This window comes from Streptomyces zaomyceticus (assembly GCF_014656215.1).
In the GTDB taxonomy this organism is placed as follows: Bacteria; Actinomycetota; Actinomycetes; order Streptomycetales; family Streptomycetaceae; genus Streptomyces; species Streptomyces zaomyceticus.
Genome location: NZ_BNBZ01000025.1, coordinates 1 through 54,766, shown reverse-complemented (window position 1 = coordinate 54,766; position 54,766 = coordinate 1). Strand labels below are relative to the sequence as shown.

The 54,766-nt window shown below is 71.6% G+C and carries 62 protein-coding genes (1 of these 62 cut by a window edge); 32 read left to right on the top strand and 30 right to left on the bottom strand.

Annotated elements, in window-relative coordinates; translation table 11 throughout:
• Both IE311_RS27230 and IE311_RS27225 read left to right on the top strand, forming a co-directional pair.
• Positions 1-245, top strand: the final stretch of a protein-coding gene (locus tag IE311_RS27230; RefSeq protein WP_189834474.1) for a C40 family peptidase. The gene continues 805 nt to the left of window position 1, outside the view; 245 of the gene's 1,050 nt are visible here — the last part of the coding sequence; the start codon falls outside the window, past its left edge; its stop codon occupies positions 243-245.
• A 297-nt stretch (positions 246-542) separates the two neighbouring features.
• Positions 543-1,844, top strand: coding sequence for a PP2C family protein-serine/threonine phosphatase (locus tag IE311_RS27225; protein WP_373313988.1), 1,302 nt, complete (start codon positions 543-545; stop codon positions 1,842-1,844).
• A gap of 128 nt (positions 1,845-1,972) precedes the next feature.
• Here the strand turns inward: IE311_RS27225 and IE311_RS27220 are convergent, their stop codons facing one another.
• The 3 genes from IE311_RS27220 to IE311_RS27210 all read right to left on the bottom strand — a co-directional run bounded on the left by IE311_RS27220 (position 1,973) and on the right by IE311_RS27210 (position 3,466).
• A complete protein-coding gene (locus tag IE311_RS27220) occupies positions 1,973-2,320 on the bottom strand; it encodes a DUF2516 family protein (RefSeq protein ID WP_189834472.1) in 348 nt (115 codons plus the stop codon).
• A gap of 89 nt (positions 2,321-2,409) precedes the next feature.
• On the bottom strand, positions 2,410-2,988 hold the full coding sequence (locus IE311_RS27215; RefSeq protein WP_189834471.1) for a hypothetical protein: 579 nt from the start codon (positions 2,986-2,988) through the stop codon (positions 2,410-2,412).
• A 52-nt stretch (positions 2,989-3,040) separates the two neighbouring features.
• Entirely contained in the window at positions 3,041-3,466 is a 426-nt protein-coding gene (locus IE311_RS27210; protein WP_189834470.1) for a helix-turn-helix domain-containing protein, read from the bottom strand.
• 120 nt (positions 3,467-3,586) lie between these two features.
• On the opposite strand from IE311_RS27210, the gene IE311_RS27205 reads away from it, so the two are divergent.
• The 5 genes from IE311_RS27205 (at position 3,587) to IE311_RS27185 (ending at position 6,345) form a co-directional block, all read left to right on the top strand.
• Positions 3,587-4,108 (top strand): hypothetical protein, encoded by a 522-nt coding sequence (locus IE311_RS27205; RefSeq protein ID WP_189834469.1) that lies wholly within the window; start codon positions 3,587-3,589, stop codon positions 4,106-4,108.
• A 59-nt stretch (positions 4,109-4,167) separates the two neighbouring features.
• Entirely contained in the window at positions 4,168-4,518 is a 351-nt protein-coding gene (locus tag IE311_RS27200; protein ID WP_189834468.1) for a hypothetical protein, read from the top strand.
• Positions 4,519-4,629: 111 nt separating this feature from the next.
• Entirely contained in the window at positions 4,630-5,025 is a 396-nt protein-coding gene (locus IE311_RS27195) for a helix-turn-helix transcriptional regulator (RefSeq protein WP_189834467.1), read from the top strand.
• A gap of 101 nt (positions 5,026-5,126) precedes the next feature.
• The gene (locus tag IE311_RS27190) at positions 5,127-5,543 is read left to right on the top strand and encodes a VOC family protein (protein ID WP_189834466.1); all 417 of its coding nucleotides are present in this window, start codon (positions 5,127-5,129) and stop codon (positions 5,541-5,543) included.
• Positions 5,544-5,769: 226 nt separating this feature from the next.
• Positions 5,770-6,345 (top strand): DinB family protein, encoded by a 576-nt coding sequence (locus IE311_RS27185; protein ID WP_373313987.1) that lies wholly within the window; start codon positions 5,770-5,772, stop codon positions 6,343-6,345.
• Positions 6,346-6,394: 49 nt separating this feature from the next.
• On the opposite strand, the gene IE311_RS27180 is transcribed toward IE311_RS27185, so the two are convergent.
• A complete protein-coding gene (locus IE311_RS27180; protein ID WP_189834465.1) occupies positions 6,395-6,886 on the bottom strand; it encodes an HAD domain-containing protein in 492 nt (163 codons plus the stop codon).
• Positions 6,887-7,082: 196 nt separating this feature from the next.
• Between IE311_RS27180 and IE311_RS27175 the strand changes: the two genes are divergently transcribed.
• From IE311_RS27175 to IE311_RS27165, 3 genes are all read left to right on the top strand, one after another.
• Positions 7,083-7,568, top strand: a complete 486-nt coding sequence (locus IE311_RS27175; RefSeq protein ID WP_189834464.1) for a MarR family winged helix-turn-helix transcriptional regulator — start codon at positions 7,083-7,085, stop codon at positions 7,566-7,568.
• A gap of 231 nt (positions 7,569-7,799) precedes the next feature.
• Positions 7,800-9,212, top strand: coding sequence for an MFS transporter (locus IE311_RS27170; protein ID WP_229902198.1), 1,413 nt, complete (start codon positions 7,800-7,802; stop codon positions 9,210-9,212).
• Complete coding sequence (locus tag IE311_RS27165; protein WP_189834463.1) at positions 9,209-10,234, top strand: helix-turn-helix transcriptional regulator; 1,026 nt, start codon at positions 9,209-9,211, stop codon at positions 10,232-10,234. The genes IE311_RS27170 and IE311_RS27165 overlap by 4 nt, the downstream gene beginning before the upstream one ends.
• Here IE311_RS27165 and IE311_RS27160 read toward each other — a convergent pair.
• The 3 genes from IE311_RS27160 to IE311_RS27150 form a co-directional block, all read right to left on the bottom strand.
• On the bottom strand, positions 10,131-12,143 hold the full coding sequence (locus tag IE311_RS27160; RefSeq protein ID WP_189834462.1) for a HelD family protein: 2,013 nt from the start codon (positions 12,141-12,143) through the stop codon (positions 10,131-10,133). The two genes, IE311_RS27165 and IE311_RS27160, sit on opposite strands and share 104 nt — an antisense overlap.
• Before the next feature lie 70 nt (positions 12,144-12,213).
• On the bottom strand, positions 12,214-12,864 hold the full coding sequence (locus IE311_RS27155) for a TetR/AcrR family transcriptional regulator (RefSeq protein WP_189834461.1): 651 nt from the start codon (positions 12,862-12,864) through the stop codon (positions 12,214-12,216).
• Entirely contained in the window at positions 12,861-13,589 is a 729-nt protein-coding gene (locus IE311_RS27150) for a TetR/AcrR family transcriptional regulator (protein WP_229902197.1), read from the bottom strand. The genes IE311_RS27155 and IE311_RS27150 overlap by 4 nt, the downstream gene beginning before the upstream one ends.
• Positions 13,590-13,852: 263 nt before the next feature.
• On the opposite strand from IE311_RS27150, the gene IE311_RS27145 reads away from it, so the two are divergent.
• On the top strand, positions 13,853-14,800 hold the full coding sequence (locus tag IE311_RS27145; RefSeq protein ID WP_189834459.1) for an ATP-binding cassette domain-containing protein: 948 nt from the start codon (positions 13,853-13,855) through the stop codon (positions 14,798-14,800).
• On the top strand, positions 14,793-15,560 hold the full coding sequence (locus IE311_RS27140; RefSeq protein WP_189834458.1) for an ABC transporter permease: 768 nt from the start codon (positions 14,793-14,795) through the stop codon (positions 15,558-15,560). The genes IE311_RS27145 and IE311_RS27140 overlap by 8 nt, the downstream gene beginning before the upstream one ends.
• A 9-nt stretch (positions 15,561-15,569) precedes the next feature.
• Here the strand turns inward: IE311_RS27140 and IE311_RS27135 are convergent, their stop codons facing one another.
• Both IE311_RS27135 and IE311_RS27130 read right to left on the bottom strand, forming a co-directional pair.
• On the bottom strand, positions 15,570-16,814 hold the full coding sequence (locus IE311_RS27135; RefSeq protein WP_189834457.1) for a GNAT family N-acetyltransferase: 1,245 nt from the start codon (positions 16,812-16,814) through the stop codon (positions 15,570-15,572).
• A gap of 82 nt (positions 16,815-16,896) precedes the next feature.
• Complete coding sequence (locus IE311_RS27130) at positions 16,897-17,517, bottom strand: RsiG family protein (RefSeq protein WP_189834456.1); 621 nt, start codon at positions 17,515-17,517, stop codon at positions 16,897-16,899.
• Positions 17,518-17,656: 139 nt separating this feature from the next.
• On the opposite strand from IE311_RS27130, the gene dtd reads away from it, so the two are divergent.
• Complete coding sequence (dtd, locus tag IE311_RS27125) at positions 17,657-18,082, top strand: D-aminoacyl-tRNA deacylase (RefSeq protein ID WP_189834455.1); 426 nt, start codon at positions 17,657-17,659, stop codon at positions 18,080-18,082.
• Positions 18,083-18,160: 78 nt separating this feature from the next.
• On the opposite strand, the gene ygfZ is transcribed toward dtd, so the two are convergent.
• The 7 genes from ygfZ to IE311_RS27090 form a co-directional block, all read right to left on the bottom strand.
• Positions 18,161-19,126, bottom strand: coding sequence for a CAF17-like 4Fe-4S cluster assembly/insertion protein YgfZ (gene ygfZ / locus IE311_RS27120; protein WP_189834454.1), 966 nt, complete (start codon positions 19,124-19,126; stop codon positions 18,161-18,163).
• A 10-nt stretch (positions 19,127-19,136) separates the two neighbouring features.
• Positions 19,137-19,634, bottom strand: a complete 498-nt coding sequence (locus IE311_RS27115; protein ID WP_189834453.1) for a Fur family transcriptional regulator — start codon at positions 19,632-19,634, stop codon at positions 19,137-19,139.
• Between the two features lie 47 nt (positions 19,635-19,681).
• Complete coding sequence (locus tag IE311_RS27110) at positions 19,682-20,947, bottom strand: RNA-guided endonuclease InsQ/TnpB family protein (RefSeq protein ID WP_308439829.1); 1,266 nt, start codon at positions 20,945-20,947, stop codon at positions 19,682-19,684.
• Positions 20,948-21,229: 282 nt separating this feature from the next.
• Positions 21,230-21,802: a heme-binding beta-barrel domain-containing protein gene (locus IE311_RS27105; protein ID WP_189834452.1), complete on the bottom strand. Its 573-nt coding sequence runs from the start codon at positions 21,800-21,802 to the stop codon at positions 21,230-21,232.
• 239 nt (positions 21,803-22,041) lie between these two features.
• On the bottom strand, positions 22,042-22,950 hold the full coding sequence (locus IE311_RS27100; protein ID WP_229902193.1) for a hypothetical protein: 909 nt from the start codon (positions 22,948-22,950) through the stop codon (positions 22,042-22,044).
• Positions 22,947-23,735 (bottom strand): hypothetical protein, encoded by a 789-nt coding sequence (locus IE311_RS27095; RefSeq protein WP_189834451.1) that lies wholly within the window; start codon positions 23,733-23,735, stop codon positions 22,947-22,949. Before IE311_RS27095 ends, IE311_RS27100 begins: the two co-directional genes overlap by 4 nt.
• Complete coding sequence (locus IE311_RS27090) at positions 23,732-24,520, bottom strand: hypothetical protein (protein ID WP_229902192.1); 789 nt, start codon at positions 24,518-24,520, stop codon at positions 23,732-23,734. The genes IE311_RS27095 and IE311_RS27090 overlap by 4 nt, the downstream gene beginning before the upstream one ends.
• Positions 24,521-24,805: 285 nt before the next feature.
• On the opposite strand from IE311_RS27090, the gene IE311_RS27085 reads away from it, so the two are divergent.
• Positions 24,806-25,171 (top strand): DsrE family protein, encoded by a 366-nt coding sequence (locus tag IE311_RS27085; RefSeq protein WP_189834450.1) that lies wholly within the window; start codon positions 24,806-24,808, stop codon positions 25,169-25,171.
• A 49-nt stretch (positions 25,172-25,220) separates the two neighbouring features.
• Here IE311_RS27085 and IE311_RS27080 read toward each other — a convergent pair whose 3' ends face one another.
• The 8 genes from IE311_RS27080 to IE311_RS27050 all read right to left on the bottom strand — a co-directional run bounded on the left by IE311_RS27080 (position 25,221) and on the right by IE311_RS27050 (position 30,398).
• The gene (locus IE311_RS27080) at positions 25,221-25,481 is read right to left on the bottom strand and encodes a DUF3099 domain-containing protein (protein ID WP_189834449.1); all 261 of its coding nucleotides are present in this window, start codon (positions 25,479-25,481) and stop codon (positions 25,221-25,223) included.
• 97 nt (positions 25,482-25,578) lie between these two features.
• Positions 25,579-25,866 carry a DUF1416 domain-containing protein gene (locus IE311_RS27075; protein ID WP_015035121.1) on the bottom strand — a complete coding sequence of 96 codons (288 nt, stop codon included), beginning with the start codon at positions 25,864-25,866 and terminating at the stop codon, positions 25,579-25,581.
• 52 nt (positions 25,867-25,918) lie between these two features.
• Positions 25,919-26,764: a sulfurtransferase gene (locus tag IE311_RS27070; RefSeq protein WP_189834448.1), complete on the bottom strand. Its 846-nt coding sequence runs from the start codon at positions 26,762-26,764 to the stop codon at positions 25,919-25,921.
• A 164-nt stretch (positions 26,765-26,928) separates the two neighbouring features.
• Entirely contained in the window at positions 26,929-27,009 is an 81-nt protein-coding gene (locus IE311_RS37375) for a putative leader peptide (protein ID WP_350497993.1), read from the bottom strand.
• Positions 27,010-27,225: 216 nt separating this feature from the next.
• Complete coding sequence (locus tag IE311_RS27065) at positions 27,226-27,912, bottom strand: LmeA family phospholipid-binding protein (protein ID WP_189834447.1); 687 nt, start codon at positions 27,910-27,912, stop codon at positions 27,226-27,228.
• Between the two features lie 115 nt (positions 27,913-28,027).
• Entirely contained in the window at positions 28,028-29,266 is a 1,239-nt protein-coding gene (locus tag IE311_RS27060) for a hypothetical protein (RefSeq protein ID WP_189834446.1), read from the bottom strand.
• A 10-nt stretch (positions 29,267-29,276) separates the two neighbouring features.
• Entirely contained in the window at positions 29,277-29,531 is a 255-nt protein-coding gene (locus IE311_RS27055) for a MoaD/ThiS family protein (protein WP_189834445.1), read from the bottom strand.
• A 45-nt stretch (positions 29,532-29,576) separates the two neighbouring features.
• Positions 29,577-30,398 (bottom strand): alpha/beta hydrolase, encoded by an 822-nt coding sequence (locus IE311_RS27050; RefSeq protein ID WP_189834444.1) that lies wholly within the window; start codon positions 30,396-30,398, stop codon positions 29,577-29,579.
• A gap of 216 nt (positions 30,399-30,614) precedes the next feature.
• Between IE311_RS27050 and IE311_RS27045 the strand changes: the two genes are divergently transcribed.
• The 5 genes from IE311_RS27045 (at position 30,615) to IE311_RS27025 (ending at position 36,257) form a co-directional block, all read left to right on the top strand.
• A complete protein-coding gene (locus IE311_RS27045) occupies positions 30,615-31,442 on the top strand; it encodes a response regulator transcription factor (RefSeq protein ID WP_189834443.1) in 828 nt (275 codons plus the stop codon).
• Positions 31,443-31,466: 24 nt separating this feature from the next.
• Positions 31,467-32,495, top strand: a complete 1,029-nt coding sequence (locus tag IE311_RS27040) for a LacI family DNA-binding transcriptional regulator (protein WP_189834442.1) — start codon at positions 31,467-31,469, stop codon at positions 32,493-32,495.
• Positions 32,496-32,777: 282 nt separating this feature from the next.
• Positions 32,778-33,962: a S1C family serine protease gene (locus IE311_RS27035; RefSeq protein WP_189834441.1), complete on the top strand. Its 1,185-nt coding sequence runs from the start codon at positions 32,778-32,780 to the stop codon at positions 33,960-33,962.
• Between the two features lie 32 nt (positions 33,963-33,994).
• Positions 33,995-34,723 (top strand): response regulator transcription factor, encoded by a 729-nt coding sequence (locus IE311_RS27030; protein WP_189834440.1) that lies wholly within the window; start codon positions 33,995-33,997, stop codon positions 34,721-34,723.
• Between the two features lie 79 nt (positions 34,724-34,802).
• Entirely contained in the window at positions 34,803-36,257 is a 1,455-nt protein-coding gene (locus tag IE311_RS27025) for a sensor histidine kinase (RefSeq protein ID WP_373313984.1), read from the top strand.
• On the opposite strand, the gene IE311_RS27020 is transcribed toward IE311_RS27025, so the two are convergent.
• Positions 36,222-37,079, bottom strand: a complete 858-nt coding sequence (locus IE311_RS27020) for a phosphatidylinositol-specific phospholipase C (RefSeq protein WP_189834439.1) — start codon at positions 37,077-37,079, stop codon at positions 36,222-36,224. The genes IE311_RS27025 and IE311_RS27020 overlap by 36 nt on opposite strands.
• A 126-nt stretch (positions 37,080-37,205) precedes the next feature.
• Positions 37,206-39,011 carry a bifunctional metallophosphatase/5'-nucleotidase gene (locus IE311_RS27015; protein ID WP_189834438.1) on the bottom strand — a complete coding sequence of 602 codons (1,806 nt, stop codon included), beginning with the start codon at positions 39,009-39,011 and terminating at the stop codon, positions 37,206-37,208.
• Between the two features lie 162 nt (positions 39,012-39,173).
• Between IE311_RS27015 and mshD the strand changes: the two genes are divergently transcribed.
• The 11 genes from mshD (at position 39,174) to pstB (ending at position 50,789) form a co-directional block, all read left to right on the top strand.
• Complete coding sequence (gene mshD / locus IE311_RS27010) at positions 39,174-40,100, top strand: mycothiol synthase (protein WP_189834437.1); 927 nt, start codon at positions 39,174-39,176, stop codon at positions 40,098-40,100.
• Between the two features lie 89 nt (positions 40,101-40,189).
• Entirely contained in the window at positions 40,190-40,576 is a 387-nt protein-coding gene (locus tag IE311_RS27005) for a GntR family transcriptional regulator (protein ID WP_189834516.1), read from the top strand.
• A complete protein-coding gene (locus IE311_RS27000) occupies positions 40,573-41,415 on the top strand; it encodes an ABC transporter ATP-binding protein (RefSeq protein WP_189834436.1) in 843 nt (280 codons plus the stop codon). Before IE311_RS27005 ends, IE311_RS27000 begins: the two co-directional genes overlap by 4 nt.
• Positions 41,412-42,362 carry an ABC transporter permease gene (locus tag IE311_RS26995; protein WP_189834435.1) on the top strand — a complete coding sequence of 317 codons (951 nt, stop codon included), beginning with the start codon at positions 41,412-41,414 and terminating at the stop codon, positions 42,360-42,362. Before IE311_RS27000 ends, IE311_RS26995 begins: the two co-directional genes overlap by 4 nt.
• A 221-nt stretch (positions 42,363-42,583) precedes the next feature.
• Positions 42,584-44,860, top strand: a complete 2,277-nt coding sequence (locus IE311_RS26990) for an RNA degradosome polyphosphate kinase (RefSeq protein WP_189834434.1) — start codon at positions 42,584-42,586, stop codon at positions 44,858-44,860.
• Entirely contained in the window at positions 44,847-45,857 is a 1,011-nt protein-coding gene (locus tag IE311_RS26985) for a CHAD domain-containing protein (protein WP_189834433.1), read from the top strand. Before IE311_RS26990 ends, IE311_RS26985 begins: the two co-directional genes overlap by 14 nt.
• Positions 45,854-46,270 (top strand): NUDIX hydrolase, encoded by a 417-nt coding sequence (locus IE311_RS26980; RefSeq protein WP_189834432.1) that lies wholly within the window; start codon positions 45,854-45,856, stop codon positions 46,268-46,270. The genes IE311_RS26985 and IE311_RS26980 overlap by 4 nt, the downstream gene beginning before the upstream one ends.
• A gap of 418 nt (positions 46,271-46,688) precedes the next feature.
• Positions 46,689-47,831: a phosphate ABC transporter substrate-binding protein PstS gene (pstS, locus tag IE311_RS26975; protein WP_189834431.1), complete on the top strand. Its 1,143-nt coding sequence runs from the start codon at positions 46,689-46,691 to the stop codon at positions 47,829-47,831.
• Between the two features lie 107 nt (positions 47,832-47,938).
• Positions 47,939-48,913: a phosphate ABC transporter permease subunit PstC gene (pstC, locus tag IE311_RS26970; protein WP_189834430.1), complete on the top strand. Its 975-nt coding sequence runs from the start codon at positions 47,939-47,941 to the stop codon at positions 48,911-48,913.
• A complete protein-coding gene (gene pstA / locus IE311_RS26965) occupies positions 48,910-49,983 on the top strand; it encodes a phosphate ABC transporter permease PstA (RefSeq protein ID WP_189834429.1) in 1,074 nt (357 codons plus the stop codon). The genes pstC and pstA overlap by 4 nt, the downstream gene beginning before the upstream one ends.
• 29 nt (positions 49,984-50,012) lie before the next feature.
• On the top strand, positions 50,013-50,789 hold the full coding sequence (gene pstB, locus IE311_RS26960) for a phosphate ABC transporter ATP-binding protein PstB (RefSeq protein WP_189834428.1): 777 nt from the start codon (positions 50,013-50,015) through the stop codon (positions 50,787-50,789).
• 162 nt (positions 50,790-50,951) lie between these two features.
• Here pstB and IE311_RS26955 read toward each other — a convergent pair whose 3' ends face one another.
• Together IE311_RS26955 and IE311_RS26950 are read right to left on the bottom strand one after the other, a co-directional pair.
• Positions 50,952-51,950 (bottom strand): inorganic phosphate transporter, encoded by a 999-nt coding sequence (locus tag IE311_RS26955; RefSeq protein ID WP_189834427.1) that lies wholly within the window; start codon positions 51,948-51,950, stop codon positions 50,952-50,954.
• 6 nt (positions 51,951-51,956) lie between these two features.
• Positions 51,957-52,577, bottom strand: coding sequence for a DUF47 domain-containing protein (locus IE311_RS26950; protein WP_015035093.1), 621 nt, complete (start codon positions 52,575-52,577; stop codon positions 51,957-51,959).
• A gap of 192 nt (positions 52,578-52,769) precedes the next feature.
• Here IE311_RS26950 and IE311_RS26945 point away from each other — a divergent pair, with 192 nt between their 5' ends.
• Entirely contained in the window at positions 52,770-53,126 is a 357-nt protein-coding gene (locus tag IE311_RS26945; RefSeq protein ID WP_229902191.1) for a metal-sensitive transcriptional regulator, read from the top strand.
• A 37-nt stretch (positions 53,127-53,163) separates the two neighbouring features.
• On the opposite strand, the gene IE311_RS26940 is transcribed toward IE311_RS26945, so the two are convergent.
• Together IE311_RS26940 and IE311_RS26935 are read right to left on the bottom strand one after the other, a co-directional pair.
• Positions 53,164-53,349: a hypothetical protein gene (locus tag IE311_RS26940; RefSeq protein WP_189834426.1), complete on the bottom strand. Its 186-nt coding sequence runs from the start codon at positions 53,347-53,349 to the stop codon at positions 53,164-53,166.
• 127 nt (positions 53,350-53,476) lie between these two features.
• A complete protein-coding gene (locus tag IE311_RS26935) occupies positions 53,477-54,319 on the bottom strand; it encodes a hypothetical protein (protein WP_189834425.1) in 843 nt (280 codons plus the stop codon).
• 131 nt (positions 54,320-54,450) lie between these two features.
• On the opposite strand from IE311_RS26935, the gene IE311_RS26930 reads away from it, so the two are divergent.
• A complete protein-coding gene (locus IE311_RS26930) occupies positions 54,451-54,615 on the top strand; it encodes a hypothetical protein (protein ID WP_189834424.1) in 165 nt (54 codons plus the stop codon).
• Positions 54,616-54,766: the final 151 nt, after the last annotated feature.

The window sequence follows — 54,766 nt, the reverse complement described above, 5'->3', positions numbered from 1 at the left end:
AGAGCGCCTGGGGCACGGCCGGCCGGCCGATCCCGCGGACCTCGCAGGAGCAGTGGCGCCTGTTGCCGCGCGTCGACATCAAGGACATGCGGCCGGGCGACCTGATCGTCTACTTCAAGGACGCGAGCCACATCGGGATGTACGTCGGAAACGGCACGATGGTGCACGCGCCGCGCCCGGGGCGGAACGTGACGCTCGCGGGTGCGGGCTCGATGGAGATCCTCGGGGTCGTCCGCCCGACCTGACGGGGGCGTCCGCCCGACCTGACGGGGGGGGCGGCCGCCCGACGTGACGGAGTGCACGCGTGGCGGCGGAACCGGACGGGCCCCACCCGGCGTGACGTTTCTCATTGCCTCCGGGCCGTCCCGCCCGGCGTACGGGGGCAAGTACCTCCCCTTCCGCGGCATATGCCAGCAACGACGCGGGTGACCACCGGCTGATCACCATTCCGTTGCGCACCGCCCTACCGCTATGGTCCGGGACGGGCGGGGCGCCACCCGGCGCCCTACGCACCCTCGGGGGGAGGGAAGGAACCCGGACCGATGCCCGTATCCGTACCGCGTCAGAGAATCGTCTCTGCTGCTGCGGGACCCGGCGACGCCACCGCTATGGACGCCACCGCTATGACAGGCACAGTCACAGGCACCGACCGCACCGATCTCACTCTCCTGGTCGTCGAGGACGACCCGGCGGGTGTCCTCGCCGTACCCGAACTGCTCGACGCCGCGGACGCCGCCGGCACCCGGGTCCGGATCCGCACCGCCCGCAACCTCACCGAGGCCGAGCGGCTCCTCACCGACGACGTGCACTGCGTCCTCGTCGACCTCTCCCTGCCCGGCCCCCGGGCCGCCGCGGGCGAGGACCCGCTCGCCCCGCTGCGCCACATCCTGCGCCTCGCCCCCCGCCACGCCGTCCTCGCGCTCGCGACCTCCGCCGACGCGGAGCTGGCGGCCGAGGCGGTACGCGTCGGCGCCCAGGACCACCTCTTCCGCGAGGAACTCGACGGACGGCTGCTGAGCCGGGCCATCCGGTACGCGGTCGAGCGCAAGCGCGCCGACGCCGTCCAGGTGAAGCTGGCCGAGTCACGGCTCCGCGCCCAGGAGAACGCCCGCCTGGAGCGCGGGCTGCTCCCCACGCCCCTCCTGGAGGGCTCCGACCTGCGGTTCGCGGCCCGCTACCGGCCCGGCCGCGAGCGCGCGCTGCTCGGCGGCGACTTCTACGACGTGGTGCGTACGCCCGACGGCACCGTCCACGCCATGATCGGCGACGTCTGCGGGCACGGCCCCGACGAGGCCGCGCTCGGCGTCGAGCTGCGGATCGCCTGGCGGGCCCTGACCTTCGCCGGACTGTGCGGGGACGAACTGCTCTCGACGATGCAGCAGGTCCTGGAGCACGAGCGGGAGAGCGAGGAGATCTTCGCGACCCTGTGCACCGTCGACATCGCACCCGACGGACGCCGGGCGGGCCTCTGCCTGGCCGGCCACCCGTCACCGCTGATCGCCCGCCAGGGGCGGGCGGCACGGCTGCTCCCGTACGAGGACGGCGGCCCCGCCCTGGGTCTGCTGCCGCGCGCCCGCTGGCCGCGCCGGCAGGTCGAGCTCGGCGGGTCGTGGAGCCTGCTCATGTACACGGACGGACTGATCGAGGGCCGCTCGGCCGGACCCGGCTCGCCGCGGCTCGGCCAGGACGGGATGGTCGGGATGATCAACCGGCAGCTGGCGGCGGGCCTGCGGGGCGAGGAGCTCCTGGAGGCGGCCGTGACGGAGGTCCGGTCCCTGAACGGCGGCGAGCTGACGGACGACGTCGCGGTCCTGGCGCTGGAAAGGGAAAGGACCCGGGGATAGCTCCCCGGGCCCTGCCCGTTGTGTCTTCGTGCCGTGGCGCCGTCCGACGGTCGTGACGTCCCACGGTCGTGCCGTGGCGCCGTCGTGTCGCGTGTCGCCACCGACCGGCGGAAGGACCCGGCGGTCGGCTACCGGCCGCCGTTGTAGGGGCCGTACGGCCCGTCGCTGCTGGAGCCACCGCCCCGGCGGCCCCGGCCACCGCCGCCCGAGACCTGCGCGAGCGCGGGGCGTACGTCCACCATGAAGACGATGGCGGCGATCACGCCCGCGATCTGCAGGAACAGCATCGGGAACAGCAGGTTCAGGGCGAGGTTGATGCCCAGGATGATCAGCCAGAACTTCTTCGTCTGCTTCTCGGCGGCGCGATACGCGTCCTCGCGCGCCATGGCGGCGAAGACGAGCGCGGCGACGGCGAAGCCGGTGAAGATCAGGAACATCACCAGGGAGAGAAGGGAGTCGAATCCCGCGCGCAACATGCTGAGCACCGCCTAGAGAAGAGGGGAAGAGCGCCTCGCGGTCAAGGTACCCGGTTCAACGCACCGGCTACCCGAATTGGTGCCCGGCCCTACTCCTTCTCAGCGGCGACGGCCGCCTTCTTGGCGGGCGCCTTGCGGGCGGTGGTCTTCCTGGCGGGCGCCTTCGGCTCCTCCGCCTTGCCCTCGGCCTTGGTGTCGGCCTTCCCGTCGGCCTTGTCCTCGGCCTTCGTCTCCTCCGGCTCGACGACGACGGCGATCTCGACGATCTCCTCGGCGACCTCGCCACGCCAGGCCTTGACGGCCTCCTCGCCGTGGGCGGCGACCTCCTCGTACTTCTCGCGCGCCTTGACGGCGTACTCGGCGGCGACGCCGACACCGCGCAGGGCGAAGTCCTGGGCGGTGTCACCGAGCTTCTTCAGGTCCGTGTCGAGACCGCCGACGACATCGGCGAACTTCGACTGCACCGTGGCCTGGGCCTCCTTGGCCTGGGCGGTCACCTTCTCCTGCACGACCTTGGGGTCGGTCTTCCGCACGGCCTCGATCCGGGCGGGCGCCTCGGCGGCCAGCTGCTCGATCAGGCCGGGGACCTTCTTGGCCTGCTGCACGGCGAGGTCGGCGGTGCCGGCGGCGAAGTAGAGAGGGGTACGCAGTTCGTCGATGATGGCCATGCTGGTGGTCCTCCCGGATGTGACGTGCGAGCGAAGGGGCTGGCTCAGAGGGTCAGGGGGTCAGGGGTTCTTCGGCATCGGGCGCGCCGGCGGGCCGGGGGGCCGTGGCCTCGGCGGCCGCGGCCGCGGCTTCGGCGGCGTTCTCCTTGCGGAAGGAGTCGTAGATCTGGAGCAGCACCTGCTTCTGCCGCTCGTTGATCGAGGGATCGGCGAGGACGACGGCCCGCGTCTCGAGCTCGTCCTGCGCCTTCTCGTCGAGAATCCCGGCCCGTACGTAGAGCGTCTCGGCGGAGATCCGCAGGGCCTTGGCGACCTGCTGCAACACCTCGGCGCTGGGCTTCCGCAGCCCGCGCTCGATCTGACTCAGATACGGGTTCGACACCCCGGCGGCGTCGGCGAGCTGCCGCAGGGACAACTGCGCGGTCCTCCGCTGCTCGCGGAGGTACTCGCCGAGATTGCCGACGTTGAGCGATGCCATGCCCCGACCATGCCAGCCTTTGCTAACTATTGCAAGCACCCGCTTGCAGCAGCACGCGGGCGCGGCGCGGAGCCCGTAATCCCCTGGGTTCCGGCCGCGCGAGCCCATAGATTGGCGTGCGTGGGGGCGCGGGGGCAGAGCTATCGGTACGTAGGTCCGGCGGAGCTGAAGGCGTTCGTCCAGGCGGGCAGTGAGGGCCGGAGCATCCGCTCGTCCGCGGACTTCAGTACGTGGGTCACCGCGCTGACCTCGAAAGAGCTGGCCGAGCCCTTCACATTCGTCGTCGATGACGGCGGGGTGCTGCGACTGGCTCCGCGCCGCAGCGAGCACGTGGTGTGCGCGGGCGGCGGAGACGTGCTGAGCGCCGGCGAGATGAGCTTCCGCGAGGAGTCCGGACGGTGGGTGGTCGACGAGGTCACCAACCAGTCGACCGGCTACTGCCCGGACATCGGCTCGTGGCCGGCCGTGGCCGAGGCCCTGGACCGGATCGGGATCCATCGCCCGTCCGGGTTCACGCACGAGGTGGTCTTCCGCCGATGCCGCTCGTGCCGGGAGCTCAGCATCGTGCGGGAGCAGGACTTCGTCTGCGTCTTCTGCGGCGAGGATCTGTCTGCTGAGGGGATCACGGGGGAGTCGGAGTGACGGGTCGAACGGCGAAGATCCCCTCGCGGTGCGAGTGCGGCAGCACAGCGACGCGACGGGTGAACCAGTTCATCCTTCACGACGCGTTGTGGTGGGACTCGGAGTTCTCCTGCGGGACCTGCGGCATCTACCTGTGCGAACAGTCCGGTCCGGAACCGGCGCCGGACGACGTCCGGGAGGCCCTCCTCGCAGCGCACGGACCCGCCAGGCTCCGGCTGGTCGGTCCGGTTCCCCGTCTCGTGCCCACTCTGAAGGTCCTTCGGGAGGTCTTCTCGGCGGCCTCGTTGTCGCAGGCTCGTGAGCTCGCCGCGGAGCTGAGCCGCGACGGCCTGGTGGGGACCCTGCCGGAGATGGAGTTCCTCAGGCGTCGGCTGCTGCTGCGCGGGGTTCACGCCGACATCGCCCCGTAGCCGCTCCCCGGAATCGGGAGTTGCCGCACCCTCGCCCCATCCCTCCCCTCCCCTCCCCTCCCGCCGCTCCGGCCCCGCGCCCCGGTGACCGGCCCGTGCCATGCTGGGGGCGTGACGTTGGAGGACCTGGTGCGGCTGCGTCGTGCGCGGGACGTGATGGATCGCGACTACGCGCTTCCCCTCGACGTTCCCGCCCTGGCCGGGGTGGCCCTCATGTCGACCGGGCACTTCGCCCGCAGTTTCCGCGCCGCCTTCGGCGAGACCCCGTACAGCTACCTCATGACCCGTCGCGTCGAACGGGCCAAGGCACTGCTCCGGCGGGGTGATCTGAGCGTGACGGACGTCTGCTTCGCCGTCGGGTGCACCTCGCTCGGGTCGTTCAGCTCCCGCTTCACCGAGCTCGTCGGCGAGACGCCGTCCTCCTACCGGGCCCGTCGCCACGAGGACGGCGCCGCGATCCCCGCGTGCGTCGCCAAGGTCCGCACCCGGCCGGTCCGGAAGAGCTGACCCGGGGCCCGACCGGAATCCCCCGGCGGTCGTGTCGCCGCGCCCCCAAGCGGTCAGGATCGGAGAAGCGGAATCCGGCACCCGGCCTTAGCGTCGATCGCATGAACGTCAAGCTCTCGCAGTGCTTCATCGCCGTCGACGACCACGACAAGGCGCTCGCCTTCTACCGCGACGCCCTCGGCCTGGAGGTCCGCAACGACGTCGGTTTCGAGGGGATGCGCTGGGTGACCGTCGGTTCGCCCGCGCAGCCGGACGTGGAGATCGTCCTCGAACCGCCGCTCGCCGACCCCAACGCCTCCCCCGCCGACCGCCAGGCCGTGGCCGAGCTGCTCGCGAAGGGCATGCTGCGCGGCGTGATCTTCTCCACCGAGGACGTCGACGCCACCTTCGAGCAGGTCCGGGCGGCCGGCGGCGAGGTCCTCCAGGAGCCGGTGGACCAGCCGTACGGCGTCCGCGACTGCGCCTTCCGCGACCCGGCCGGCAACATGCTCCGGTTCACCCAGCCCCGGTCCGCGTAGCCCCGGTCCGCGGTCCCGGTCCGCGTAGCCCCGGTGGTCCGCGGTTCCGGTCCGCGTAGCCCTCCCCCGTCCGGCCGAGCCTCCCTGGCGACCTTCGCCGTGCCACCCTGTGATGGCCACGGTCAACAGGGAGGTTCCTCATGCCAGTTGAGTACATTCGGTGTCACATGGCGCCGCACGCCGGGAAGAGTGTCCACCACCCCGTCCGCACGGGCGGTGAGCAGTCGTGGTGAGCCCCCGGCGGCGCGGGGACGTCCTCGACGAGACGGGCAGCGCCTCACCGCGGCGCTTCTCCGGCCCCTCGACCGGCGACGAGCGGGCGATGCTCGCCGGGTTCCTGGCGGACCAGCGGACGACCCTGGTCCTGAAGTGCGCGGGCCTGGACGGGGCCGAGGGAGCGGCCTCGATCGCCCGGCGGGCCGTCGAACCGTCCACCCTCTCGCTGCTCGGCCTCGTCCGGCACCTCACCGATGTGGAACGCCGCTGGTTCGGGGCCGTGCTCGCCGGGCAGGACGACGCCGGCCCGCTCTGGTCCTCCGCCGAGGACCCGGACGGCGACTTCGACGGCGCCTCGGCCGATCCCGCGTCCGTCGCCGCCGCCTGGAAGGCCTGGCGGGAGGCGGTCGACTTCGCCGAGCGCTTCGCCGCCGAGGCCCCCGACCTCGACGTCTCGGGCCACGACGCCTGGCGCGGCACGGTCTCGCTCCGCTGGGTCCTGGTCCACATGATCGAGGAGTACGCCCGCCACAACGGCCACGCGGACCTCCTGCGGGAGCGGATCGACGGGGCGCGCGGCGCCTAGGGCGAGCCGGCCCTCGCGGATCCGCTCGCGGTTCCCGCCGGTGGCCCCGTCACGCCGCCCAGGCCGCGAGCCGTTCGTAGTCCGCCTCGGTGAGCCCGCGGCCGGGGTCCACCCGGTGGAGCAGCGCCGGGCCGGGGTGATGGGCGGCGACCCAGGCGCGGTCGGCCGTGCCGATCTCGTCGTCCACCCAGGCGAACGGCCGCCCGGCCGCCCACGCCACCAGTTCCGGTGTCTTCCAGTGGAGTCCGGGCACGGGAGCGGGCCCGTCCCCGGGAGGCCAGGGAAGGACCGGCGCGACGGGCAGTCCGAGGCGCGGGGCGACCCAGGCGTTCGCGTCCTCCTCCCAGGTCGTCGCCCACACCAGTTCGTACGGCAGGGCCGCGAGCCGTGGCCCGTGCGCGGGGTCGAGCCGCGCGAGGAGCGGGCTCACGGACGAGGGCGGCGTCGGCGGGTATGTCGGGTACGCCCGGCCGTCCGCCGCCCCGAAGGGGATCAGCGGGCCGTCCACGTCCAGGAAGAGCAGCGGGGAGGGGTCTGTCATGCCTCCATCGTGACCCGGCGCGCCCGCGGCAACCCCGGCGTCTCCGTCGCGACCCGGCGCGCCCGCGACAACCCCGGCGTCTCCGTCGCCGACCCGAACACTCCGCCCCGACCCCCCGCCCCCGGCCGCCGGAGCGGACCCCACTCGTCCTCTTCCCGATAATCCGCCACGGATCGAATCTCGTACCCTGGCAGACATGACCGCCATGGCACCCACCCGCACCGAGCCCGACCTCTCCTACCTCCTCGACCACACCAGCCACGTCCTGCGCACCCGGATGTCCGCCGCGCTCGACGCGATCGGCCTCACCCCCCGGATGCACTGCGTCCTGGTCCACGCCCTGGAGGAGGAGCGCACCCAGGCGCAGCTCGCGGAGATCGGGGACATGGACAAGACGACCATGGTCGTCACCGTCGACGCCCTGGAGAAGGCCGGACTCGCCGAGCGCCGGCCGTCGAGCACCGACCGGCGCGCGCGGATCATCGCCGTGACCGAGGCGGGGGCCGAGGTCGCCCACCGGAGCCAGGAGATCGTCGACGGTGTGCACGAGAGTGCCCTCGCCTCTCTCCCCGACGACGAGCGCACCGTGCTGCTGCGCGCCCTGAACCGGCTGGTCACCGGCCATCTGAAGACCCCCGTCGAGAGCCCGAGGCCCGCCCGCCGGGCACGCCAGCGCGGCTGAGCCGGCCCGGACCCCGCCCGCTCCCCCACCCGGTCCCCCTCACGCCCGCACGCCCACTCCCCCACCCCAAAACCCGTTCCGTAAAAAATAGTCTGCAACAAAACCTTCTGCTAACGTCTCTCCTGTCGGCTCCACCGAACAGGAGTGATCCCCGTGCCCCTCTCCCCCCGCACCGCCCCCTCCCCCCGCACCCCCTCCCGTCGGCTCGCCCTCGGCGTCCTCGCCACCGGCATGCTGATGACGATCCTCGACGGCAGCATCGTCACCGTGGCGATGCCCGCCATCCAGAGCGACCTCGGCTTCACCCCCGTCGGCCTCAGCTGGGTCGTCAACGCCTACCTGATCGCCTTCGGCTCGCTCCTCCTCCTCGCCGGCCGCCTCGGCGACCTGATCGGCCGCAAGCGGATGTTCCTCGCGGGCACCGGGATCTTCACCGCCGCCTCCCTCCTCGCCGGTGTCGCCACCTCCCCCGGCGTCCTCATCGCCGCCCGCTTCCTGCAGGGCGTCGGCAGCGCGATGTCCTCCGCCGTCGGCCTCGGCATCCTCGTCACGCTCTTCACCGTGCCGAGAGAACGCGCCCGCGCCATCGCCGTGTTCAGCTTCACCGGCGCCGCGGGCGCCTCCCTCGGTCAGGTCCTGGGCGGTGTGCTCACCGACGCCCTCGCCTGGAACTGGATCTTCTTCATCAACCTGCCCATCGGCCTCGCCACCCTCCTCGTGGCCCTCCGCGCCCTCCCCGCCGACCGGGGCCTCGGGCTCGGGGCCGGCGCCGACGTCCTCGGCGCGCTGCTCGTCACCGGCGGACTGATGACCGGGATCTACGCGGTCGTCAAGATCGAGGAGTACGGGGCCGGTTCGGCGCACACCCTCGGCCTCGGCGCGCTCGCGATCGCCCTGCTCGCCGGATTCCTCGTCCGTCAGGCGAAGGCCGAGAACCCGCTCATGCCGCTGCGGATCCTCCGCTCGCGCAGCGTCTCCGGCGCCAACGCCGTCCAGATGCTGATGGTCGCCGCGCTCTTCTCCTTCCAGATCCTCGTCGCGCTCTACCTGCAGAAGGTCCTCGGATACGGCGCCGCCGAGACCGGCCTCGCAATGCTGCCCGCCGCCGCCGTGATCGGCGCCGTCTCGCTCACCGTCTCGGCCCCCCTCATCGCCCGCTTCGGCGAGCGGAACATCCTCCTCACCGGCCTCGTCCTGCTCCTCGGCGTCCTCGGTCTGCTGACCCGCGTCCCCGTCCACGCCTCCTACCTCACCGATCTGCTCCCGGTGATGCTGCTCGCCGCCGGGTTCGGCCTGGCGCTCCCCGCCCTCACCTCGCTCGCCATGTCCGGCGCCGAGGAGAAGGACGCGGGCCTGGCCTCCGGTCTCTTCAACACCACCCAGCAGATCGGCATGGCCCTCGGCATCGCGGTCCTCTCCACCCTGGCCGCCACCCGCACCGAGTCCCTCACCGCGGCCGGCCGGCCCGCCGCGGAGGCCCTGACCGGCGGCTACCACCTGGCCTTCGCCGTCGGCGCCGGTCTCCTCCTCGTCGCCCTGGCCATCGCCTTCACCGTCCTGCGCCGCCCGGCCGCCCGCCCGGGCACCCGGCCCGAGCCGGTGGCGCCCGAGGGTGCGAAGGTCCCGGCGACAATGGCTCCATGAGAGCCGACCGACTCGTCGCCGCCCTGCTCTTCCTGCAGACCCGGCAGCGGGTCACCGCCGCCGAACTCGCCGCGGAACTGGACGTGTCCGAACGGACCGCCCGCCGGGACCTCGAAGCGCTCGCGAGCGCCGGGGTCCCGGTCTACTCCCAGGCGGGCCAGGGCGGCGGCTGGTCCCTGGTCGGCGGAGCCCGTACCGATCTGACCGGCCTCACCGCCCCCGAGATCCGCGCGCTGTTCCTGCTGACCGGGCCGGACACCGGCGCGAGCCCCCGGACCAGGACCGCCCTGCGGAAGCTCGTACGGGCCCTGCCCCCGCCCCTGCGCGAGGGCGCCGAGGCGGCAGCCCGCGCGGGGGTCTCCGACGGCACCGACTGGGCGGGTACGGAGACGGCGGAGGAGGCCCGGCTCGGCCCGCTCCAGCGGGCGGTGGTCGAGGCCCGGGAGGTCAGGATCGGCTACGCCCGCCCCGGCCGGGAGGTGCGCGAACGGACCGTCCAGCCGCTCGGGATCGCCACGAAGGCCGGGGTCCGCTACCTCGTCGCGGACACTCAGGACGGGCTGCGGACCTTCCGGATCGACCGGGTCACCTCCGTGACGGAGACCGGCGCCCCGGCCGTACGGCCCGACGGCTTCGATCTGCCCACCGCCTGGCGCGCGCTGGCCGCCCGCATGGAGGTCCGGATGGTCGCCGCGACGGTGAGAGGCCGGGCCGCCCCCGGCACGGAGCCGGTCCTGGAGGGCGTGATCGGCGGGCGGATACGGTACGGGGAGCGCGCCGGGGACGGCTGGACGCCCTTCGAGGCCGACGGCCCCTCCCCCGAGGTGATCGCCGCCCGCCTTGCCGGTCTCGGTGCCCGCGTGGAACTCCTCGACCCGCCCGAGGCGCGCGCCGCCCTCACCCGGATCGGCGCGGAACTCACGGCGCTGTACGGGCGGTCGAGCGATCCGGCCCCCGCACCCCCAGCCACTCCGGAAGCTCCGCCGCGTGCACCAGCGTCAACCGGGACACGGCACGGGTGAGCGCCACGTACAGGCGGTTGGGTCCGCGTGCCTCGGCCGCGACGATCGCGGCCGGTTCGACCACGACGACATGGTCGAACTCCAGGCCCTTGACGACGCTCGCGGGCAGCACGGTCACCCGCTCCTCCGTCTCGCCGCCCTCACGTACCGCCTGCTCCACCGCGCCGACAAGGCCGTCGGCGGTGATCACGCCCACGGAGCCCTCCGCCGTGAGCGCCTCGCGTACGGCCTCACGCGTGACGGCGAGGAGGTCCGTCCCCCGGCGGAACGTCACCTCGCCGTCCTTGCGGACCGAGCGGCCCGCCGGGACGTCCGCGCCCAGGTGCGGAAGGAGCCGGTTGGCGAGGTCCACGATCGCGGCGGGGACCCGGTAGCCGAGGGTGAGGGGCACCACGGGCGCTCCTGCCTTGCCCAGATGGGCCAGTTGCGTGTCCCAGTCGCGGGCCGCCCACGGGGTGGTGCCCTGGGCCAGGTCGCCGAGGACGGTGAGCGAACCGAACGCGGTGCGGCGGGCGATCGCCCGGCACTCCATGGGCGAGAGGTCCTGGGCCTCGTCGACGACGACATGGCCGTAGCTCTCGGGACGCTCGATCAGGCCCGCCAGTTCGTCGAGGAGGACGAGGTCGGCGGCGGTCCAGCGCGCCGAGCGGAAGGAACGCGGCGGCCGTTCCCAGCGGATCGCCGCCCGCTCGGCCCCGGTGAGGGCCGGATCGGCGGGGTCCGCGAGGAAGCCCGCGAGCACCTCCTCGGGGGTCGTCCTCGGCCAGCACGCGTCGAGGAACGCGGTCAGCGCCCGGGCCCGCTCGATCCGGCGCGCCCAGGCGGCGCCCATGGGGCCCCAGCGGCGTTCGGCGCGGAGCTGGAGGGCCCGGACGATCCGGGCGCGGACCCGCTCGCGGCCCGTCGCGTAGGGCGGTGCCTCCGCCCGTACGTCCGCGACGATCTCGGCGAGCCCGGCGGCCGGCAACCGCCAGTGGGACGAGCCGTCCGGGACGGCGAGGTCGTCCGCCGGGGCGGGGTCGACCCTGCCGTACAGCGCGCGGTGCAGCACCTCCGCCATCCTGGCGTCGTGCTTGACCCGGGCCGCCGCCCCGCCGTCCTCGGCGCGGACCGGATGGCGGGCGATCTCCTCGTCGAGGGTGGCCTGACGGACACCGGTCTCGCCGAGCGAGGGCAGCACCTCGGCGATGTAGGAGAGGAAGGCCCGGTGGGGGCCGAGGACGAGGAGGCCGGAGCGGCGGATCCGCTGCGGATGGGTGTAGAGCAGGTATGCGGCCCGGTGCAGGCCCACGGCGGTCTTGCCGGTGCCGGGCGCGCCCTGCACACAGAGGGAGGCGGCCGGGTCGGAGCGGACGAGGTCGTCCTGCTCGGGCTGGATGGTGGCGGCGATGTCCCGCATCGGGCCCACCCGGGGCCGCTCGATCTCCCCGGCGAGAAGGGCACTGACCGTCACCGTCCCGCCGGCCGTGAGCTGTTCGTCCTCCAGGGCGGTGAGGTCCTCCGGGGCGCCCTCGCTGTACGGGGCCCAGCCGAAGCGGCGGCGCCGCAGAACGCCCTGCGGATCGTGGGCGCCCGCCTGGTAGTAGGCGCGGGAGACGGGGGCCCGCCAGTCGACGACGAGCGGCGGGGCGGCGGGGTCCTCGCCGATCCGGCGGCGGCCGATGTGGTGGGTCTGCCCGTCGTCGAGGTCGAGGCGCCCGAAGAACAGGGGGCCCGGCGGCTGTTCCCTCATCTCCTTGGCGCGGCTGCGCAGGTGCCGGCCGAGCGCCTCGGCGTCGGCGCCGGACGCGGCGGTGTCCTCGCCGGTGACGACCTGTTCGGCGACGTCCTCGGTCATACGGATCAGGGCGGCGCGGCAGGCGTCGTGGTGGGAGCGTTCGCGGGCGAGCTCAAGGTCCAGTGACGTCATTCCGGCAAGCCTAACCGAAAACGTTACTGGGTTACATTTTTTACCTGTCTACAAGAGCGGCGTACGGCGCTCAGTACGGGAGCCCCTCCCGCAGCGCCCGGAACGCGAGACCCGCCGCCTCCACCGCGCCCTCCGCCACCTCGTCGGCCGTCTCCCCGCCGGCGATCCGGCCCGTGTTCTCCTCCGCGAGGACCCGCAGCACCGTCACGACCTGCCCGGCCGCGAGCCGCGCGAGAAGCGGGTCACCCGCTCCCTCGGGGCCGGCGGCCAGCGCGTCCGCGAGAGCCTCCTCCGACCTCACCCGGTACGCGTGGAGGCGACCGACCAGGGCCGGCGTGCCGTACAGGAGCCGGAGGTACGACAGGACCGACGGGTGGTCACAGAGCCCGGTGACCGGATCGCGCCGGGCGAGGCCGTCGAGCAGATGCGCGTACAGCGCGTCGAGCGGGGCCGTACCGGCCCGGCGCCCCTCGGCCACCACCCGCGCCGACTCGTCCTCGTGATCGGCGAACCGGTGGAGGACGAGGTCCTCCTTGGCCGGGAAGTACCGGAAGAGGGTCGGCTTGGAGACCTCGGCGGCGGCGGCGACCTCCGCGACCGAGACGGAGTCGAAGCCCCGCTCCAGGAAGAGCGCGACGGCCGCGTCCGACAGGGCCTGCCGGGTGCGCTCCTTCTTCCGTTCGCGCAGTCCGGGGACGGCGGCACCGCGGTCCGGGGTCATGAGGCACGCCCTTCCACCAGCACGGAGACCCCGTCCAGGATCCGGTCGAGACCGAAGCGGAACTCCGTCTCGGGTTCGTCGGCGACGTCCATCGCGCCCGAGGCCAGCACGCGCGCCACCTCCGGATACCTCTCCGGGTCGGCGAGCCGTCGCAGGGTCCTGGCGTAGCGGGCGAGGACCTCCTCGGGGCTCGCGTCACCCGCCGCGATGACGGCGGCGAGATCGGCCATGACCAGGGCGTCGCTCCGGACGAACCCGCCGACCAGCAGGGCCACCGAGATCTTGCCGCCCGCGTCGAGGCCGGTGCCCTCCAGGGCGACGAGGGCCTTCTCCCACCAGGCGACCAGATGCGGTGTCGCGGGCGGGCCGGAGACGGGGAGCCGCAGCATCCAGAGGTTGCGGTGGTAGATCTCGCGCAGCGCCCAGGCCCAGGCCTCCAGCGCCTCGCGCCAGCCGGTGCCGGGCGGGAAGAGCTCGGGCGGGGCGCCCGTCGCGGCCTCCTGCATGAGGATGTACAGCTCGCTCTTGGCGGAGACGTACCGGTAGAGCGACATCGTCGAGACGCCGAGCTCCTTGGCGACCCGCCCCATGGAGACGGCGCCGAGGCCCTCGGCCGAGGCGAGGGAGACGGCCGCGTCGACGATCCGGTCCAGGGTCAGACCGGGCTTGGGGCCCTTCGAGGGCCGTTCCCGCAGCCCCCAGGCCGCCTCGATGCCCGGCGGCAGAAAACTCCCGCCACCGCCCGCCGCGCCATCGCCGCTGCCCGCCGCGCCACCGCCGTCGCCCGCCGCGCCGGCGCCTCCACCGCCGCTGCCGCCCGCATGTCCCTCGCCGTTCGTCACAACCCGCCGCCTCCCGGCCACCTCGCACGCTTGACGCCCATCCTAGTAATGCGTAACCCTTACACAGTAACGCGTATGGCATACGCAGTACGCCGACGGGCGCCCGTCCGCACGACCGGCGACCCCCTAGCCCAGGGAGCACACCCATGCCTCCGGCCATCGAAGCCACCGGCCTCACCAAGACCTACGGAGACGTCCGCGTCCTCGACGCCCTCGACCTCCACGTCGCACCCGGCACCGTCTTCGCCCTCCTCGGCCCCAACGGCGCCGGAAAGACCACCACGGTCCGCATCCTCGCCACCCTCACCACCCCCGACGCCGGCCACGCGCGCGTGGCCGGGCACGACGTCGTCACCGCACGCTCCCGGGTCCGCCGCGCGATCAGCCTCACCGGACAGTTCGCCGCCGTCGACGAGGCCCAGACCGGCACCGAGAACCTGTGGACGGCGGCCAGGCTCTCCGGCCTCTCCCGCCCCGCAGCCACCCGCCGCGCCGCCGAACTCCTCGAACGCTTCGGCCTCACGGAGGCCGGCGACCGCCTCACGAAGACCTACTCCGGCGGAATGCGCCGCCGCCTCGACCTCGCCGCCGGCCTCGTCCGCGACCCCGGCGCGACCGAGGTCATGTTCCTCGACGAACCGACCACCGGGCTCGACCCGCGCAGCCGGCAGGAACTCTGGCAGGTGGTCCGCGAACTCTCCGCCGGCGGCACGACGGTCTTCCTCACCACCCAGTACCTGGAGGAGGCCGACCGGCTCGCCGACCGGATCGCGGTCCTCGGCGCGGGCCGCACCCTCGCCGAGGGCACCCCCGACGAACTCAAGGACCGGTACGCGGGCCACCGCCTCGACGTCGTCGCGTACGACCGGGAGAGCTACCTGCGGCTCCACACCCGCGCGGAGCCCGGGGCGGGCCCCGACCCCGAGACGCACACGCTCGGCATCCCCACCGACGGCAGCGCCGCCCACGTACGCGAACTCCTCGACGCACTCGACCCCGAGCGCCGGGACATCGCCCGCTTCACCCTGCACACCGCCACCCTCGACGACGTCTTCCTGACCCTCACCGCCGACAAGGAGCCCAGCCATGTCTGACGTCCTCACGGGCGGACTCACCGCCGCGGGCACCCTCGCCGGGCGCGGAATCCGCCTCAGCCGCCGCAACCTCGACGCCGTCATCACCTCGATGATGATGCCGATCATGCTGATGCTGGTCTTCGTCTACTTCTTCGGCGGAGCCATCGAGACCGGCACCGGATACGTCACCTACGTCGTCCCCGGCGTGATCGTCCTCTGCGCCGGCTTCGGCGCGGCGGGCACCGCCGTCTCCGTCAGCGAGGACATGAGACTCGGGGTCGTCGACCGCTTCCGCACCCTCGACATCGGCGGAACACCGTTCCTCGCCGGGCACGTCGCCGCCTCCGTCACCCGCAACACGCTCTCCACCACCCTCGTCCTCGGCGTCGCCTTCCTCATCGGCTTCCGCCCCGCCGCCACACCGGGCGGCTGGCTCGCCGCGATCGGACTGCTGCTCGCCTACGTCACCGCCGTGTCCTGGCTGGCGGCGGCCGTCGGCCTGCTCACCCGAACGGCGGAGGCGGCCGGCGCGGTCACCTTCTTCATGATGTTCCTGCCGTACCCGAGCAGCGCGTTCGTGCCGATCGACACCATGCCGAGCTGGCTGCACGGCTTCGCCGAGCACCAGCCGGTGACCCCGCTGATCGAGTCGCTGCGCGGCCTGCTCCTCGACCAGCCCGTGGGGAACTCGCCGTGGATCGCGCTGGGTTGGTGCGCGGGCCTGCTGACCCTGGCGGTCGCCGCGTCGGGCTTCCTGTTCCGGCTCCGCACCCGCTGACGGGGAACCTCAGAAGATGTCGGGCGAGAAGGGCCGCAGCGGCGTACGGAACAGCAGGTCCGCGCGGGCGGCCGCGCCCGCCGTGAGCTCCTCGACGCGCCCGAGCCGGGAGAGCCGCACCGCCGACTCGTCACCGAAGGCGAGCGTGCTCAACTCGGCGATGTCGAAGGCGAGATCGGCGGACTCCGTCGTACGGGCACAGGAGACGCCGTCCGGGGAGGCGTCGAGACGGTAGCGCCCGCCGGCGAGCCCGTCCCCGTCCCGCAGATCGAGCACCAGACCGTCCGCGACCGGATACGTCCGGCCCTCCAGGACCCGGACGACGTCCAGGACCCGGACCCACAGCATGTCCACGTGCGTCAGCATCTTCGCGGCGCGCGGGTCCGGCAGGAGCAGCGGCAGCGTGTCGTCGGGCGCCCGGTAGCCGGAGCGGACGGTGCTGATCCAGTCCACGGAGCAGACGTAGTGCCACAGGGCGTGCTCGGCGGCGGGGGTGAAGGCGATCAGGTCCCGCACGGTCGCCGTGTTCATCGGCTGCTTGGCGTCGTCCCACTTGTCGTCGGACGTGTAGGCCACGAACCCCTCGACATCGCCGGACTCCGCGCGGTACAGCGCGTAGAACGGCTCCTTCCACGGCTCGCTCCGCTCACCGAGACCGGTGCCGACCGCCCAGTCGCGCGGAGAGCGGTGGGTGACCCCGGCGCGGACACCACCGAGCCGGCGATGCACCTCCGGCCCGACCTTGCGGATCTCCTCGGCGTCGGAGAGGTCGATCCGGCCGCCGTCCTCCGGGCGGCCCGAACGGCGCGGATCGAGTCCGGTCCGGCGGACGTCCACGCTCCACTCGGCGGCCCAGCTCGCCGCACCGAAACCGAACCGCCCGTAGATCGGGTACTCGGCGGCGATCAGGGTGGCGATCGCGTCGCCCCGCTCCTTCGCGACGGCCAGGTCGGCGGTCATCATCCGGCTGAGCAGTCCGCGCCTGCGGTGCGTCGGGGAGACGGTGACCTGGGTGATCGCGTCGGCGGTGAGGCTGCCGCCGCCGACCGTGCTGACCTCCTGCCGGAAGGACCGGAAGGTGGCGACGAGCCGGTCCCCGTCGAAGGCCCCGAGGGTCCGCGCGAGGTCGACGTTCGCCAGCCGGTCGGCGACCTCCCCGTCCGTCACGACCGGCGGCAGGAGGAAGCCGGTGCGCAGGGCACGCTGCCAGTCGGGGAACTCGGACTCCGTCACCGTGCGTACGTCGACAGTCATCCCTCGACCCTACGCAGGGCCCCGACCGGCCCGCACCCGAGTTTCCCCGGGCCCGGAAGAGCGGCCCGGGCCCCGCCGTGCCTCACGCCAGCAGGTCGTCGACCTGCGCCTCGCCCTCCCGGTAGCGTCGGGCGATCTCCGCGCTGCAGTCGTCGGCGGTCCGCTGGAGGGACTGCCGGCGCCGCGAGATCTGCTGCTCGTACCCCGCGAGCCGCCCCATCCCGGTGTGCAGCTCGTCGTCCGTCCGGGCCGTCAGGTCCGACAGCTCGACCTCCGACAGCATCTCGGTCGCGAGCCGCCGGTACTCCTCGCTGCGCGGCGTCGACAGCGTCACGTGCCGGGCCGAGGTCCGGTGCCGGGACGGCACGTCGGCGAGGATCTCGGAGAGCCGGTCGAGGACCGGGGATTCCGGATCCGTACGACGCGCCAGCTCGGCCCGCAGGATGTCGATCCGGCCCTGGAGCATCCGCCGGAGGTAACTCAGGTCCGCCTCGTCGCTCTGTGCCTCCCGGCGCAGCGCCCGCAGCTCCGGCAGCCGCAGCGCCCCGAGCTCCGGCTGTGCCCGGTCCGGCAGGGCGGGCTCGGCGGTTCGCTGCACGGGTGGTCGCGAGGCCGGGGCTCCGCCCGGTCCACCGCCCCGGGTTCCGGCGCGGATCAGCGGTACGGGGCCGGACGGCGTCGGCCCGGTGCCAGGTGCACTCATGAGAATCGTCCCCTCGACCGGTGCGGAGCCGCACCGCCTGACACGCATGGTGCCACTCCTGCCCGCACGCGTGCAGGCGCTCTGCACCCGTTCGGCCCCTCATCCGTCGGACCGGCGGCCGCTCGGTAGGTTGGGACGCATGCGTGCAGTGGTGCAGAGGGTCGACGGCGCGAGTGTCGTCGTCGCAGGGGAGACCGTCGGTGAGATCACCGGCGAGGGTTTGTGCGTGCTGGTCGGGGTGACCCATGACGACACCCCGGAGAAGGCCGCCCAATTGGCCAGAAAGCTCTGGTCCGTCCGGGTACTGGACGACGAGAAGTCGTGCTCGGACGTGAACGCGCCGCTGCTCGTCATCTCTCAGTTCACGCTCTACGGAGACGCCCGCAAGGGCCGCCGGCCCACCTGGAACGCGGCGGCGCCCGGCCCCGTCGCGGAACCCCTCGTCGACGAGGTCGTGCGCCGGCTGCGGGAACTGGGCGCGCACGTGGAGACGGGCCGGTTCGGAGCGGACATGCGCGTCTCGCTCACGAATCACGGCCCGTTCACGGTGCTGATCGACGTCTGACCGACGGCCGAACGACGGCCCGACGGCCCGGGGCCGTGCCCGTCGGGCTTCCGACGGTCACGGCTCAAGGCCTACGGTCTACGGCTCGACGACGGTCTCCTGGGCGGCGGCCGTCGTCCCGGCGACCAGCGGGGCGTCCACCGGCACGTTCCGCTTCACCAGGGCGAGGGCGATCGGCCCCAGCTCGTGGTGGCGGACGGCGCTCGTCACGAAACCGAGCTGCCGGCCCTCCTCGCCGTCCGCCGCGAGACGGATCGGGGTGCCGTGCCCGGGCAGCAGCACCTCGCTGCCGTCCAGGTGCAGGAAGACCAGGCGCCGCGGCGGCTTCCCCAGGTTCTGCACCCGGGCGACGGTCTCCTGCCCCCGGTAGCAGCCCTTCTGGAGGTGGACGGCGCTGCCGATGAGACCGACCTCGTGCGGGATCGTGCGATGGTCGGTCTCGAAGCCGAGCCGGGGCCGGTGGGCCTCGACGCGCAGTGCCTCGTACGCGAGGATCCCGGCGGCCGGCCCGTGCGAGGCCGCGAAGGACTCCAGGTCGGCGCGCGGCAGGAAGAGGTCGCGGCCGTGCGGGGTCTCCCGTACGGCGGCGCCCTCGGGCACCTCTGCGATGGAACCGGCCGGGAGGTGGACGACGGCGATGTCGTCGGTGCGGTCGGCGACCTCGACCCGGTAGAAGAACTTCATCGACTCCAGGTACGCGACGAGTTCCTCCCGCGTCCCCGGCTCGACGTGCGCCCACACCGTCTCGCCGTCGTCGACGAGGTACAGGGCGTGCTCGATGTGCCCGTTCGCGGAGAGGATGAGCGCCTCGGTGGCCCGCCCGGGCGGCAGGTCGGTCATGTGCTGGGTGACGAGCAGGTGCAGCCAGCTCAGCCGGTCGTCACCGGTGACGGCGACGACACCGCGGTGCGAGAGGTCGACGAAACCGTGTCCGCCGGCGAGGGCGCGCTGCTCACGGAACAGGTCGCCGTAGTGCGCGGCGACACCTTCGTCGCGGCCTTCGGCGGCGACGGCGCCGGGCAGGGACAGCAGAGGGCTCTTCATAGGGAAAAGCCTACGACTCGGCGGCGGTGTCCTTCCGGGCGCGGTCGTCGGCCGTCTTCTCCGCGGCGTGCGCGGCCGCCTGGTCCGCGGCCTTCTTCGCGCAGTCCTCGCAGCGCCCGAAGATGGCGAAGTGCTTCATGTCCGTGTCGAACCCGAAGGTCTCACGGAGTTTCCCGGTGAACTCGGCGGCCACCTCGACGTCCGCCTCGATCACCCCGGAGCAGTCCCGGCAGACCAGGTGCAGATGGTGGTGCCGGTCGGCGAGGTGATACGTCGGAGCCCCGTGCCCCAGATGGGCGTGGCTCACCAGCCCGAGCTCCTCCAGGAGCTCCAGGGTCCGGTAGACGGTGGAGATGTTCACCCCGGACGCGGTCCTGCGGACCTCGACGAGGATGTCGTCGGGCGTCGCGTGCTCCAGGGCGTCGACCGCCTCCAGGACAAGCTGACGCTGCGGCGTCAGCCGATAGCCGCGCTGCCGCAGGTCGCTTTTCCAGTCGGTACTCACCACGCCCCCAGTTTGGCATCCTCCGCCCGTGTGCGGGGCGGACTCCTTACTCAGGCCGCGTGCGGCCCGAGTGGTGGTTGACGCTTCACAGACCGGGTGCCCCCAAGGTCTCCACGTCCTGACACCGCCTGCCCGGCGGCGTGATCGATATTGCGTCCCGCATTGGTGTCCGCGTGGGCCTCGAATCCGCATGCGGGGCTCTTGCACAGAAAGCGGGCCTGCGTCTCCCGGCTGCCCGGGGTGATGCGGCCGCAGGCAGAACAGCGAAGGGACGTGTACGGGGCAGGCACCTTGACCACGGAGCCGCCGCGCTCGGCGGCCTTGTACTCCAGCATGGTCACCGTGCGCCCCCAGGCCTCCGCGGTGATCGCCCGGTTGAGCCCCGCCTTCTGGCTGACATTGACACCGGGGTCGGCCACAGTTCCCTTGGCGGACCTGACCATGTGGCCAATGGCCAGGTCTTCCACCCCGATGCGCGAGAAGGCCTCGGTGATACCGGTGGTGGTCTTGTGCTGCCAGTCGACTGCTCGGCGCTTGGCTGTCGCGCGGAGCAGAGCGATCTGATCATGTGTGTGCGTCAGCCGACGCGAGTTCCTCTCGCCGGACGGGCGAGCCCGGCGTCGTCGCTCCCTGGTCTTCTCCAGTCGGTTCAGCCGCTTCGTCTCACCCTTGGTGAGCCAGGGGCCGTGTTCCCGGAAGGTGCCGTCGGACAGTGCGAGGGGTTTGGCGATGCCCCGGTCGACACCCACGGTCGGGCCGGTGTGCGCGGCCGGTTCGGGCACTTCGCGCTGGACACGGAAGACGACGTGCCAACCGTCCGGCTCCTTCACGAGCCGGGCTCCGGTGATCCGGTTTTCACTGTCGGCGCGTCTGCCCACAGGTAGGTCCCTGGTCCAGCGGAACAACGCATAGCCGATCTTCGGCACCCACATACGCCCCCATCGTCGGTTCAGACGCACGATCTGGAGATCGCGCCCCTGCGGGATGTCGATGGCCATGCGGGAACGGAAACGGGACTTGAAAGCCGGGGCCTCGGCCCGGCCCTCCCAACAGTTCTTCCACGCCTGAAAGTATGTCTTCAGCACAGCCTGCGCTGCCTGAGCAGGGAGAACCGCAAGCCATGGAAGATCCTTACGGCCCTGCCGGATCGCCGCATCAGCGGCGGCAAGGCTACGGCCCTCACGGGGAATCATCGTCCACCAGTCATGCACGAGATTCCACAACGCACGGGCCGCATGGCCCTGATCCTCAGCTCCCAGAGCTTGAGCAGGGGTGAGACGGAGCCGGGCCCTGTGACCACGCCGACGCTTCAGCACCCCTCCAGATCACTCCATGTACCCATGCGGGCGACGGCAGGGCACACACGACTCCCCCGGAATCACGACGGTAACCGGCCGCTCCGATCACCGAGCCCCAATGACTGAGCTCGTCGACATACGGACCGAAATTAGCACATTCACGCGATTTCACATCGCCCAGTTCGACGCCGAGTGATCGTCCGTAGCGACGTTCTGCCTGCCTCGGACAGCGGGGCCGACAGGGAACGTCGGAGGGCCCGTCGGTAGAAACCGACGGGCCCTCCGACGCGGCGTCCGCCCCTACTTGAAGAACGCGATGCCGTCGTCCGGCATGTCGGGCAGGTTGCGGGCCATCTCCGCGACCTCCTCCGGCGTCACGACCTTCTTCAGGTGCGCCGACATGTACGGCCGCAGCGGGACCTCGGGGGTCGCCTTCTCGCCCACCCACATGAGGTCGCTCTTGACGTAGCCGTAGAGGCGCTTGCCGCCGGTGTACGGGCCCGAGGCCGCGGTCCGGGCGACGGCGTCCGTCGCCAGGTCGATCTGCGGCTTCTGGTCGGCGAGCTCGCCGTACCAGATCTCGACGATGCCCTGGTCGCGGACCATGACGATCTCGACCTTGCGGTCCTTGTCGATGCGCCAGTAGCCGCTCTCGCTCTCCAGCGGACGGACCTTGTTGCCCTCGTTGTCCAGGACCCAGGAGTGGGAGGTGTACTCGAGGAAGTCACGGCCGTCGTGACTGAACGTCACGGACTGGCCGAAGTTGCACTTCTCGGCGCCGGGGAAGTCGGAGACACCCGCGCCCTCCCACGTACCGAGCAGGAACGCGAGGGGGACGAGGTCCGGATTGAGGTCGGACGGGATCTCGATCATGAGCAGCTCTGGCGTTCTCTAGAAGTGGTTAGCGCTGGCCCTGGTACAGCTTCTTCACGGCCAGACCGGCGAAGGCGATCACGCCGACGGCGACCAGGACCAGGAGGATTTCGAAGAAGATGATCACAGGGTGCTCCTCGACTGAGCGGTGAAGGCGGAACGGGCCGGACCCCAGCTTAGTGGGCGGGGGCCCGGCCCACTCGGTGAGGTGGGTCTCGCGCGCTGCGGGGCCGCGGCGGCTAGCCGAGCAGCTGGTTCTGCAGCGTGACGGTCTGCTGGAACGGCACGACGGGCGCCTCTCCCTCACCGGCCTGGGTGATCAGCGCGAGGGTGTCGCCGGCCTGGATGTAGGCCCAGCGGACCCGCTCGGGGCCGTACGGCTTCTTCTCCGCGTAGGCGTACAGGCTCGTGTCCGCCACGTCGATGTCGTCGGCGAAGTTCTCCATGACGACGCCCTCCACCCCGTCCGGCAGTGCCTTCGGGCCGTCCGCGGCGGCCGCCTGCAGCGACACGTCCTTGAACGCCTCCGCGTACGCCACGGAGCTGAACCGGAGCAGATGGATGCTGGTGCGGGTGCCGTCCGGAGTCGTCCAGCCCCGGGCGGCGATGTGCCGCAGGGTGGAGTCGGCCAGGTGCTCCTTCAGCTCGCCGCGGGACTCCTTCGCGTAGAGCGAGAGGTACGCGTCCGTGGACACGAACCCGCCCTTCAGCTTCGGGTCGGGCGTCGCGCCGGCCGGCGCGGGCAGCAGCAGTTCGCGCAGGTCGGCGTAGTGGATCTCGCCCTCGTTGCCGTCGGTGAAGGGGCGGGGCCGGTCCACCGGGAGGGCGGGCAGCCGGAGCTCCGGGTAGTCCCAGCGTCCGTCGCTCTCGGTCGCCAGACCGGGTACGTCGTTCCGGTCGAGCGCGGTGATCCCCATGGCGGCGCCCGCGCCCACACCACCGCACACGACGACGGCGGCGGTCCAGCGGGCGACGGCCCACAGGACACGGCGGGGGCGACGGGGGGCGGGATCGGCGACCGCGGGTTCGGCGGCCGCGGCCGTGGACTCGACGGCGTCGGCCGTCGGCCCGGTGGCCGTCGTCTCCGGCCCGGCGGTGGTCGTCTCCGGCCCCGTCGGCTGCTCGGTCGGCTGCTCGGTCACGGTCATACGTACTCCCCCGGGGATTCGATGTGGCGGAGCTGCTTCTCCAGGAGGGTGGCCACGGCCTTCTGGTCGAAGGGCGGCGCACCGAACGCCGTGACGGTGACCATGACCTCGCCCTCGTACGCGAAGCAGATCAGGTCCTGGAGGTCGGGAGTCCGGTCGATGTCGTCGGACCGCTCCGGCTTCACGGGCTCGGGCCCCAGGTAGCAGGCGGCGTTCCTCGCGTACTCCTTGATCTTCGGGCCCTTGCGCAGTTCCAGGACCTCGAACAGCTCCTTGCGGACCCCGAAGAACTCGCGGACCTTCTTCTTGTCCTTCATCCGCAGGACGACCACCTCCGCCTGGAGGGTGCTGTCCTGCGTGGCGTACGAGCGCATCGCCATGCCCTGGACGCCGAGCCGGTCGACCTCCTTCTCGTACGCGCGGCGCTTCTTGCCATAGAAGCCCTCGCCCGTCTGCTTGAGCAGGGCCGCCGCCTGGCGGGCGGGCACCTCGCCGTCGTTGCCGTACCCCTTGACGTCCGCGCCGAGCACGTACCCCTCCGGCACCGGCAGGAGGAGCTTGCTCAGGGGGGTCGAGGCCCGGCCCCGGGCGATGCCGGCGGCCGGGTCCTCGGGGGTCGCGGTCACGGAGGGCTTCGCCCAGGCCTCGGTGGGGGCGGTCCGGTCGGCGCGGTCGACGGTGACGGCGGTGTACGCGACACCGCCGCCCACGGCGCCGAGCACGAGCACGGAGCTCAGCACGTTCTTCAGGATCCGGCGGGTGCGGCTCCCGGACTTCTCGCTCACAGGCGCCCCAGCTGTCGCTCGGCCAGGGAACGGATCTCGCTCCCGGAGATCTTCCGTGTGTCGGACATCAGGATCGTGATCGCGATGTCGCCGTGCTGGATGTAGGCGCGGGCCAGGTAGGAGTCCATGTACCCCGCCTCGCGCTTCACGGGATAGACGTAGTAGCGGCCGTCCGGAGAGCCCTTCACCGGCTCCCCGAGAGAGCCGGCGTGGGCCTCGCCCATGGCGATCCGCTGCTGGTCCCTCACGTACTCCCAGGCGCCGATCGCAGAGCCGGAGCGGTACTGCACGAGGTTGATCTCGACCGTCTTGTACGCGCCCACGCGCCACTCGCGCGTCGCGATCCGCCGGATCCCCAGGTCGAGCTGGGTCTCCAGAGCGCCATCGGGCCGGGTGTAGCCGTCGACGTACTGGGACAGCGACTGCCAGCCGTCCGTGCCCTTGGCCCGCGCGCCCGCCGGCCTCGGCAGCAGCAGCTTCCGCAGGTCGCCCTCCGCCTTCAGCTGGTGGTCCTCCGCGGCCGGCAGAGGCTCCGGCTCCTCGCCCTTCGGGAGCGGCTTCGCCGGGTACGCGAGGCCGGGCTGGTTGAGGGCGGGCAGCGGGGTGGGCTCGCGGTCCGCCTGGATGCGATAGCCGACGGCGGTGCCGCCGACGAGGCCGAGGACGGCGGCGACGGCGATCAGCCCGACCGTACGGAGAACGCGGCGGCGGGGCCGTACGGCGGGCTCCGGCTGCGGGTCGGACGTCGGGTCCGGCACGGCGGCGGCCGACACGGCTTCCGGCACGGCTTCCGGTGCTTCCGGCTTGGCTTCCGACGCGGTCGGCACTGTGACCGGTACGGCTGGTGTGGCCGGGGTCACAGCCTTCGGCTCGCCCTCCGGGGCGACCGGAGGGGCGGTTTCCGCCCCGGACTCCGGTTCCGGCGGCGGCGCCGTTTCCGGATTTTGGATACTTTCTTCGACGCTCAAGAGCCCCCCACGAGACCTGAAGCGCGGATTCCGTCATCCGCGCACCCACGAGACACATGAGGCGCACAGGGGGTTGTGGTGCGGCAGATTACAGTTCGGCATATGCCGAACAAGCTCGTGCTCAAGGTGACCGCGGGGGCCGACGCCCCCGAACGCTGCTCGCAGGCCTTCACCGTGGCCGCCGTCGCCGCCGCCAGCGGTGTCGAGGTGTCGCTCTGGCTGACCGGTGAGTCCTCGTGGTTCGCGCTGCCGGGCCGCGCGGCCGCATTCGAGCTCCCGCACGCCGCGCCGCTGCCGGACCTGATCGACTCGATCCTGGCGGCAGGCGGCCGCATCACGGTCTGCACCCAGTGCGCCGCCCGCCGTGACATCGAGGAGAAGGACCTCCTGGAGGGCTTCCGCATCGCCGGCGCCCAGCTCTTCGTCCAGGAGGCCATGACCGACGGGACGCAGGCGCTCGTCTACTGACGGCAGGGAGCACGGAGCACCCGGCGGGTAGGCGGACCGGCCGGGCCCGCTAGCTCCGGCGCTTCTTGCCGTCCAGCTCGTCCCACCACTCGTCCGACTTCGGGTCCCCCGAGGGGTCGTCCCACCAGCGGTCCTCGGGGCCCCTCCGGTTCGCGACCATCGCGGCGACCGGGGGGATGACCATGGCCACCACGCACATGCCGACGGCCACCGGCATCGAGAACAGCCGCACGACGGCCCAGGCGCCCACGAAGAGGAGCAGGCAGGCGCCCATCAGCCAGAAGTAGACGTGCCGACGTCGTGCGTACACACCTTCAGGGTACGACCGAAGGGCCGTGCCTCAAGTCCTGGAAATGGCGTCCAACCCCCCAGGAGGCACGGCCCTTCGGCCGGTTCGGTGTCGCGGGTCAGACCGCGATGGCGACCTCTGCCAGGCCACCGTGCTGCGCCACGACCTGACGGTCGGCGGTGCCGCCCGGAACCAGGGCGCGGACGGTCCAGGTGCCCTCGGCCGCGTAGAAACGGAACTGGCCGGTGGCGGAGGTCGGGACCTCGGCCGTGAACTCGCCGGTCGAGTCCAGGAGGCGGACGTAACCGGTGACGGGCTGGCCGTCCTTGGTCACGAAGCCCTGGATGGTGGTCTCACCGGGCTTGATCGTCGAGGCGTCGGGGCCGCCGGGCTGCGCTCCACACATGTCGTTCTGTCCTTACGGTCGAGGGGTCCGGAGGAGGGGAGGATCCGGGAAGTTACTTGTTGGCGCCGAGCTCGATCGGCACGCCGACGAGGGAGCCGTACTCGGTCCACGAGCCGTCGTAGTTCTTGACGTTGGTGACCTCGAGCAGCTCGTGCAGCACGAACCAGGTCAGCGCGGAGCGCTCACCGATGCGGCAGTAGGCGATGGTGTCCTTCGCCAGATCGACCTGCTCGTCCTCGTAGAGGGCCTTGAGCTCGTCGTCCGACTTGAAGGTGCCGTCGTCGTTGGCGTTCTTCGACCACGGGATGTTGCGGGCGCTCGGCACGTGGCCGGGGCGCTGCGACTGCTCCTGCGGGAGGTGCGCCGGGGCGAGGAGCTTGCCGGAGAACTCGTCGGGCGAGCGGACGTCGACCAGGTTCTGGGCGCCGATCGCGGCCACGACGTCGTCGCGGAAGGCGCGGATCGAGGAGTCCTGGGCCTGGGCCTTGTACTCGGTGGCCGGGCGGGCCGGCACGGCGGAGCCGTCGACCAGGTCGCGGGAGTCGAGCTCCCACTTCTTGCGGCCGCCGTCGAGGAGCTTCACGTCCTGGTGGCCGTAGAGCTTGAAGTACCAGTAGGCGTAGGAGGCGAACCAGTTGTTGTTGCCGCCGTAGAGGACGACCGTGGTGTCGTTCGCGATGCCCTTGGCCGAGAGGAGCTTCTCGAAGCCCTCCTGGTCGATGAAGTCGCGGCGGACCGGGTCCTGCAGGTCCTGGGTCCAGTCGATACGGATGGCGTTGCGGATGTGGTTCTTCTCGTAGGCCGAGGTGTCCTCGTCGACCTCGACGATGGCGACCTGCGGGTTGTCGAGGTTGGCCTCGACCCAGTCCGCGTCGACCAGTACGTCGCTGCGAGCCATGTTGTTCTCCTCCGGGGCAGTGTGCGGCGGTGTGGTGCGGGTGTGGCTGCGTACGCGTCGTCACGGGCATGCGGAACGTGCTGAACGGACGTGCGTACGGCTCTGCACAGGGCGGCCCTGACCTCGTCGGAGGGCCTGAGGAATACGGGAGTGGTGAGTCCCGCTCAGACGGAGCGACAGAGCATGGCGGCGACGCGGCACAGGTCTACTGCCCGCCGCTTCGTGAGATCCGCCTGTCGCTTCATGCCCACGATCGTAGGGACGGACAGGCGGCCGTGTCACCGGCGTGTCGTATTTTGAGACGCGATCGTCCGAGATGCGAGACGCGATCACCGTACGAGGAGGCTCCGGGCGCCTCGGGAACGAGGCGTCCGCCAGTGTTTCTACGGATCGGACAGCAGCGTCTCAGCATGTGACCAACGGGTACGTGCTGAGGGGTTCTCGGCTGCGCGCGGAGGCCGTCAGCCGCCCAGGACGACGTCCTTGCCGGCCACGGTGACCGCCAGACCGTCCGGCCGCGGCTCGACCTTCTCGACCTTCATCCCGGCGATCACACCGATCGGCCGCTCGAAGTCGGTGCGCTCGCGGACCAGTTCCTCGATGCCCGGGATGCCCTCGCCGGGCACCTCGTCGGCGCGCACCCGGATCGTGTCACCGTTCACCACGGTCACCGTCGAGAGCACCGTACGGGTCAGGGTGCGGCCCATGACCGTCACTCCGCCGGTCACCTTCACCTTGCCGTTGCCGCCGTAGGCGACGGTGGCCTCCCGGTCGGACGCGGCGGTGAGATCCGCGTACGAGATCAGGGCCGTACCGCTCGCGGAACCCGCCTTCGCGCCCGCCCAGTCGCCGGTCACGGTCACGTCCCGCAGCGCCACGGTCAGCTCGCCGACCCGGATGCGCTTGTCGCCCGCCGTCGCGGTGACGCCGGTCGCCTTGACGTCGACCTCGTCGAACCGCTTGTCCACCACCTGGGTCAGGAAGGGGAAGCCCTTGATGTCGACCTCGATGGCCTCGCTCCTCGCCGAGGAGAGCTTCACCCGGCCGGCCGCCTCCGACTCGGCGTACGCCACGGCCAGCCGGTCGATCCCCACCAGGACCCCGCCCAGCACGACGGCCACGATCAACAGAATCCGTAGTGCTCGCATGGGCTGCGTGTCCCCCCGATGGAAATGGATATGCGTCCGGCCCCCCGACACGAAGATCGACGTGTCGGGGGGCCGGTTGGTTCCCGCGGGATGCCGGATCGGGGTCCGGTCAGGGTCAGACCAGGGCCCGGCCCAGCAGGTAGACGGCGGGCGCGGCCGCCGTCAGCGGCAGGGCGACGCCGGCCGTCATGTGCACGAAGCGGGACGGGTAGTCGTAGCTGGCCACCCGCAGGCCGATCAGCGCGCACACCCCGGCGCCGAGGCCGAGCAGCGCCCCGGAGGTGCCCAGGTCGGTGAGGCCGCCGGCCGCGATCCCGGCGCCCGCGGAGGCGAGCAGCGCGGCGAGCAGCGAGACGGGTCCCGGCAGCGGCAGCGCCCGGGCGACGACGGCGGCGGCGACCGCGATCCCGCCCACGACCACCGCGTCGGGCTCGGCACCGAGGAGGCCGGTGGCGACGACCGTGAGCGCCGCCGAGGCGACGGTGGCCATCAGGCCGTACATGCGCTCGTCCGGCTCGGCGTGGCTGCGCAGCTGGAGGACCAGGCAGAGCAGCACCCAGACGCCGAGCGTGCCGAGGATCGCGGCGGCCGCGTGCTCCCGGCCGGTGGCGAGCAGGGCGGCGTCGGCGGCGAGGCCGCCGGCGAAGGCCAGGGCGATGCCCTGCCGGGCGGGCCACATGCCGTTGAGCCGGAACCAGCCGGCGGCGGTGAGGCCCTGGAGCAGGACGAGGGGGAGAAGGAGTCCGTACGTGCCGAGGGCGGCGCCGGCGGCGATCAGCAGTCCGAGGACGGCGGTCAGCACGGCGGGCTGGATCCCGGGCTCGATCACGGGAGAGCGCCCCTCGGCGCGGGCGCGCTGGGCGTCGGTGATCCGGGTGTTCCCTGAGGTGGTGGGCGAGGACCACCCGGGGCCGCCCGCCTCACCCGCGGGAGCCGGAACGGGCTCCTGCTCCACGGGAGCCGGGGCCTGCGCGTACGCCGGGGCCGGAGCGGCCTGCGCGTACGCCTGTTCCTGCATCGGCTGCGGCTGCGGCTCGGTGTAGTACGCGGCGGGGGTCCCGTACGACTCGTAGGAGGCCTGGTTCGACGCGTACGGCTCGTAGGGCTGCTGCTGGGGCTGGGGCTGGTACCCCTGCTGTGCCGCCTGCTGCGCCTGCGCGCGGTCGGCCCGGACCTGCTCGTACGAGACGGCCGGCTGGTACGTGGTGTCCCAGGTCTGCCCCTCCCACGTCTGCGTGACGTCGGGGCTCTGCTGGCCCTGGTTCGGCTGCCCGTTCGCGTTCCCGTTCGTGTTCCCGGTTCCGTTCGCGTACGGGTCGTACTGCTGACCGCCGTAGTACTGGTCGTTGCTCATGCTCTGGGGTTCACCCTCCTGCGAACGGGGGGAGCACCTCGACCGTGCCGCCCTCGGCAAGCCGTACCGTCTCATGGCTCCGGGTCCCGACGGGGTCGCCGTCGACCAGGAACGAGCACCGGCGCAGGACCTGGACGAGCTCGCCCGGGTGCTTCGCGCGGGCCGCGTCGAGGGCCTCGGCGAGGTGCTCGGCGGTGTACGGCTCCTCCGCGACACCGGCGGCGGCCTTGGCCGCGGCCCAGTAGCGGATGGTTCCCGCTGCCATAGCGGCGCTCCCTTCGTTCGTGTGCGCGCCGCCCCCCATGATGGGCTATCCGCGGGTGAGCCAGTCCCCGAGCCGGGCCAGCAGCTCGTCGTCGGCGGCGTTCTCGGCGTGGCCCATCCCCCGCTCCAGCCACAGTTCCGCCTCGCCGGCCCCGGCCAGCATCCGGGGATGGTCGAGCGGGAAGTACGCGTCCCGGTCGCCGTGCACGATCAGCAGCGGGGTCGGCGCGATCAGCGGCACCGCCTCCACGGGAGAGAGGGGTACGGGGTCCCAGGCGCGCCGGTCGATCCGGGTGCCGAACCCGTACCGGCCGACGAGGCGCCCCGCCGGCCGGGTGACCACCCAGTGGAGGCGGCGCATCGGAGCCGTACCCCGGTAGTACCAGCGGGCGGGCGCGGAGACGGCGGCCACCGCGTCGGCGCGTCCCTCCGCCTCCCGGTCGAGGGCGGCGTGGCGCAGGACCACGGACCCGCCCATGGAGAAGCCGAGCGTCGCCACGCGCGCGTGGCCGAGCTCACGCGCCCAGCGGACGGCGGCGGACAGGTCGAGGACCTCCCGGTCCCCGACGGTGGAACGGCCGCCGGATCCACCGTGCCCGCGGAAGGAGAAGGTGACGACGGCCGCGCCGCGCCCGGTCAGGACCCGGGCCGCGCGCCGGACGGCCGGCCGGTCGGCCGACCCGGTGAACCCGTGGGCCACCACCACCGCCGTCCCGGTGACCGCCGTATCGGTGACACTTGCCGTGGAGGGTTCGTATACCGCCTCGATTCGGACACCGTCATCCGTACGCAACATTGCCCGACGGGAGCCGGAAGTGATCAGGGAGACATCCACCATATGAAATCCGCCCTCTCCCTCTGAACTCATGTGGGCTATTCTCCTGTGCAGAGGATCCGGGCGACGCAGCCCCCGGGTCCTTTTGCGTTTTCCGACCGTTGTTACGGACGGATGAACAAAAGCTCTCAGGGCGCGAGAGCCCGCAGTGATCCGTACGAAGCAGTGCACGTCCTCGCAGGGACCGAGGAGGAACCGCGTGATGAGCGAGCGAACGAAGCACGACCGACCGATGGCAGGTGAGGCGGCATGAGCTCCTTGCTGCTCCTGACCAACGCTCTCCAGCCTTCCACCGAGGTGCTGCCCGCCCTCGGTCTGCTCCTGCACAACGTCCGGGTCGCCCCGGCGGAGGGCCCCGCCCTCGTGGACACCCCCGGCGCGGACGTGATCCTCGTCGACGGGCGGCGCGATCTCCCGCAAGTGCGTTCGCTCTGTCAGCTGCTCCGCTCCACCGGACCCGGCTGTCCGCTGATCCTCGTCGTCACCGAGGGCGGCCTGGCGGCCGTCACCGCCGACTGGGGCATCGACGACGTCCTCCTCGACACCGCGGGTCCGGCCGAGGTCGAGGCCCGCCTGCGGCTCGCGATGGGCCGCCAGCAGATCGTCGCGGACGACTCCCCCATGGAGATCCGCAACGGCGACCTGTCGGTCGACGAGGCGACCTACAGCGCGAAGCTCAAGGGCCGGGTCCTGGACCTGACCTTCAAGGAGTTCGAGCTCCTCAAGTACCTGGCCCAGCACCCGGGCCGCGTCTTCACGCGTGCCCAGCTCCTCCAGGAGGTCTGGGGGTACGACTACTTCGGCGGCACCCGGACGGTCGATGTCCACGTACGGCGGCTCCGGGCCAAGCTCGGCCCGGAGCACGAGTCGCTCATCGGCACCGTCCGTAACGTCGGCTACCGCTTCGTCACCCCGGAGAAGGTCGAACGGGCGGCGGAGGAGGCGCGGGCCAAGGAGGAGGCCCGCACCAAGGAGGGGTCGCGCACGGACACCCGCGTCAAGGACGCCACGGAGGATGTCACCCCCTCGGCGGACAGGAACGTGGCGGATGCCACAGTGCGACCTGCCGGTAGGTAGGTCACCCCGCGTAGACTGCCGCGCGTGGCCAAGGTGACGCGGGATGACGTAGCTCGACTGGCAGGTACCTCGACCGCGGTCGTGAGCTACGTCATCAACAACGGACCCCGGCCGGTCGCCCCGGCCACGCGCGAGCGTGTCCTCGCCGCGATCAAGGAACTGGGCTACCGCCCCGACCGGGTCGCGCAGGCCATGGCGTCCCGGCGCACGGATCTCATAGGCATGATCGTCCCGGACGCGCGGCAGCCGTTCTTCGCGGAGCTGGCGCACGCGGTCGAGCAGGCCGCCGCCGAGCGCGGAAAGATGGTCCTCGTCGGGAACTCCGACTACCGCGACGAGCGCGAGGTCCACTACCTCCGGGCCTTCCTCGGCATGCGGGTCTCCGGACTGATCCTGGTCAGCCAGGGCATGAGCGAGCGGGCTGCGAGCGAGGTCGAGGCCTGGGACGCGCGCGTGGTGCTGCTGCACGAGCGCCCCGAGGCCCTGGACGACGTCGCCGTCGTCACCGACGACATCATCGGCGCCCAGCTCGCCACCCAGCACCTCCTGGACCACGGCTACCCCTACGTGGCCTGCATGGGCGGCATCCCGAACACCCCGGCCGTCGGCGACCCGGTCGCCGACCACGAGGAGGGCTGGCGGCGGGCCATGCTGGAGGCGGGCCTCCCGATCGAGGGCCGGCTCTTCCAGGCCCCGTACAACCGCTACGACGCCTACCAGGTGGCCCTCAAGCTGCTCGCGGGCCCGGACAGGCCGCCGGCCATCTTCTGCTCCACCGACGACCAGGCCTTCGGCGTGCTCCGCGCGGCGCGCGAGCTGCGCATCGAGGTGCCCTCGGAGCTGGCGGTCGCCGGCTTCGACGACGTGAAGGAGGCGGCGCTCACCGACCCGCCGCTGACCACGATCTCCTCGGACCGGCCGGCGATGGCACGGGCGGCGGTGGACCTGGTCCTCGACGACTCGCTGCGGGTGGCGGGCTCGCGCCGCGAGCGCGTGAAGGTCTTCCCGTCGTCGCTGGTCGTCCGCCGCTCCTGCGGCTGCAACGGCGGCTGAGCGGGTCACCGGGCTCCCGGAGCCCGGCGGAGGCCTCACGGTCCCGAGAGCGAGGTCTCACGGTCCCACGACGAGGCCTCACGGTCCCGACCGAGCCCTGAGGGGCCCTGAGGGCCCCTGCAGCCACCCGTGGATCACCGTGGACCACCCCCGTGGATCCCCGAGAACCCTGAGAACCCCTCCCCCCTGGGAGGGGTTCTTTATATCGGGCATACAGGCTTCTGTCGGGCTTCTCAGCCGGTCCTCAGACGGCTCTCATGTACGACTCCGAGAGTCGGAGCCATGACGGACTTCCAGGAGCAGCAGCCGCAGCAGCCCTACTACCCGCCGCACCCGCCGAGGCCTCCGTACGCCCCGCACACCCCGGGCGGCCCGCAGCCGACCGGTGCCGAGCAGACCGCCGCCCAGCCGATCGTCACCGAGCCGCATGCCACGCAGCCGTACGCCACGCAGCCGCTCGTCACCGAGCCCGGCACGACGATCTGGCCCTCCGGCGGACACGTCCCGCCGACCGGCCCGCCTGCTCCTCCCGTCACCACGTCCGCGCCGTCCGCCCCGTCCTCCGACGGCCCCGGCGCCCGGCGCCGCGCCAAGCGCGGGGTCGGCCTCATGGCGGCCGTGGCCATCGCGGCAGCGGCGATCGGCGGCGGCACCGCGACGCTGGTCCAGCAGCTCGGCTCCGACACCCCCGCCGCCGCCTCCTCCCAGGTGAGCGGCACCAATGTCTCCGCGAGCAGCACGGGAACGGTCGCCGGCGTCGCCGCGGCCGTCTCCCCCTCCATCGTCGAGATCTCCGCGAGCGCGAACTCCGGCAAGTCCACCGGCTCGGGCGTGATCATCACCTCCGACGGCGAGATCGTCACCAACAACCACGTGATCTCCGGCGCGTCCGAGATCACCGTGCAGCTCAGCGACGGCAAGTCCTACAAGGCCGAGGTCGTCGGCACCGACCCCGACAAGGACCTGGCCCTCATCAAGCTCCAGGGCGCCTCCGGCCTCAAGACCGCCACGCTCGGCGACTCGTCCAAGGTGCGGGTCGGCGACCAGGTCGTGGCGATCGGCTCCCCCGAGGGGCTGACCGGCACCGTCACCAGCGGCATCGTCTCCGCGCTCGACCGGGACGTGACCGTCGCCAAGGACGACGACGGCCAGGACCGGCAGCAGGAGCAGCAGTACGACCCGCGGCAGGGCTGGCCGTTCGAGTTCGGCGGACAGCAGTTCAACGGCGACACCGGCTCCTCGAAGACCACGTACAAGGCGCTCCAGACCGACGCCTCGCTGAATCCGGGTAATTCCGGCGGCGCGTTGATCAATATGAACGGCGAGATCATCGGAATCAATTCGGCCATGTATTCGCCCAGTTCTTCGAGCGGTTCCACCGCCGGAAGCGTCGGCCTCGGATTCGCGATCCCCGTCGACACCGTGAAGGCCGACCTGGAGAGTCTGCGCTCGGGCGGCGACAGCTGACCGGCGAACGAGCGGCGTGCGACGCTGAGCCCATGACCGACCAGCGACACGAAGCCGAACGCATCCTCATCGTCGACGACGAGCCCGCCGTGCGCGAGGCCCTGCGCCGCAGCCTCGCCTTCGAGGGATACGAAACGCAGGACGCCGTCGACGGTCTGGACGCGCTCGCCCGGATGGAGTCGTACGCCCCCGATCTCGTCGTCCTCGACGTCCAGATGCCCCGGATGGACGGGCTGACGGCCGCCCGGCGGATCAGGGCCTCCGGCTCCACCGTGCCGATCCTGATGCTCACGGCCCGAGACACGGTCGGCGACCGGGTCACCGGGCTCGACGCGGGCGCCGACGACTACCTCGTGAAGCCCTTCGAGCTGGACGAACTGTTCGCCCGGATCAGGGCGCTGCTGCGGCGGAGCTCGTACGCCCGGGCCACGGCCACCGCCCCGGCCGACAGCGATGTGCTGGCCTTCGAGGACCTGCGGATGGACCTGGCCACCCGCGAGGTGACCCGCGGCGGGCGGCCGGTGGAGCTGACGCGCACCGAGTTCACCCTCCTGGAGATGTTCCTGGCGCACCCGCGGCAGGTGCTCACCCGGGAGCAGATCCTCAAGGCCGTGTGGGGCTTCGACTTCGAACCGAGCTCGAACTCGTTGGACGTGTACGTGATGTATCTGCGACGCAAGACGGAGGCGGGCGGCGAGCCGCGCCTCGTGCACACGGTGCGGGGCGTGGGATACGCGCTGCGCGGAGGAGGCGGGGAGTGAACGGTCCCCGGACGGGTTCCGGACGAGAAGGCGGACAGGTGAACGGTCCCCTCACGGGTTCCGGACGAGGAGGCGGACGGTGAACGGTCCCCTCAAGGGTCGACTCGCGCGGTTCCGGCCGCTGGACTGGTTCCGTTCCCGCCCCCTGCGCTCCCGCCTCGCGCTGCTGACGGCGGTCGCGGTCGCGGTCGCCGTGGCGGCGGTCTCGCTCGCGTGCTGGTTCGTGACGCGGGCGCAGCTGGAGGCCGAGATGGACTCCTCGCTGCGCAGCACCCGGCTCGACGCGAACGGGGTGCAGAGTCTGCTCGCCCTCTGCCGGCAGGGCAGTACGCCGCCGCCGGTGGCGGGCTCGTACACGGTGCAGGTGATCCTCGCCAACGGCAGTGTGTGCACCTCGGGGAAGGCCGCGATCCCCGCCGGCGACGGCGATCTGGCGGTGGCGCGGGGACAGCTGGAGTACGTGCTGCACACGTCCAAGGACAACGCCGGTCGGGAGATGCGGGTCTACACCTACCCGCAGGAGGGGCCGATCGGGCTCGCGGTCTCCGTCGCCCGGCCGCTCTCCGAGATCGACAACTCGATGTCCACCCTGCGCTGGATGCTGCTGCTGGTCTCCGGGATCGGCGTCGTCGGCGCGGGCGCGGCCGGGCTGTGGGTGGCGCGGACCGGCCTCGAACCGGTGAACCGGCTGACCGGCGCGGTCGAGCACGTGGCCGCGACCGAGGACCTGACCGTCCGTATCCCGGTGGAGGGCGAGGACGAGATCGCCCGTCTGTCGCGCTCGTTCAACGCGATGACGGCGGCGCTCGCGACGTCCAGGGACCGGCAGTCGCAGCTGATCACGGACGCCGGCCACGAACTCCGCACGCCCCTCACCTCCCTCCGTACGAACGTCGAGCTGCTCGCGCGCAGCGAGGAGACGGGCCGGGCGATCCCGCCGGAGGACCGGCGTGCCCTGATGGCCTCGGTGAAGGCCCAGATGACGGAACTGGCGGCGCTCATCGGCGACCTCCAGGAGCTGGCCCGCCCGGACGCGGCGCAGCGGGGCCCCCTCGAGGTGGTGCCGCTCCACACGATCCTGCGGGCGGCCCTGGACCGGGCGCGGCTGCGCGGCCCGGAGCTGACCTTCGTCACGGACCTGGCGCCCTGGTACGTGCGCGCGGACGCGGCGGCGCTGGAGCGGGCGCTGATGAACGTCCTGGACAACGCCGTGAAGTTCTCGCCGCCCGGGGGGACGGTCGAGGTGACCCTGATGCGGGGCGAGCTGACGGTCCGCGACCAGGGGCCCGGCATCGCCCCGGACGAGCTCCCGCACGTCTTCGACCGCTTCTGGCGGTCGCCGTCGGCCCGCAGCCTGCCGGGCTCCGGCCTGGGCCTGTCGATCGTGGCCCGCACGGTGCACCACGCGGGCGGCACGGTCGGTCTGTCCGCGGCGGAGAGGGGCGGGACGGTGGCGACGGTGCGGCTGCAGGGGGCGCCGACACCGCCGCCGGAGGGGTCAGTTGTGCCGGAGCAGGGCCTCGACGAGTCCTGAGCGGGTGTTCGGGAAGTCCATGGGGACGATCCCGAGGCCCCTCCAGGTGCTCGCGGTGCCGTCCAGGAAGCCGTGGACCCGGGGGTTGAGGTTGTCGGAGTTCCAGCGCGGCGGCAGGGACGCGGAGGTGCTGACGAAGTTGATGTAGAGCTTGCCGGGCTGTTCGACGGCCTTGCGGAAGTGGGCCTCGACCTTGGGGTACTTGGCGTTGGGCAGGGCGTTCCAGTCGTCCTGGATCGCGATGGCGCCGCCGTCCCACCACTTGAGGCCGGGCAGGCCCCCGTTGTCGGCGATGAGGACGACCTTGCCGCGGGCCTCGCCGAGGGCGGGAACCGTGTCGCCGATGCGGAACAGCGAGCGCCAGCCGCGGTTGTCCAGGTAGTCGTCGAAGATCGCCCGGAAGGTGGCGTCGGAGTCCGAGGAGTACTCCTGCTTGACCCGCATGAGGACGGTCTCGGAGGGGTGCGCGGCGAGGAAGTCCCGGCAGGCGACGAGGACGTCCCCGAACATCATGTTCTGGTAGGAGACGCCGTGGTGGATGGCGAAGGACCCGCCGGTCACCCGGCACCGGACGTCCAGGAACCGGATGCCGCTGTCCAGCTGCTGGGCGACGGTGGTGTTCTGACACTCCGACCAGAGCCCGCCGAACCGGGCTCCGGAGTCGTGCGTACCGGGGATGGTGAGCCGTTGGAGGGGCGTTCCGTCGCCGTGGCCGCCCATCCACGCGCGCGTGTCCACGGCCGCGGCCCGCGCCCCGGGCGCCCCGGCGAGCAGTACGGCCCCGGCCCCGAGGGCCCCGGCGAGAAAGCGTCGTCGCTCCATGGATCAGATGATGACAGGTCCGCGTCAATATCCGCCAGGGTGCGGAGGACAGACCGAAAGGGGGCTGCCCTCCGCCGGACCGGCGGAGGGCAGCCCCCTTCTACGAGGACCGGAAGCCTTCGAGGACTACTTGATGACCGTGATCCGGCCGGTCGCCGGGGCCCGGAGCGGCTCGGCGGCCGACGAGTTGGCCGTCAGGTAGGCGATGAAGATGTCGAGGTCGGAGGCGCCGACGAGCTTGTTCGCACCGGCGGCCAGGGCCGGGAAGCCGTCACCGCCGCCCGTGAGGAACTCGTTCATCGCGACCCGGTAGCTCTTCGACGGGTCGATGGGCTCGCCGTTCAGCCGCACCGAGTCGACCACGATCCGGTCGGCGCCCGCCTTCGTCATGTCCAGGGTGTAGGAGAAGTTCTTCGACACCTGGAGGATCTTCGGGGACGCCAGGTTGGCGCCGCTGACCTGCTGCTGAAGCGCGGTGACCAGCTGGGCACCGGTCAGGTCGACCACCGTCATCATGTTGGTGAACGGCTGGACGGTGTACGCCTGGCCGTAGGTCACCACACTGTCCGCGCCCTTGGTCAGCGGCGCGCGGACGCCGCCCGGGTTCATCAGCGCGAGCTGGGCGCCGCCCTTGTCGGTCGGGGCCAGGCCCGCCAGCTGCGCGTCGGCGATGAGATTGCCCAGCGGCTTCTCGTACACGTCGCTGGGGTTCTCGATGCTCTCGGCGATGTGGCCGACGGGACGGTTCGCGATCGGCGCGGCCAGGGCGCTCCAGCGCTTGATCAGCTTGCTGATGTCATCGGCCGGGTCCACGTCACGGGTGACGACGTGGTTGGCGGAGGCGACGGCGGTGCGGACGATGTCCTTCGTACGACGGTCGTAGGTGAGCGTCGTGTCGGTGTAGAGCCTGCCGAAGGATGCCGCCGAGGTGACCGTGCGCGGCTTGCCCGACGGGTCCGGGATCGTGCACGCGTACGCCTGGTGCGTGTGCCCGGTGACCAGGGCGTCGACCTGCGGGGTGACGTTCTTGGCGATGTCCACGATCGGGCCGGAGATGCCGGCGCCGGCGCCCGGGGTGTCGCAGTCGTAGTTGTACGCGCCCGAGGCGGGCAGGCCGCCCTCGTGGAGCAGCGCGACGATCGACTTCACGCCCTTGCGCTCCAGCACCTTGGCGTACTTGTTGATCGTCTCGACCTCGTCGCCGAACTTCAGGCCCTTGATGCCCTCGGCGGAGACGATGTTCGCCGTGCCCTCCAGGGTCACACCGATGAAGCCGATCCTGACTCCGTCGCGCTCCCAGATGAAGTACGGGTCGAGCAGCGGCTTGCCGCTCTTCTCGTTCGTCACGTTGGCCGCGAGGTACGGGAACTTCGCCCCCTTGAAGCGCTTGCCCTCCTCGAAGCAGCCCTCGGTCGGGTGACAGCCGCCGTTCTGTATGCGGCTCAGCTCGCGGGCGCCCTCGTCGAACTCGTGGTTGCCGACCGAGCTCACGTCGAGCTTCAGCTTGTTCAGCGCCTCGATGGTCGGCTCGTCGTGGAACAGCCCGGAGAGCAGCGGCGAGGCACCGATCATGTCGCCGGCGGCGGCCGTGACGGAGTACCGGTGGCCCTCGCGGGCCTGCCGCAGATGCGTGGCGAGGTACTCGGCGCCGCCGACGTTGTTGACGACCTCGGTCGTGCCGTCCTCCTTGAGGCGGGTGAGCCTGCCCGAGGAGCCGGACGGCGGCTCCAGGTTGCCGTGGAGGTCGTTGAAGGAGAGGAGCTGGACGTCGACCATCCGGCCCCAGCCCTTGCCGTTGGAGCCGTGCCCGGCCGGCGCGTCCTGCGAGGCGCCCGCGGGCAGCGCGGCGACGAGGGCGCCGACGGTGGCGAGCCCCGCACCGACGGCGAGAATCCCCCTGGCCGTCCTCTTCTTCTTCGCTGTCGCTGCCATCGTTCCCCTTTGTCCCCGCGCCCGTTCCGGTGCGCCTCTCGACTGCTGACGTGCGAGCGAAGCCTAGAGTCAACGCGCGTAGCGCAACAGGGGGTAGCAGGTTACGAGACAGTTGCCGCCGCCTTTCCCCGGCACGGCGGCGTGTCGCCGTAGGCTCGGTCCATGACTTCCGACGCGGCGCCGGCCCTCGAACCCGGACGGCAGATCCACACGTATGACGAGCTCACGCCCGAGCAGATCCAGGACGTACTGGATCTCCTCGAGGCCGCCGACCAGTCCGACGGCGTGCACGCCGTCTCCGAGCAGGGCCGGCTCTACCTCCGTCACGGCAGCCGCGAGGGCGTACGGCACTTCCTGCTGACCGTCGGCACCCATCTCTACGGCTACGCCCAACTGGAGGAGACCGACCCCATCGAGGCGCCCGCCGCCGAACTGGTCGTCCACCCCTCCCACCGCGGTCGCGGCCACGGCCGGGCGCTCGGCACCGCCCTGCTCGGCGCCTCCGGCAAGCGGCTGCGCGTCTGGGCCCACGGCGGCAGGTCCGCCGCCCGGCACCTCGCCCAGGTCCTCGGCCTGACGCTCTTCCGCGAGCTGCGCCAGCTCCGGCGCCCGCTGACCCCGCTGGACATCCCGGAGCCGGTGCTGCCCGAGGGCGTCACCGTCCGCACCTTCGCCCCCGGCCAGGACGACACGGCCTGGCTCGCCGTCAACTCCGCGGCCTTCGCCCACCACCCGGAGCAGGGCTCGCTCACCCAGCGGGACCTGGACGACCGGATCGCCGAACCCTGGTTCGACCCCAAGGGCTTCTTCCTCGCCGAGAAGGACGGCCGGCTCGTCGGCTTCCACTGGACGAAGACGCACGCCGAGGAACAGCTCGGCGAGGTGTACGTCGTCGGCATCCTCCCCGACGCGCAGGGCGGCGGCCTCGGCAAGGCCCTCACCGCGATCGGCCTGCGGCATCTGGCGGCGCAGGGCCTGCCGACGGCGATGCTGTACGTGGACGCCGACAACACGGCGGCGGTGACGGTCTACGAGCGGCTGGGATTCGCCACCCACGAGGTGGATCTGATGTACCGCACGGAGTCGTAAGTCCCTCCGGGAAGGGGGCGGTTGACACCGCCCCCTTCTTTGCACCACCCTTTCACTACTTGATTAGTGAAAGGGTGGTGGAAGCGATCGTGGTCGAGTACCGCATCGACCGGCGCAGTGGCGTCGCCACCTACCTCCAGATCGTCCAGCAGACGAAACAGGCCCTCCGGATGGGCCTCCTGGAGCCCGGCGACAAACTGCCCACCGCACGCGAGGTCGTCGAAGCGACGGCCATCAACCCCAACACGGTCCTCAAGGCCTACCGCGAACTCGAACGCGAAGGCCTCGTCGAGGCCCGCCGCGGCCTCGGCACCTTCGTCCGCGCCACGCTCGGCACCGGCCCCGCCGACTCGCCCTTCCGCGGCGAACTCGCCGACTGGGCCCGCCGGGCCCGCGCCGCCGGACTGGACCGCGAGGACGTGGCCGCGCTCTTCACATCCGTACTGAAGGAACACTTCGAGGGGGACGACGCATGACAAGAGACGGCATCGCACTGGAAGCCGATCTCCTGGGCAAGAAATACGGGGGCAGAAGCGGCCGCTGGGCCCTGCGGGAGTGCGAGTTCGCCCTCCCCGCCGGCCGCGTCTGCGCCCTCGTCGGCCCCAACGGCGCCGGCAAGTCCACCCTGCTCGCCCTCGCCGCCGGGCTCGTACGCCCCACCGAGGGCGCGATCAGAGCCCCCGCCCGCGAACAGCTCGCCTACGTCGCACAGGAGAAACCCCTCCACCCCCGGCTCACCGTCGCCGACACCCTGCGCATGGGCCGCGAGCTCAACCCCGGCCGCTGGAACGAGGACGCCGCCCGGCGCGTGATCGCCGACGAGCTCGACCCGCGCGCCCTCGTCCACCACCTCTCCGGCGGACAGCGCACCCGCGTCGCCCTCGCGCTCGCCCTCGGCAAGCGGGCCGAACTGCTGCTCCTCGACGAGCCGATGGCCGACCTCGACCCGCTCGCCCGCCACCAGCTGATGGGCCTGCTCATGGCCGACGCCGCCGAACACGGCACCACCGTCGTCATGTCCTCGCACATCCTCACCGAGCTGGAGGGCGCCTGCGACCACCTCCTCCTGCTCCACGGCGGCCGGATCCGCCTCGACGGCCCCGTCGACGAACTCCTCTCCGCCCACACCCTGCTCAGGGGCCCGGTCGGCGACCTCGCCCCGCACACGGTCGTCGAGTCCCGCACGACGGGCCGTCAGCTCACCGCACTGATCCGACGCCAAGGCCCGGTCGAAGGCCCCTGGGAGACCACCGAACCCTCCCTGGAGGACCTCCTCCTCGCCCACCTCCGCACCACCGAAGGAGCCCCGGCATGAGCAGCCTCGCCCTGAGAGGCCCCTACTGGGTGACGGTCCGCCAGTACCGGCGGACGCTGTGGCTGGCGGGCGCGGCGGTGATCCTCGCGCTGGCCGTGATCGGAGGCCTGCGGATCTGGGACCTGCAGACGCCGGACGTGCACGTGGAGGGCGGCTTCACCCACCCGGCCGACGACAACCGCGGATACGGCACGCTCCGCATGGCCATGGAGTACTTCTCCATGGCCATGACCCTGCTCCCGCTCCTGGTCGGCGCCTTCGTCGCGGGCCCGCTCGTCGCCCGCGAACTGGAATCGGGGACGTACAAGCTCTCCCTCACCCAGTCGACCAGCCCGGCCCGCTGGCTCGGCTCCAAGCTCCGTACAGCGACGGCGGCAGCCCTCCTGACCACCCTCCTGCTGATGGCCGCCTACGCGCTGGGCTGGGCACGCGTCGGCGGCAGCAGCCAGCTCCACTGGAGCGACCGCGGCAGCTACGAGGCCACCGGCACCGCCCTCCTCGGCCACGTCCTGCTCGCCGTCGCCGTCGGCGCCCTCGTCGGCCAGCTGATCCGCCGCACGCTCGTGGCCATGGCCGTGACCGGAGGGATCGTGGGCCTCGTCCTGCTGATCCTCGGCGCCCTCCGCTGGGATTTCCTTCCGGTGACGACGATCACCGGCCCGGCCGTCGAGAACGCCTCCGTCCTCTCCATGCCCGAGGACGGCCTGATCATGAGCCAAGGGCTGATCAGCACCTTCGGCAACCGGCTGCCCGGCTGGTTCTGCTTCACCGATGGGACCCCCGTCGGCGCCTGCCGCACCGACGAGCCGATCGCCGCCCAATACCTCGACTACCACCCCCAGTCCCACTTCTGGCCCACCCAGCTCATCGAGACCGGCATCGTCCTCGCCCTCGCCGCCCTCGCCCTCTTCGCCGCCTTCCGCGTCCTGCGCGCCCGGCACCCGTAACCCGAAATCCGTAACTCTCCGTGAGAACGCAGGGGGCGGGGCCCGCGCACGGCCCCGCCCCCGATTCCCGTACGACATGTCGTCGTTACCGGCCATTCAGACGCGCTTGCGACGCTCACGCAATGAAGCGATCCGTGTCCGCCCTCCCCAAAGGGAGACTTCCCTCCCCCACGGCCCGCTCCGACGCGCCCCACCACCCGTTCGCGCGGAAGAATGGGGCCATGAGCCAGCAGCCCGCCGAGGTCCCGGTCCAGTCCTCCGCCACGCCGACCACGCCGTCCGCGCCTTCTTCCGGTTCGTCGCCCACGCCGTCGTCGCTCGGCCCCATCGCCGCACACCGCGCGCAGGCGGGCAACGCGGCCGTCGTGACCGATCTCGACCCCGATCTGGACGCCGACCCCGACACGTACGAGGACGACGGCGCGCTCGGCGACGAGCTGCCGGAGGGACGCTTCCTCGACCGGGAGCGCAGCTGGCTCGCCTTCAACGAGCGCGTGCTCGAACTCGCCGAGGACCCCACGACCCCCCTCCTCGAACGGGCTAATTTCCTCGCGATCTTCGCCTCGAACCTCGACGAGTTCTTCATGGTCCGGGTCGCCGGTCTCAAGCGCCGCATCGCGACCGGCGTCGCCACCCGTTCCGCCTCCGGTCTCCAGCCCCGCGAGGTCCTCGACCTGATCTGGACGCGCTCGCGCGAGCTCATGGCCCGGCACGCCGCCTGCTTCCAGCAGGACGTGGCCCCCGCCCTGGCCGACGAGGGCATCCACCTGATCCGCTGGCCCGAGCTCACGGAGAAGGAGCAGGCACGGCTCTTCACCCTGTTCCGGCAGCAGATCTTCCCGGTCCTCACCCCGCTCGCCGTCGACCCGGCGCACCCCTTCCCGTACATCTCGGGACTCTCGCTCAACCTCGCCGTGGTCGTACGCAACCCGGTCAGCGGCCACCGCCACTTCGCGCGCGTGAAGGTGCCGCCGCTGCTCTCCCGCTTCCTGGAGGCCTCCCCGCAGCGGTACGTGCCCCTGGAGGACGTGATCGCGGCGCACCTGGAGGAGCTGTTCCCCGGCATGGAGGTGCTCGCGCACCACATGTTCCGGGTGACCAGGAACGAGGACCTGGAGGTCGAGGAGGACGACGCCGAGAACCTGCTCCAGGCCCTGGAGAAGGAACTCATGCGGCGCCGCTTCGGGCCCCCGGTCCGCCTGGAGGTCGAGGAGTCCATCGACCCGTACGTCCTGGACCTCCTCGTCCGCGAACTGAAGATCTCCGACGCCGAGGTCTACCCGCTGCCCGGGCCGCTCGACCTGACCGGGCTGTTCGGAATCGCCGGGCAGGACCGGCCGGAGCTCAAGTACCCCAAGTACGTCGCCGGCACCCACCGGGACCTCGCCGAGGTCGAGTCGGCCTCCGCGCCCGACATATTCGCCGCGCTGCGCGAGCGGGACGTGCTCCTCCACCACCCGTACGACTCGTTCTCGACGTCCGTACAGGCCTTCCTGGAACAGGCCGCCGCCGACCCCGACGTCCTGGCGATCAAGCAGACGCTCTACCGCACCTCCGGCGACTCCCCGATAGTCGACGCCCTCATCGACGCCGCCGAGTCCGGCAAGCAGGTCCTCGTCCTCGTCGAGATCAAGGCCCGCTTCGACGAGCAGGCCAACATCAAGTGGGCGCGCAAGCTGGAGGAGTCCGGCTGCCACGTCGTCTACGGCCTCGTCGGCCTCAAGACCCACTGCAAGCTGTCGCTCGTCGTACGGCAGGAGGGCGAGCTGCTGCGCCGCTACTCGCACGTCGGCACCGGCAACTACCACCCGAAGACGGCCCGCCTGTACGAGGACCTGGGCCTGCTGACCGCCGACCCGCAGGTCGGCGCCGACCTATCCGACCTCTTCAACCGGCTCTCCGGCTACTCCCGCCGCGAGACGTACCGACGGCTGCTCACCGCCCCCAAGTCGCTGCGCGACGGACTCGTCTCCCGCATCACCAAGGAGATCGCCCACCACCGCGCCGGCCGGCCCGCGTACGTACGGATCAAGGTCAACTCGATGGTCGACGAGGCGATCATCGACGCCTGCTACCAGGCCTCACGGGCCGGTGTCCCGGTCGACATCTGGGTCCGCGGCATCTGCGCCGTACGCCCCGGGGTCCCCGGCCTCTCGGAGAACATCCGGGTCCGTTCGATCCTCGGCCGCTTCCTGGAGCACTCCCGGGTCTTCGCCTTCGGCAACGGAGGCGAACCCGAGGTCTGGTTCGGCAGCGCCGACATGATGCACCGCAACCTGGACCGCCGGATCGAGGCCCTGGTCCGGGTCTCCGACCCGGCGCACCGGGCAGCGCTCTCCCGGCTCCTGGAGACCGGGATGTCCGACACCACCTCCTCCTGGCACCTCGGCCCCGACGGGAACTGGACGCGGCACGCGACCGACACCGAGGGCCGCCCCCTACGGCACGTCCAGGAGATGCTCATCGACGCGCGGAGGCGCCGGCGTGCACAACCCTGATCATGCGCAGGACGTCACGGCGGGCGAGGTCCTCGCCCCCTACCTGCACGCCCGTGCCGCGGACTTCCTGCGCGGCCTGCGACTCCACGACGAGAGCCGCTCGGACACGGCCGGGGCGGAGGAGGCGGCCCGCACCCTGCGCGCCGCCGCCCGCCGGATCAGCGGGACGCTCCACACGTTCCGGCCGCTGCTCGACCCGGCCTGGGCGGACCAGCTGCGCACCGAGCTCGCCTGGCTCTCGGGCACGCTCGCCCTGGAGCAGGCCTGCATGTCCCGGCTGATCCGTCTGGTGGACGCGCTGTCCCGCCTGTCGAACGGCACGGGCGCGCTGAACGGCACGAAGGGCGGCGGACCCGTCCCCGCCGCCCGGGGCGGCGACGCGACCGGCCTCACCGTGGGCGCCGCCCGTGCCGGCGCCCTCCTCGAACGGCAGCTGACCCTGGCCCGGACGCGTGCCCACTCGGCGTCCCTCCAGGCACTCGGCTCGGCCCGATTCCACGCGGTCGCCGACGCCGTCGCGCTCCTGGCCTCCGAGGTACCGCTCGGGCCCGTGGGCGCGGCCCCGGCCGTCGAGGTCCTGGACGGGCCCGCCGACGTCGCCGAGCGCCGCCTCCTGGACGCGGTGGCCGCCCTGCCCCTGACGCGAGCGGCCCACCCGTACAACGCGGACGCCCTCGCGCTCGCCGCCGGGGAGAACCAGGACGCGCCCTGGCACCAGACACGGCTCCTGCTGCGACTGCACCGGTACGCCACCGAGGCCCTGCACACCGGCGGCGAACCCGACTCCGCCCTGTACGAGGCCGCCCGCGCCCTGGACCGGCACCGGGACGCCGCCGAGGCCGCGACGGCCGCGGCCACCGCGGCCCGCACCCCCCGCATCGCCCCGGCGACCGCCTACGCCCTGGGCGTCCTCCACGCCGACCAGCGCCACGAGGTCGAAGCCTCCCGCTTCGCCTTCCAGCGCGCCTGGCGGAGAACGACGGCACCGGTCCCATGAGCACCCCCGGCACCCCGGTCCTGGCCGCCGGCTGCGTCCTCTGGCGCCCGGCGCTTTCCGGCCACGGCATCGAGGTCGCCCTCGTCCACAGGCCGAAGTACGACGACTGGTCCCATCCGAAAGGCAAGCGGAAGCGCGGGGAGTCGGCGGAGGCCTGCGCGCTGCGCGAGGTCCAGGAGGAGACGGGCCGGCGCTGCGCGCTCGGCCCCCGCCTGCCGACGGTCCGGTACGCGGTGGACGGCCGCCCGAAGGAGGTCGCGTACTGGTCGGCCCGCGCCCTGGACGGCGCGTTCACGCCGAGCCGCGAGGTGGACCGTCTGCTCTGGCTCCCCCCGGCCGCGGCCCGCACCCGCCTCACCCAGCCCAGGGACCGCGAACTCCTGGACGCGGCGGTCACCACGACAACCGGCTGACCGGCGGTCGGCCGCCGGCGAGCACCCCCACGGGAAGCCCCTCACCCCTGCCCGCCGTCCCTGCCCACCGGGCAGGTCGGAGAAGCCGGACGGACAACCACCGGCCACCACCGCCCCCGGACAGGCCGAACAACGCCGGCACACCCCCGCAGCCGTCCGCACCCTCCGCCGGCACGCCCCCACCGCCGTCCGCCCGAGGACCCCGCCGCCGTCCGCCCGAGGACCCCGCACCCGGGCTTACGACACGGTTCACTTCCCGTTCACTCTCCCCCGTCGACCGCTTCACCTGTTCTGCCTAATTTCGGCCTTACACGGTGCAGAGAGCACAGCGATTGCACCGCCCACCGACACACGCCGCCGTAGAACGTTCGGGACACTCGGTCCGCGACAGGGCGGCTTCTGGAAGGAACACCCGAAAGTGAAGCTTTCGCGCAAGAACGGGCTTCGCGCCTCCGCGATCGGTGCCCTCGTCGTCTCCGGTGCGCTCGTCCTCTCGGCGTGTGGCTCGGACAACAACTCGGAGACCCCGGCCAAGGAGGGCGGCGCCAAGACCTCCGCCGCCGCCTCGAACATCGCCTGCGAGGGTGCCAAGGGCCAGCTCCTCGCCGCCGGCTCCAGCGCGCAGAAGAACGCGATGGACCTGTGGGTCAAGAACTTCCAGGCCGCGTGCTCCGGCGTCGAGATCAACTACCAGGGCATCGGCTCCGGCGGCGGCATCACCAAGTTCAACCAGGGCCAGGTCGCCTTCGCGGGCTCCGACTCCGCCCTGAAGGACGAAGAGGTCGCCGAGTCGCAGAAGATCTGCAAGACCGGCAAGGGCGTCAACCTGCCGATGGTCGGCGGCCCCATCGCCATCGGCTACAAGCTGGAGGGCGTGGACAACCTCGTCCTCGACGCCTCCACCATCGCCAAGATCTTCGACAACAAGATCACCAAGTGGAACGACCCGGCGATCGCCAAGCTGAACCCGGGCGCCAAGCTCCCGGACAGCACGATCCAGGCCTTCCACCGCTCGGACGAGTCCGGCACCACCCAGAACCTGGGCAAGTACCTCTCGACCGCCGCCGCGGCCGACTGGAAGCACGACCCGAAGTCGAAGTCGTGGCCCGCCCAGGGCGGCCAGGCCGCCAACGGCTCCTCCGGTGTCGCCACCGCGGTCAAGGACGCCGAGGGCTCCATCGGCTACTTCGAGCTCTCGTACGCCACCGCGAACAAGATCTCCACGGTCAGCATCAACACCGGTGCCGCCGCCCCGGTCGCCGCCTCCTCGGAGAACGCGTCGAAGGCCATCGCCGCCGCCAAGGTCAAGGGCACGGGCAACGACGTCGCCCTCTCCCTCGACTACGCGACGAAGGCCGAGGGTGCCTACCCGATCGTCCTCGTCACCTACGAGATCGCCTGCGACAAGGGCAACAAGGCGGAGACCCTGCCGACCCTGAAGGCCTTCCTCAACTACACCGTGAGCGAGGAGGGCCAGAAGGTCCTCGCCGAGGCCGGCTACGCCCCGCTCCCGGCCGAGATCGCCGCCAAGGTCCGCGCGATCGTCCCCACCCTGTCCTGACCCCCGGCCGGGTCCGGCCCCCCACCCAGGGGGGCCGGACCCGGCATCCGGTGCACCGCCGCCAGGAGCCCGTACGTCCGTAGGGGCCCCGCAGACCGGAGAAGCAGATGGCTACCACCACACCAGACATACAGAGGAGCCGGCGCGCCAAGAGCGCCTCGCGCCCCGGGGACCGCGTCTTCAGCGGACTGTCCCGAGGCTCCGGCATCACCCTCCTCGTGATCATGGCCGCGATCGCCGGCTTCCTCACCTACCGTGCCGCCCTCGCCATCTCGAAGGACAGCACGAACTTCTTCACCACCTTCGAGTGGAACCCGGCCGGCAACCCGCCGGTCTTCGGCATCGCCGTCCTCGCCTTCGGCACGGTGGTCTCGTCGATCATCGCCATGGCCATCGCCGTGCCCGTCGCGATCGGCATCGCCCTCTTCATCTCGCACTACGCCCCGCGCAAGCTGGCCAAGCCGCTCGCGTACGTGGTCGACCTGCTCGCCGCCGTGCCCAGCATCATCTACGGCCTCTGGGGCGCGATCTTCCTCGTCCCGTACCTGGACGGCCTCAACAAGTGGCTGAACGAGTACTTCGGCTGGACGTACATCTTCGACAAGGCCAACGACGGCCCGGCCCGCAACCTCTTCACCGTGGGCATCCTGCTGGCGATCATGATCCTTCCGATCATCACCAACGTCACCCGTGAGGTCTTCCTCCAGGCCCCGAAGATGCACGAGGAAGCCGCGCTCGCCCTCGGCGCCACGCGCTGGGAGGTCATCCGCATGTCGGTGCTGCCCTTCGGCCGCTCCGGCATCATCTCCGCCTCCATGCTGGGCCTCGGCCGCGCACTCGGCGAAACCATGGCCGTCGCCGTGGTCCTCTCCCCCAGCTTCCTCATCTCGGGCCACCTTCTCGACCCGGGCGGCGGCACGTTCGCGCAGAACATCGCCGCCAAGTTCAACGAGGCCAACGAGTTCGGACGGGACGCGCTGATCGCCTCCGGTCTCGTCCTCTTCGCCATCACCCTGCTGGTCAACGGCGCCGCCCGCTGGATCATCGGCCGCCGCAAGGAGTACTCGGGGGCAGCGGCATGAGCCACGCCATTCAGGACCGTCCGGTCGCGACGGTCAAGCGCACCGGTTCGCTCTCCAGCGCCCGCCTCCCCCGCTGGAGCCCGATCGCCATCGCCGCCGGCTCCATCGCCGCGGGCATCGGCATCGGCGTCGCCGCCGGCTGGCACAGCAAGATCCAGTGGGGCATGATCGCCGCGCTGCTGTTCGTCCTCACCACGTACGCCCTGACCACCAAGGTCGAGGGCAGCCGTCAGGCAAAGGACAACGTCGCCACCAGCCTGGTCTGGGTCTGCTTCGTCCTCGCCGTCGTCCCGCTGGTCTCGCTGGCCTGGGTCACGATCAGCAAGGGCATGGAAGTCCTCGACGTCTACTTCCTCACCCACTCGATGAACGGCGTCCTCGACGCCGAGGCCGGCGGCGGTGTCTACCACGCGCTGCTCGGCACCATCGAGCAGGTGGCCATCGCGACCGTGATCGCCGCCCCGATCGGCCTCCTCACCGCCGTCTACCTCGTCGAGTACGGCGGCGGCAAGCTGGCCCAGGCCGTCACCTTCTTCGTCGACGTCATGACGGGCATCCCGTCGATCGTCGCCGGCCTCTTCATCCTCGCCACCTGGAACCTGATGCTGGGCTTCGGCCCCTCCGGTTTCGCCGGCGCGATGGCCCTCGCCATCCTGATGATGCCGGTCGTGGTCCGCTCCACCGAGGAGATGCTCAAGCTCGTCCCGAACGAGCTCCGCGAGGCCTCCCTCGCCCTCGGCATCCCCAAGTGGCGCACCATCCTGAAGGTGGTCCTGCCCACCGCGATCGGCGGCATCACCACGGGCGTCATGCTCGCGGTCGCCCGTATCACCGGTGAGACGGCCCCGGTCCTGCTCCTCGTGTTCGGTACGAAGCTCATCAACCCGAACCCCTTCGAAGGCGCCCAGTCCTCCCTGCCGCTCTACGTGTACGAGCAGTACGCGGTCGGCACCGACGCAGCCGTGTCCCGCGCATGGGCCGCAGCGCTCGTCCTGATCGCCTTCGTCATGATCCTCAACCTGGTGGCCCGCGGCATCGCCCGCTGGAAGGCCCCCAAGACCGGCCGCTGACCAGCGACCACCTCTGGAAGTGAATTGATATGGCCAAGCGAATCGACGTCAGCGGCCTCTCCGCGTACTACGGCGCCCACAAGGCGATCGACGACATCTCCATGACCGTCGAGCCGCGCTCCGTGACGGCCTTCATCGGCCCGTCCGGCTGCGGCAAGTCCACCTTCCTGCGCACCCTGAACCGGATGCACGAGGTCACCCCCGGGGGCCGCGTGGAGGGCAAGGTGATGCTCGACGACGAGAACCTGTACGGGACGAACGTCGACCCCGTCGCCGTGCGCCGCACGGTCGGCATGGTCTTCCAGCGCCCCAACCCCTTCCCCACGATGTCGATCTTCGACAATGTGGCGGCGGGCCTGCGGCTCAACGGCAAGTACAAGAAGTCCCAGCTCAACGAGATCGTCGAGAAGTCCCTCAAGGGCGCCAACCTCTGGAACGAGGTCAAGGACCGGCTCAACAAGCCGGGCTCCGGCCTCTCCGGCGGTCAGCAGCAGCGCCTCTGCATCGCCCGCGCCATCGCCGTCGAGCCCGACGTCCTGCTGATGGACGAGCCGTGCTCCGCCCTCGACCCGATCTCCACCCTCGCCATCGAGGACCTGATCGGCGAGCTGAAGGAGCGCTTCACGATCGTCATCGTGACGCACAACATGCAGCAGGCCGCCCGTGTCTCGGACCGTACGGCCTTCTTCAACCTGGCGGCCGTCGGCCAGCCCGGCAAGCTGATCGAGCTGGACGACACCGAGCGCATCTTCTCCAACCCGAGCGTCCAGGCGACCGAGGACTACATCTCGGGCCGCTTCGGATAGAGCCCTCGGGCAGAGACTCGTCTGCGGTGCTGCATGGCGGTGCCACCGTACGACGAAGGGCCCGGCTCCCCCACAGGGGAGCCGGGCCCGACCATTTCAAGCCACTGCCGGCCTCGGCGAGAAGCCGTCAGCCGTCAGGCGTCAGGCGTCAGGCGTCATGCGTCAGCCGAAGAAGAGCTGCACCACGTAGAAGCTCGCGGCGGCGACGAGCGCGGCCGCGGGCATCGTGATGAACCACCCCAGGATGATGTTCTTCGCGACACCCCACCGGACCGCGTTGACCCGCTTCGTCGCACCCACACCCATGATCGCGGAGGTGATGACATGGGTCGTGGAGATCGGCGCGTGGAAGAGGAACGCGGAGCCGAACATGATCGACGCGCCCGTGGTCTCCGCCGCGAAACCCTGCGGCGGGTCCAGCTCGATGATCTTCCGGCCGAGGGTCCGCATGATGCGCCAGCCACCCGCGTACGTGCCGAGCGAGAGCATCACGGCACACGCGATCTTGACCCAGACCGGGATGTCGTCCCCGGACGACTGCACATCGGCGATGACCAGGGCCATCACCACGATGCCCATGGTCTTCTGCGCGTCCTGCAGACCGTGACCGAGCGCCATACCGGCCGCAGACACCGTCTGCGCGATCCTGAAGCCGCGCTTGGCCTTGTGCGGGTTGGCCTTGCGGAACATCCACATGATCGCGCACATCACCAGGTAGCCGGCGACCAGACCGACGACCGGCGAGATGAACATCGGGATGACGACCTTGTCGAGCACCCCGCCCCAGATGACCTCGGTGCCACCGGCCAGCGCCGCACCCACCATGCCGCCGAACAGCGCGTGGGAGGAGGAGGACGGCAGACCGAAGTACCAGGTCACCAGGTTCCAGATGATCGCGCCGACCAGCGCGGCGAAGAGGATTCCCATCCCCTTGTCGCCGTGCGGCGTCTCGATCAGGCCCTCACTGACCGTCTTGGCGACCCCGCTGCCCATGAAGGCACCGGCGAGGTTCATGACGGCGGCCATCGCCAGGGCCGCCCGCGGGGTCAGCGCCCGCGTCGACACCGAGGTGGCGATGGCGTTGGCCGAGTCGTGAAAGCCGTTCGTATACGTGAAGCCGAGCGCGACACCGATGGTCACGATCAGAGCAAAGGTGTCCACGAAGCCTCAGGACTCCTTGACCGCGATGGTCTCCACCGTGTTGGCCACGTGCTCGAACGCGTCGGCCGCCTCTTCCAGCACGTCGACGATCTGCTTGAGCTTGAGCACCTCGATGGCGTCGTACTTGCCGTTGAAGAGCGTCGCGAGCAGCTTGCGGTGGATCTGGTCGGCCTGGTTCTCGAGCCGGTTGACCTCGATCCAGTACTCGGTGAGGTTGGCCATCGTCCGCAGGTTGGGCATCGCCTCGGCGGTCAGCTCCGCGGCCCGCGCGAGGACCTCGATCTGCTGCTCGACACCCTTGGGGAGTTCCTCGACGTTGTAGAGGACGACCAGGTCGACGGCCTCCTCCATGAAGTCCATGATGTCGTCGAGGGAGGACGCGAGGTTGTAGATGTCCTCACGGTCGAACGGCGTGATGAAGGAGGAGTTCAGCTGGTGGAAGATCGCGTGGGTCGCGTCGTCGCCGGCGTGCTCCGCTGCCCGCATCCGCTCCGCGATCTCGGCCCGGGCGGAAGGCTCCGCCCCGAGCAGTTCCATCAGGAGCTTGGAGCCCGTGACGATGTTGTCCGCGGACGCGGCGAACATGTCGTAGAAGCTCGTCTCCCTGGGGGTCAGACGAAATCGCACGTGAGGTCCTCGGGGTGCTGGGTTTCGGTCAGGCTGATGCTAGGCGCATCATCCGGCCACGGCTAACCGGCGTCTCTCAGTGTCGCCCATCAGGCACAGTGAACAGCACGGACCCCCGTTCGGATCGGCGGGGATCGGTACCATATACCCACGAGGGGTATACACCCCCTTAATGGACAACGGGAGGACGCGATGACGACCACCGAGGCGGACCAGGTCACCCCCGAGGCCGTCGAGGCCGTCGAGCCGGCCGACCACGAGCACGGCGTGCACGGGTACCACAAGCAGAAGGACGAGCACCTCAAGCGGCTCCGCCGGATCGAGGGCCAGATCCGCGGTCTCCAGCGGATGGTCGACGAGGACGTCTACTGCATCGACATACTCACCCAGGTCTCCGCCTCGACGAAGGCACTCCAGTCCTTCGCGCTCCAGCTCCTGGAGGAGCACCTGCGGCACTGCGTCGCCGACGCGGCGGCCAAGGGCGGCGAGGGCATCGACGCCAAGGTCGAGGAGGCCACGAAGGCCATCGCCCGCATGATGCGCACCTGAGGTCCTTCCGTACGGGGTGGTGAGCCGGGCCGTACCGTCAGCGATCCTCCACGGCCCGCTCCGCCGCCACCCTCAGCACCTCGTCGATCCGGTCGGCGCTGAGCCGCTCCCCGGCCGCGGCGGAGGCGGCGATGATCAGCTCGCCGCACAGTTCGATCTCGGCAAGTGCGACGCAGTCCGGGTCTGCGGGCACGGTTGCTGTACCGGGCGGGGCCACGCGCATCCACCTCTTCCTGCCGGCGTCGGTCTCCCAGCGGTCTCCCAGCGTAGGGAGGGCGACACGGACCGCGCATGACACGTCCGGACCATTTGCCGATGGTCCACGCCGGGACCCGGCCAGGTCAGGCCGCTCAGGTCGTGATCTTCCCGGCGTAGATGTCCCGGCGGTCCGGCAGCCTCACCTCGACGGACGCCCCGAAGCCGTAGAGCAGGGTCGTCGACGCGACCGCGACCGTACGGCCCTTGTTGCTGAAGCTGAACTGGTGGCGCACCTTCCGCAGCCGCCCCTCCCCGTCGAGGTACGCGTCGAAGGGCACGGTGTCCTTGGCGAACCCTTTCGCCGCCGCGGCGAGCGCGCCCCTGAGCTGCGGCGAGGCGACCCGGGCGGCGTGCGCGATGTCGGCGACCCCCCGGTAGTGGCCGACCTTCACCCCTGCCAGATCGACCTCGCCGAGGTACGTGACCTTCCGTGCGCCGCGCAGCAGCTCCGCGGCGGCGGCCGGGTCGGTGGCGCCGCCGGTGACGAGGTTCCCGTCGTCGAGGGTGGTGGTGTCGACCCGGACCCACTTGTCGGCGGGCACCCCGGCCCCCCGGTTCTTCATGTAGAGGGCGCCGGGGGTGAGGAGCTCGGTGATCGGCCGGTGCTCGCTTGCGCCCGCCGCGTCCTTCGGCAGCACCACCTGGAGCCGGCCGGTACGGCGCCGGAAGTCGTAGCCGCCCTCGCCCCGGATGGTGACCCGGGTCCCGCCCGCCGCCATCTCCATGGAGGTGCTCGCCCTGGAGCTGCCGGCCTTCGTCAGGGCGTCGGCCGCGTTCCGTACGGCGAGGGTGGGATCGACCGTCGGCCTGGGGGCCTCGGGGGCGGCGCAGCCCGTGGCCGCCGCCGTTCCGACGAGGGAGCCGACCAGGACGGCGGTGACGGCGAACGCCCCGCTTCCGCGACCGTGCGGCCGCTCGTACCGCTGCACCACCATCGTCTGCCAACCCCCAACGCCTCAACGCTGTTCGCCCGGGACCCGCCCTGCCCCGGAACCCTCGGGCCCGGGGGCACCCGATCCGCATAACGACGGTCGGGGCGTGCCGTCACGCGCAGTACGGTGGTCGGGTGCACGCGCAGTCCTCTTCCCACACCACCACGACGACGGAGCGCGGTTCGTTCGCGCTGGCACGGTGCAGCTGCGGCTGGGCGGGCCCGGCCCGCAGATCCCGCGACCGCGCCCGTACGGACGCGGCGGACCACGCCCGCAACGCCGTCACCGAGGAGCCCTAGGGCGTCGAGGAAGCCCCGACGGCGAGAGCCCGCACGGCCGGGGGCCCTGAACGGCCTAGGGCGTGTCCGCAATGTCGATCGGTCGTTACTCCGTTCGTGGTGCGACGTCATGAACTGACTGATCAGGCATGGGAAGTGATCGGGCCGTTGC

Coding starts and splice junctions, on each gene's coding strand:
- IE311_RS27145 (WP_189834459.1), top strand. CDS start 13,853: ATGCCTCCGGCCATCGAAGCCACCGGCCTCACCAAGACCTACGGAGAC.
- IE311_RS27220 (WP_189834472.1), bottom strand. CDS start 2,320: ATGTTGCGCGCGGGATTCGACTCCCTTCTCTCCCTGGTGATGTTCCTG.
- IE311_RS37375 (WP_350497993.1), bottom strand. CDS start 27,009: ATGAAGCGACAGGCGGATCTCACGAAGCGGCGGGCAGTAGACCTGTGC.
- IE311_RS27100 (WP_229902193.1), bottom strand. CDS start 22,950: ATGACCGTGACCGAGCAGCCGACCGAGCAGCCGACGGGGCCGGAGACG.
- IE311_RS27000 (WP_189834436.1), top strand. CDS start 40,573: ATGACAAGAGACGGCATCGCACTGGAAGCCGATCTCCTGGGCAAGAAA.
- IE311_RS27225 (WP_373313988.1), top strand. CDS start 543: ATGCCCGTATCCGTACCGCGTCAGAGAATCGTCTCTGCTGCTGCGGGA.
- IE311_RS27180 (WP_189834465.1), bottom strand. CDS start 6,886: ATGACAGACCCCTCCCCGCTGCTCTTCCTGGACGTGGACGGCCCGCTG.
- IE311_RS27060 (WP_189834446.1), bottom strand. CDS start 29,266: ATGAGCAACGACCAGTACTACGGCGGTCAGCAGTACGACCCGTACGCG.
- dtd (WP_189834455.1), top strand. CDS start 17,657: ATGCGTGCAGTGGTGCAGAGGGTCGACGGCGCGAGTGTCGTCGTCGCA.
- IE311_RS26980 (WP_189834432.1), top strand. CDS start 45,854: ATGAGCACCCCCGGCACCCCGGTCCTGGCCGCCGGCTGCGTCCTCTGG.
- IE311_RS26945 (WP_229902191.1), top strand. CDS start 52,770: ATGACGACCACCGAGGCGGACCAGGTCACCCCCGAGGCCGTCGAGGCC.
- IE311_RS27020 (WP_189834439.1), bottom strand. CDS start 37,079: ATGGAGCGACGACGCTTTCTCGCCGGGGCCCTCGGGGCCGGGGCCGTA.
- IE311_RS27135 (WP_189834457.1), bottom strand. CDS start 16,814: ATGACTGTCGACGTACGCACGGTGACGGAGTCCGAGTTCCCCGACTGG.
- IE311_RS27030 (WP_189834440.1), top strand. CDS start 33,995: ATGACCGACCAGCGACACGAAGCCGAACGCATCCTCATCGTCGACGAC.
- IE311_RS27140 (WP_189834458.1), top strand. CDS start 14,793: ATGTCTGACGTCCTCACGGGCGGACTCACCGCCGCGGGCACCCTCGCC.
- mshD (WP_189834437.1), top strand. CDS start 39,174: ATGACTTCCGACGCGGCGCCGGCCCTCGAACCCGGACGGCAGATCCAC.
- pstB (WP_189834428.1), top strand. CDS start 50,013: ATGGCCAAGCGAATCGACGTCAGCGGCCTCTCCGCGTACTACGGCGCC.
- IE311_RS26990 (WP_189834434.1), top strand. CDS start 42,584: ATGAGCCAGCAGCCCGCCGAGGTCCCGGTCCAGTCCTCCGCCACGCCG.
- IE311_RS26935 (WP_189834425.1), bottom strand. CDS start 54,319: ATGGTGGTGCAGCGGTACGAGCGGCCGCACGGTCGCGGAAGCGGGGCG.
- IE311_RS27160 (WP_189834462.1), bottom strand. CDS start 12,143: ATGACGTCACTGGACCTTGAGCTCGCCCGCGAACGCTCCCACCACGAC.
- pstA (WP_189834429.1), top strand. CDS start 48,910: ATGAGCCACGCCATTCAGGACCGTCCGGTCGCGACGGTCAAGCGCACC.
- IE311_RS27165 (WP_189834463.1), top strand. CDS start 9,209: ATGAGAGCCGACCGACTCGTCGCCGCCCTGCTCTTCCTGCAGACCCGG.
- IE311_RS27015 (WP_189834438.1), bottom strand. CDS start 39,011: ATGGCAGCGACAGCGAAGAAGAAGAGGACGGCCAGGGGGATTCTCGCC.
- IE311_RS27065 (WP_189834447.1), bottom strand. CDS start 27,912: ATGCGAGCACTACGGATTCTGTTGATCGTGGCCGTCGTGCTGGGCGGG.
- IE311_RS27045 (WP_189834443.1), top strand. CDS start 30,615: ATGAGCTCCTTGCTGCTCCTGACCAACGCTCTCCAGCCTTCCACCGAG.
- IE311_RS27175 (WP_189834464.1), top strand. CDS start 7,083: ATGACCGCCATGGCACCCACCCGCACCGAGCCCGACCTCTCCTACCTC.
- IE311_RS27155 (WP_189834461.1), bottom strand. CDS start 12,864: ATGACCCCGGACCGCGGTGCCGCCGTCCCCGGACTGCGCGAACGGAAG.
- IE311_RS27210 (WP_189834470.1), bottom strand. CDS start 3,466: ATGGCATCGCTCAACGTCGGCAATCTCGGCGAGTACCTCCGCGAGCAG.
- IE311_RS27190 (WP_189834466.1), top strand. CDS start 5,127: ATGAACGTCAAGCTCTCGCAGTGCTTCATCGCCGTCGACGACCACGAC.
- pstC (WP_189834430.1), top strand. CDS start 47,939: ATGGCTACCACCACACCAGACATACAGAGGAGCCGGCGCGCCAAGAGC.
- IE311_RS27075 (WP_015035121.1), bottom strand. CDS start 25,866: ATGTGTGGAGCGCAGCCCGGCGGCCCCGACGCCTCGACGATCAAGCCC.
- IE311_RS26995 (WP_189834435.1), top strand. CDS start 41,412: ATGAGCAGCCTCGCCCTGAGAGGCCCCTACTGGGTGACGGTCCGCCAG.
- IE311_RS27070 (WP_189834448.1), bottom strand. CDS start 26,764: ATGGCTCGCAGCGACGTACTGGTCGACGCGGACTGGGTCGAGGCCAAC.
- IE311_RS27170 (WP_229902198.1), top strand. CDS start 7,800: ATGCTGATGACGATCCTCGACGGCAGCATCGTCACCGTGGCGATGCCC.
- IE311_RS27085 (WP_189834450.1), top strand. CDS start 24,806: ATGCCGAACAAGCTCGTGCTCAAGGTGACCGCGGGGGCCGACGCCCCC.
- IE311_RS27035 (WP_189834441.1), top strand. CDS start 32,778: ATGACGGACTTCCAGGAGCAGCAGCCGCAGCAGCCCTACTACCCGCCG.
- ygfZ (WP_189834454.1), bottom strand. CDS start 19,126: ATGAAGAGCCCTCTGCTGTCCCTGCCCGGCGCCGTCGCCGCCGAAGGC.
- IE311_RS27130 (WP_189834456.1), bottom strand. CDS start 17,517: ATGAGTGCACCTGGCACCGGGCCGACGCCGTCCGGCCCCGTACCGCTG.
- IE311_RS26940 (WP_189834426.1), bottom strand. CDS start 53,349: ATGCGCGTGGCCCCGCCCGGTACAGCAACCGTGCCCGCAGACCCGGAC.
- IE311_RS27105 (WP_189834452.1), bottom strand. CDS start 21,802: ATGATCGAGATCCCGTCCGACCTCAATCCGGACCTCGTCCCCCTCGCG.
- IE311_RS27055 (WP_189834445.1), bottom strand. CDS start 29,531: ATGGCAGCGGGAACCATCCGCTACTGGGCCGCGGCCAAGGCCGCCGCC.
- IE311_RS27215 (WP_189834471.1), bottom strand. CDS start 2,988: ATGGCCATCATCGACGAACTGCGTACCCCTCTCTACTTCGCCGCCGGC.
- IE311_RS27050 (WP_189834444.1), bottom strand. CDS start 30,398: ATGAGTTCAGAGGGAGAGGGCGGATTTCATATGGTGGATGTCTCCCTG.